Annotated in this window: 63 protein-coding genes and 1 rRNA gene (2 of these 64 only partly in view); 22 read left to right on the forward strand and 42 right to left on the reverse strand. The window is 69.0% G+C overall.

The window, feature by feature from the left end; all coding sequences use genetic code 11:
- Together ACFU7D_RS05045 and ACFU7D_RS05050 are read right to left on the reverse strand one after the other, a co-directional pair.
- A 16S ribosomal RNA gene (locus ACFU7D_RS05045) occupies positions 1 to 187 on the reverse strand; it reaches 1522 nt to the left of the window's first position.
- A gap of 950 nt (positions 188 to 1137) precedes the next feature.
- A complete protein-coding gene (locus ACFU7D_RS05050) occupies positions 1138 to 1506 on the reverse strand; it encodes a VOC family protein (RefSeq protein ID WP_378728037.1) in 369 nt (122 codons plus the stop codon).
- Positions 1507 to 1553: 47 nt separating this feature from the next.
- Here ACFU7D_RS05050 and ACFU7D_RS05055 point away from each other — a divergent pair, with 47 nt between their 5' ends.
- On the forward strand, positions 1554 to 2123 hold the full coding sequence (locus ACFU7D_RS05055) for a TetR-like C-terminal domain-containing protein (RefSeq protein WP_378864135.1): 570 nt from the start codon (positions 1554 to 1556) through the stop codon (positions 2121 to 2123).
- Between the two features lie 13 nt (positions 2124 to 2136).
- On the opposite strand, the gene ACFU7D_RS05060 is transcribed toward ACFU7D_RS05055, so the two are convergent.
- Positions 2137 to 2532: a TIGR03618 family F420-dependent PPOX class oxidoreductase gene (locus tag ACFU7D_RS05060; RefSeq protein ID WP_378728039.1), complete on the reverse strand. Its 396-nt coding sequence runs from the start codon at positions 2530 to 2532 to the stop codon at positions 2137 to 2139.
- Between the two features lie 21 nt (positions 2533 to 2553).
- Positions 2554 to 3144: a dihydrofolate reductase family protein gene (locus tag ACFU7D_RS05065; RefSeq protein WP_378864139.1), complete on the reverse strand. Its 591-nt coding sequence runs from the start codon at positions 3142 to 3144 to the stop codon at positions 2554 to 2556.
- A 91-nt stretch (positions 3145 to 3235) separates the two neighbouring features.
- Here ACFU7D_RS05065 and ACFU7D_RS05070 point away from each other — a divergent pair, with 91 nt between their 5' ends.
- Positions 3236 to 3688 carry a winged helix-turn-helix transcriptional regulator gene (locus ACFU7D_RS05070; RefSeq protein ID WP_378864142.1) on the forward strand — a complete coding sequence of 151 codons (453 nt, stop codon included), beginning with the start codon at positions 3236 to 3238 and terminating at the stop codon, positions 3686 to 3688.
- Position 3689: 1 nt separating this feature from the next.
- On the opposite strand, the gene ACFU7D_RS05075 is transcribed toward ACFU7D_RS05070, so the two are convergent.
- Entirely contained in the window at positions 3690 to 4178 is a 489-nt protein-coding gene (locus ACFU7D_RS05075; RefSeq protein WP_378864145.1) for a GNAT family N-acetyltransferase, read from the reverse strand.
- A 117-nt stretch (positions 4179 to 4295) separates the two neighbouring features.
- Here ACFU7D_RS05075 and ACFU7D_RS05080 point away from each other — a divergent pair, with 117 nt between their 5' ends.
- Together ACFU7D_RS05080 and ACFU7D_RS05085 are read left to right on the forward strand one after the other, a co-directional pair.
- Entirely contained in the window at positions 4296 to 5879 is a 1584-nt protein-coding gene (locus ACFU7D_RS05080; RefSeq protein WP_378864148.1) for a flavin monoamine oxidase family protein, read from the forward strand.
- Positions 5879 to 6535 (forward strand): Rid family hydrolase, encoded by a 657-nt coding sequence (locus ACFU7D_RS05085; RefSeq protein WP_378864151.1) that lies wholly within the window; start codon positions 5879 to 5881, stop codon positions 6533 to 6535. Before ACFU7D_RS05080 ends, ACFU7D_RS05085 begins: the two co-directional genes overlap by 1 nt.
- Before the next feature lie 70 nt (positions 6536 to 6605).
- Here ACFU7D_RS05085 and ACFU7D_RS05090 read toward each other — a convergent pair whose 3' ends face one another.
- Together ACFU7D_RS05090 and ACFU7D_RS05095 are read right to left on the reverse strand one after the other, a co-directional pair.
- Positions 6606 to 6824, reverse strand: a complete 219-nt coding sequence (locus ACFU7D_RS05090) for a hypothetical protein (RefSeq protein ID WP_378728044.1) — start codon at positions 6822 to 6824, stop codon at positions 6606 to 6608.
- Between the two features lie 87 nt (positions 6825 to 6911).
- Positions 6912 to 8324, reverse strand: a complete 1413-nt coding sequence (locus ACFU7D_RS05095) for a flavin-containing monooxygenase (RefSeq protein WP_378864154.1) — start codon at positions 8322 to 8324, stop codon at positions 6912 to 6914.
- Between the two features lie 134 nt (positions 8325 to 8458).
- On the opposite strand from ACFU7D_RS05095, the gene ACFU7D_RS05100 reads away from it, so the two are divergent.
- Positions 8459 to 8662 carry a bacterioferritin-associated ferredoxin gene (locus tag ACFU7D_RS05100; protein ID WP_091044234.1) on the forward strand — a complete coding sequence of 68 codons (204 nt, stop codon included), beginning with the start codon at positions 8459 to 8461 and terminating at the stop codon, positions 8660 to 8662.
- 84 nt (positions 8663 to 8746) lie between these two features.
- The gene (gene bfr / locus ACFU7D_RS05105; protein WP_378728050.1) at positions 8747 to 9235 is read left to right on the forward strand and encodes a bacterioferritin; all 489 of its coding nucleotides are present in this window, start codon (positions 8747 to 8749) and stop codon (positions 9233 to 9235) included.
- Between the two features lie 25 nt (positions 9236 to 9260).
- Here bfr and ACFU7D_RS05110 read toward each other — a convergent pair whose 3' ends face one another.
- The 4 genes from ACFU7D_RS05110 to ACFU7D_RS05125 form a co-directional block, all read right to left on the reverse strand.
- Positions 9261 to 9647 (reverse strand): VOC family protein, encoded by a 387-nt coding sequence (locus ACFU7D_RS05110; protein ID WP_378864159.1) that lies wholly within the window; start codon positions 9645 to 9647, stop codon positions 9261 to 9263.
- 10 nt (positions 9648 to 9657) lie between these two features.
- Positions 9658 to 10248, reverse strand: a complete 591-nt coding sequence (locus ACFU7D_RS05115; RefSeq protein WP_378864162.1) for a hypothetical protein — start codon at positions 10246 to 10248, stop codon at positions 9658 to 9660.
- A gap of 121 nt (positions 10249 to 10369) precedes the next feature.
- Positions 10370 to 11887, reverse strand: a complete 1518-nt coding sequence (gene glpK / locus ACFU7D_RS05120; RefSeq protein WP_378864165.1) for a glycerol kinase GlpK — start codon at positions 11885 to 11887, stop codon at positions 10370 to 10372.
- Between the two features lie 96 nt (positions 11888 to 11983).
- Positions 11984 to 13075: a TDT family transporter gene (locus ACFU7D_RS05125; RefSeq protein ID WP_378864169.1), complete on the reverse strand. Its 1092-nt coding sequence runs from the start codon at positions 13073 to 13075 to the stop codon at positions 11984 to 11986.
- A gap of 76 nt (positions 13076 to 13151) precedes the next feature.
- Between ACFU7D_RS05125 and ACFU7D_RS05130 the strand changes: the two genes are divergently transcribed.
- Positions 13152 to 14039, forward strand: a complete 888-nt coding sequence (locus tag ACFU7D_RS05130) for a LysR substrate-binding domain-containing protein (protein ID WP_378864278.1) — start codon at positions 13152 to 13154, stop codon at positions 14037 to 14039.
- Here the strand turns inward: ACFU7D_RS05130 and ACFU7D_RS05135 are convergent.
- The 5 genes from ACFU7D_RS05135 to ACFU7D_RS05155 are packed head-to-tail and all read right to left on the reverse strand — an operon-like array spanning position 14019 to position 19021.
- Positions 14019 to 14645: an RBBP9/YdeN family alpha/beta hydrolase gene (locus ACFU7D_RS05135; RefSeq protein WP_378864172.1), complete on the reverse strand. Its 627-nt coding sequence runs from the start codon at positions 14643 to 14645 to the stop codon at positions 14019 to 14021. The genes ACFU7D_RS05130 and ACFU7D_RS05135 overlap by 21 nt on opposite strands.
- Before the next feature lie 51 nt (positions 14646 to 14696).
- Positions 14697 to 16010 carry an MFS transporter gene (locus ACFU7D_RS05140; protein ID WP_378864177.1) on the reverse strand — a complete coding sequence of 438 codons (1314 nt, stop codon included), beginning with the start codon at positions 16008 to 16010 and terminating at the stop codon, positions 14697 to 14699.
- Between the two features lie 9 nt (positions 16011 to 16019).
- A complete protein-coding gene (locus ACFU7D_RS05145) occupies positions 16020 to 17072 on the reverse strand; it encodes a 3-keto-5-aminohexanoate cleavage protein (protein ID WP_378864180.1) in 1053 nt (350 codons plus the stop codon).
- 44 nt (positions 17073 to 17116) lie between these two features.
- Complete coding sequence (locus ACFU7D_RS05150; RefSeq protein WP_378864183.1) at positions 17117 to 18019, reverse strand: TauD/TfdA dioxygenase family protein; 903 nt, start codon at positions 18017 to 18019, stop codon at positions 17117 to 17119.
- 27 nt (positions 18020 to 18046) lie between these two features.
- Positions 18047 to 19021, reverse strand: coding sequence for a quinone oxidoreductase family protein (locus ACFU7D_RS05155; protein ID WP_378864186.1), 975 nt, complete (start codon positions 19019 to 19021; stop codon positions 18047 to 18049).
- A 113-nt stretch (positions 19022 to 19134) separates the two neighbouring features.
- Here ACFU7D_RS05155 and ACFU7D_RS05160 point away from each other — a divergent pair, with 113 nt between their 5' ends.
- Entirely contained in the window at positions 19135 to 20133 is a 999-nt protein-coding gene (locus tag ACFU7D_RS05160; RefSeq protein WP_378864189.1) for an AraC family transcriptional regulator, read from the forward strand.
- Between the two features lie 12 nt (positions 20134 to 20145).
- Here ACFU7D_RS05160 and ACFU7D_RS05165 read toward each other — a convergent pair whose 3' ends face one another.
- The 4 genes from ACFU7D_RS05165 to ACFU7D_RS05180 form a co-directional block, all read right to left on the reverse strand.
- Positions 20146 to 20919, reverse strand: coding sequence for a MerR family transcriptional regulator (locus tag ACFU7D_RS05165; protein ID WP_378864192.1), 774 nt, complete (start codon positions 20917 to 20919; stop codon positions 20146 to 20148).
- Between the two features lie 53 nt (positions 20920 to 20972).
- Complete coding sequence (locus tag ACFU7D_RS05170) at positions 20973 to 21737, reverse strand: ABC transporter permease (RefSeq protein WP_378864195.1); 765 nt, start codon at positions 21735 to 21737, stop codon at positions 20973 to 20975.
- Positions 21734 to 22531, reverse strand: coding sequence for an ABC transporter ATP-binding protein (locus tag ACFU7D_RS05175; protein WP_378864198.1), 798 nt, complete (start codon positions 22529 to 22531; stop codon positions 21734 to 21736). Before ACFU7D_RS05175 ends, ACFU7D_RS05170 begins: the two co-directional genes overlap by 4 nt.
- Positions 22532 to 22612: 81 nt before the next feature.
- Positions 22613 to 23071: an Lrp/AsnC family transcriptional regulator gene (locus tag ACFU7D_RS05180; RefSeq protein WP_378864201.1), complete on the reverse strand. Its 459-nt coding sequence runs from the start codon at positions 23069 to 23071 to the stop codon at positions 22613 to 22615.
- A 63-nt stretch (positions 23072 to 23134) separates the two neighbouring features.
- Between ACFU7D_RS05180 and ACFU7D_RS05185 the strand changes: the two genes are divergently transcribed.
- Complete coding sequence (locus ACFU7D_RS05185) at positions 23135 to 23794, forward strand: LysE family translocator (RefSeq protein ID WP_378864204.1); 660 nt, start codon at positions 23135 to 23137, stop codon at positions 23792 to 23794.
- 7 nt (positions 23795 to 23801) lie between these two features.
- Here ACFU7D_RS05185 and ACFU7D_RS05190 read toward each other — a convergent pair whose 3' ends face one another.
- The gene (locus tag ACFU7D_RS05190) at positions 23802 to 24191 is read right to left on the reverse strand and encodes a DUF1801 domain-containing protein (protein WP_378864207.1); all 390 of its coding nucleotides are present in this window, start codon (positions 24189 to 24191) and stop codon (positions 23802 to 23804) included.
- A 102-nt stretch (positions 24192 to 24293) separates the two neighbouring features.
- Here ACFU7D_RS05190 and ACFU7D_RS05195 point away from each other — a divergent pair, with 102 nt between their 5' ends.
- The gene (locus ACFU7D_RS05195) at positions 24294 to 24752 is read left to right on the forward strand and encodes a MerR family transcriptional regulator (protein ID WP_378864209.1); all 459 of its coding nucleotides are present in this window, start codon (positions 24294 to 24296) and stop codon (positions 24750 to 24752) included.
- Positions 24753 to 24799: 47 nt separating this feature from the next.
- Positions 24800 to 25846, forward strand: coding sequence for an NAD(P)-dependent alcohol dehydrogenase (locus ACFU7D_RS05200; protein ID WP_378864211.1), 1047 nt, complete (start codon positions 24800 to 24802; stop codon positions 25844 to 25846).
- A gap of 15 nt (positions 25847 to 25861) precedes the next feature.
- Here the strand turns inward: ACFU7D_RS05200 and ACFU7D_RS05205 are convergent, their stop codons facing one another.
- Together ACFU7D_RS05205 and ACFU7D_RS05210 are read right to left on the reverse strand one after the other, a co-directional pair.
- Positions 25862 to 26638 carry a pentapeptide repeat-containing protein gene (locus ACFU7D_RS05205; protein ID WP_378728064.1) on the reverse strand — a complete coding sequence of 259 codons (777 nt, stop codon included), beginning with the start codon at positions 26636 to 26638 and terminating at the stop codon, positions 25862 to 25864.
- Positions 26639 to 26666: 28 nt separating this feature from the next.
- A complete protein-coding gene (locus tag ACFU7D_RS05210) occupies positions 26667 to 27587 on the reverse strand; it encodes a patatin-like phospholipase family protein (protein ID WP_378864214.1) in 921 nt (306 codons plus the stop codon).
- 58 nt (positions 27588 to 27645) lie between these two features.
- Between ACFU7D_RS05210 and ACFU7D_RS05215 the strand changes: the two genes are divergently transcribed.
- Both ACFU7D_RS05215 and ACFU7D_RS05220 read left to right on the forward strand, forming a co-directional pair.
- Positions 27646 to 28014, forward strand: coding sequence for a pyridoxamine 5'-phosphate oxidase (locus ACFU7D_RS05215; protein WP_378864217.1), 369 nt, complete (start codon positions 27646 to 27648; stop codon positions 28012 to 28014).
- A 63-nt stretch (positions 28015 to 28077) separates the two neighbouring features.
- On the forward strand, positions 28078 to 28986 hold the full coding sequence (locus tag ACFU7D_RS05220) for an NAD(P)H-binding protein (protein ID WP_378864220.1): 909 nt from the start codon (positions 28078 to 28080) through the stop codon (positions 28984 to 28986).
- A 12-nt stretch (positions 28987 to 28998) separates the two neighbouring features.
- Here ACFU7D_RS05220 and ACFU7D_RS05225 read toward each other — a convergent pair whose 3' ends face one another.
- The 10 genes from ACFU7D_RS05225 to ACFU7D_RS05270 all read right to left on the reverse strand — a co-directional run bounded on the left by ACFU7D_RS05225 (position 28999) and on the right by ACFU7D_RS05270 (position 37418).
- Complete coding sequence (locus ACFU7D_RS05225) at positions 28999 to 29709, reverse strand: CPBP family intramembrane glutamic endopeptidase (RefSeq protein WP_378864223.1); 711 nt, start codon at positions 29707 to 29709, stop codon at positions 28999 to 29001.
- 92 nt (positions 29710 to 29801) lie between these two features.
- Complete coding sequence (locus ACFU7D_RS05230; RefSeq protein ID WP_378864226.1) at positions 29802 to 30779, reverse strand: cyclase family protein; 978 nt, start codon at positions 30777 to 30779, stop codon at positions 29802 to 29804.
- The gene (locus ACFU7D_RS05235; protein ID WP_378728070.1) at positions 30776 to 31024 is read right to left on the reverse strand and encodes a hypothetical protein; all 249 of its coding nucleotides are present in this window, start codon (positions 31022 to 31024) and stop codon (positions 30776 to 30778) included. Before ACFU7D_RS05235 ends, ACFU7D_RS05230 begins: the two co-directional genes overlap by 4 nt.
- A 15-nt stretch (positions 31025 to 31039) precedes the next feature.
- Positions 31040 to 32383 (reverse strand): TRAP transporter large permease subunit, encoded by a 1344-nt coding sequence (locus tag ACFU7D_RS05240; RefSeq protein WP_378728071.1) that lies wholly within the window; start codon positions 32381 to 32383, stop codon positions 31040 to 31042.
- Positions 32380 to 33198 (reverse strand): NAD(P)-binding domain-containing protein, encoded by an 819-nt coding sequence (locus ACFU7D_RS05245; RefSeq protein ID WP_378864229.1) that lies wholly within the window; start codon positions 33196 to 33198, stop codon positions 32380 to 32382. The genes ACFU7D_RS05240 and ACFU7D_RS05245 overlap by 4 nt, the downstream gene beginning before the upstream one ends.
- A 33-nt stretch (positions 33199 to 33231) precedes the next feature.
- The gene (locus ACFU7D_RS05250) at positions 33232 to 33633 is read right to left on the reverse strand and encodes a universal stress protein (RefSeq protein ID WP_378864232.1); all 402 of its coding nucleotides are present in this window, start codon (positions 33631 to 33633) and stop codon (positions 33232 to 33234) included.
- Positions 33630 to 34313 (reverse strand): methyltransferase, encoded by a 684-nt coding sequence (locus tag ACFU7D_RS05255; RefSeq protein WP_378864234.1) that lies wholly within the window; start codon positions 34311 to 34313, stop codon positions 33630 to 33632. The genes ACFU7D_RS05250 and ACFU7D_RS05255 overlap by 4 nt, the downstream gene beginning before the upstream one ends.
- Positions 34313 to 35308: a Bug family tripartite tricarboxylate transporter substrate binding protein gene (locus ACFU7D_RS05260; protein ID WP_378728075.1), complete on the reverse strand. Its 996-nt coding sequence runs from the start codon at positions 35306 to 35308 to the stop codon at positions 34313 to 34315. The genes ACFU7D_RS05255 and ACFU7D_RS05260 overlap by 1 nt, the downstream gene beginning before the upstream one ends.
- A 36-nt stretch (positions 35309 to 35344) precedes the next feature.
- Entirely contained in the window at positions 35345 to 36850 is a 1506-nt protein-coding gene (locus ACFU7D_RS05265) for a tripartite tricarboxylate transporter permease (RefSeq protein WP_378728076.1), read from the reverse strand.
- 4 nt (positions 36851 to 36854) lie between these two features.
- On the reverse strand, positions 36855 to 37418 hold the full coding sequence (locus ACFU7D_RS05270) for a tripartite tricarboxylate transporter TctB family protein (RefSeq protein ID WP_378864239.1): 564 nt from the start codon (positions 37416 to 37418) through the stop codon (positions 36855 to 36857).
- Between the two features lie 125 nt (positions 37419 to 37543).
- On the opposite strand from ACFU7D_RS05270, the gene ACFU7D_RS05275 reads away from it, so the two are divergent.
- The 3 genes from ACFU7D_RS05275 to ACFU7D_RS05285 are packed head-to-tail and all read left to right on the forward strand — an operon-like array spanning position 37544 to position 39882.
- A complete protein-coding gene (locus ACFU7D_RS05275; protein WP_378864242.1) occupies positions 37544 to 38302 on the forward strand; it encodes an IclR family transcriptional regulator in 759 nt (252 codons plus the stop codon).
- A 27-nt stretch (positions 38303 to 38329) separates the two neighbouring features.
- Positions 38330 to 38968 (forward strand): class I SAM-dependent methyltransferase, encoded by a 639-nt coding sequence (locus ACFU7D_RS05280; RefSeq protein ID WP_378864245.1) that lies wholly within the window; start codon positions 38330 to 38332, stop codon positions 38966 to 38968.
- A 32-nt stretch (positions 38969 to 39000) separates the two neighbouring features.
- The gene (locus ACFU7D_RS05285; protein ID WP_378864248.1) at positions 39001 to 39882 is read left to right on the forward strand and encodes a RimK family alpha-L-glutamate ligase; all 882 of its coding nucleotides are present in this window, start codon (positions 39001 to 39003) and stop codon (positions 39880 to 39882) included.
- Here the strand turns inward: ACFU7D_RS05285 and ACFU7D_RS05290 are convergent.
- The 4 genes from ACFU7D_RS05290 to ACFU7D_RS05305 are packed head-to-tail and all read right to left on the reverse strand — an operon-like array spanning position 39879 to position 44352.
- Positions 39879 to 41381: a flavin-containing monooxygenase gene (locus ACFU7D_RS05290; protein ID WP_378864251.1), complete on the reverse strand. Its 1503-nt coding sequence runs from the start codon at positions 41379 to 41381 to the stop codon at positions 39879 to 39881. The genes ACFU7D_RS05285 and ACFU7D_RS05290 overlap by 4 nt on opposite strands.
- Positions 41378 to 42187, reverse strand: a complete 810-nt coding sequence (locus ACFU7D_RS05295) for an alpha/beta fold hydrolase (protein ID WP_378864254.1) — start codon at positions 42185 to 42187, stop codon at positions 41378 to 41380. Before ACFU7D_RS05295 ends, ACFU7D_RS05290 begins: the two co-directional genes overlap by 4 nt.
- Before the next feature lies 1 nt (position 42188).
- On the reverse strand, positions 42189 to 43181 hold the full coding sequence (locus ACFU7D_RS05300; protein ID WP_378864257.1) for a diiron oxygenase: 993 nt from the start codon (positions 43179 to 43181) through the stop codon (positions 42189 to 42191).
- Positions 43182 to 43194: 13 nt separating this feature from the next.
- Positions 43195 to 44352, reverse strand: a complete 1158-nt coding sequence (locus ACFU7D_RS05305) for an acyl-CoA dehydrogenase family protein (RefSeq protein ID WP_378728084.1) — start codon at positions 44350 to 44352, stop codon at positions 43195 to 43197.
- 103 nt (positions 44353 to 44455) lie between these two features.
- Here ACFU7D_RS05305 and ACFU7D_RS05310 point away from each other — a divergent pair, with 103 nt between their 5' ends.
- A complete protein-coding gene (locus ACFU7D_RS05310) occupies positions 44456 to 45133 on the forward strand; it encodes a TetR/AcrR family transcriptional regulator (RefSeq protein ID WP_378728085.1) in 678 nt (225 codons plus the stop codon).
- 75 nt (positions 45134 to 45208) lie between these two features.
- A complete protein-coding gene (locus tag ACFU7D_RS05315; protein ID WP_378728086.1) occupies positions 45209 to 45649 on the forward strand; it encodes an iron chaperone in 441 nt (146 codons plus the stop codon).
- On the opposite strand, the gene ACFU7D_RS05320 is transcribed toward ACFU7D_RS05315, so the two are convergent.
- Positions 45646 to 45993 carry a hypothetical protein gene (locus tag ACFU7D_RS05320; RefSeq protein WP_378864260.1) on the reverse strand — a complete coding sequence of 116 codons (348 nt, stop codon included), beginning with the start codon at positions 45991 to 45993 and terminating at the stop codon, positions 45646 to 45648. The two genes, ACFU7D_RS05315 and ACFU7D_RS05320, sit on opposite strands and share 4 nt — an antisense overlap.
- Before the next feature lie 40 nt (positions 45994 to 46033).
- Positions 46034 to 46531, reverse strand: coding sequence for a DUF1992 domain-containing protein (locus ACFU7D_RS05325; protein WP_378864263.1), 498 nt, complete (start codon positions 46529 to 46531; stop codon positions 46034 to 46036).
- 81 nt (positions 46532 to 46612) lie between these two features.
- Between ACFU7D_RS05325 and ACFU7D_RS05330 the strand changes: the two genes are divergently transcribed.
- Together ACFU7D_RS05330 and ACFU7D_RS05335 are read left to right on the forward strand one after the other, a co-directional pair.
- Positions 46613 to 47215 carry a TetR/AcrR family transcriptional regulator gene (locus ACFU7D_RS05330; RefSeq protein WP_378864265.1) on the forward strand — a complete coding sequence of 201 codons (603 nt, stop codon included), beginning with the start codon at positions 46613 to 46615 and terminating at the stop codon, positions 47213 to 47215.
- 55 nt (positions 47216 to 47270) lie between these two features.
- Complete coding sequence (locus ACFU7D_RS05335) at positions 47271 to 47639, forward strand: YciI family protein (protein WP_378728090.1); 369 nt, start codon at positions 47271 to 47273, stop codon at positions 47637 to 47639.
- 72 nt (positions 47640 to 47711) lie between these two features.
- Here the strand turns inward: ACFU7D_RS05335 and dnaB are convergent, their stop codons facing one another.
- A complete protein-coding gene (gene dnaB, locus ACFU7D_RS05340) occupies positions 47712 to 49142 on the reverse strand; it encodes a replicative DNA helicase (protein ID WP_378728091.1) in 1431 nt (476 codons plus the stop codon).
- A 469-nt stretch (positions 49143 to 49611) separates the two neighbouring features.
- Here dnaB and ACFU7D_RS05345 point away from each other — a divergent pair, with 469 nt between their 5' ends.
- The gene (locus ACFU7D_RS05345) at positions 49612 to 50967 is read left to right on the forward strand and encodes an MATE family efflux transporter (protein WP_378864269.1); all 1356 of its coding nucleotides are present in this window, start codon (positions 49612 to 49614) and stop codon (positions 50965 to 50967) included.
- A 28-nt stretch (positions 50968 to 50995) separates the two neighbouring features.
- On the opposite strand, the gene ACFU7D_RS05350 is transcribed toward ACFU7D_RS05345, so the two are convergent.
- Both ACFU7D_RS05350 and ACFU7D_RS05355 read right to left on the reverse strand, forming a co-directional pair.
- Entirely contained in the window at positions 50996 to 51667 is a 672-nt protein-coding gene (locus tag ACFU7D_RS05350; protein WP_378728093.1) for a hypothetical protein, read from the reverse strand.
- A 114-nt stretch (positions 51668 to 51781) separates the two neighbouring features.
- Positions 51782 to 52108 carry a helix-turn-helix domain-containing protein gene (locus ACFU7D_RS05355; RefSeq protein WP_378864272.1) on the reverse strand — a complete coding sequence of 109 codons (327 nt, stop codon included), beginning with the start codon at positions 52106 to 52108 and terminating at the stop codon, positions 51782 to 51784.
- Positions 52109 to 52258: 150 nt separating this feature from the next.
- Between ACFU7D_RS05355 and ACFU7D_RS05360 the strand changes: the two genes are divergently transcribed.
- Positions 52259 to 52743, forward strand: the 5' portion of a protein-coding gene (locus ACFU7D_RS05360; protein ID WP_378864275.1) for a DinB family protein. 91 nt of this gene lie beyond the right edge of the window; the window shows 485 of its 576 coding nt (coding positions 1-485); its start codon is at positions 52259 to 52261; its stop codon lies off the right edge, out of view.

Here is a 52743-nt window from a genome sequence, read left to right on the forward strand (position 1 = left end):
TGCAATCGGTTGTCGTATCCGGTATTAATCACCGTTTCCGGTGGCTATCCCAGAGCCTGGGGCAGATTACTCACGTGTTACTCACCCGTTCGCCGCTTGAGTACCCCGAAGGGCCTTTCCGCTCGACTTGCATGTGTTAAGCACGCCGCCAGCGTTCGTCCTGAGCCAGGATCAAACTCTCCGTTGAAAAACAACACCAAACACCCGAAGATGCCTGGAAAAAGAGATGCCCTGACAGGAGACACTGACATGTTCCCAGTCCCGAAAGACTGGATAATTGCCAGAATCAATTGTCAAAGAAACCATCAACCATCATCCCCTTGGGATATGGTCGACGGGGCATAACAAACTAATTCGTCGACTATGACACACTGTTGAGTTCTCAAGAATCACACGCACACCGGTAGATTTCAGACTCTCATCTTCGCCAGTCCGGTGACTGCTTTATTCGCTTTATGTTCTGCTTTGTTCTTCGTGCTGAACCTTAGCAGGCTTTCTTTCGCTTTCGCAATTCGGCGTTTCCGCTTCCTTGTCCAACTCCAGAACCCTAGTTTCCGGTCCCGCCTCGCAGACTTTATCAGAGCCACTCTCGCTTCTCCAACTCGGCGCTTTCGCGCTTTTCTGCTGGATTAGCAGTTGTATCTCTGCTTCGTCTTACCCGACTTTAGCGGAGTGTTTCTCGCTTTCGCAATTCGGCGCGTTCCGCGCTTTCCCGCTGAAAGTTTGAAGCCTTATCCGCCTCAGTCCTGGAGGACTTTAGTGGCTTTCGCTCTAATCACCAATTCGGGAAACCCGCAGTGTTTATCGCTTTAAACCGGGCCCACTCATGGCCGTGCTGATCTGGTTGAACCAGACCCTGAGGTTCTTTTGTCGATTCGAAGATCAACATCTAGAACACCCTGGCTCGAGCGATGCTCGAAGAGTGGAGGTGGCCGCTCCGGGGCCGGAAGCCCGCCCGAAGACTCGCGCTTGCTTCCCGCCGCACCCTGGCGACTCGGAGAACACTACACACACCCTGACGCCGTTTCAAATCGCCAGGGCAACTTTTTTCGTGCGATGTTCTGGGCTCCACTCTAGACCCCCGGGACAAGGCCCGGGGGCCGTTGAGTCACACGGCCCGACCCTCGTGCACCTTGGTTAGGCAGGCGTGAAGAGCTCGACCGGGTTGCCGGCCGGGTCCTCGATCACGGCCTGGGCGCCGCCTCGGCCATCGATGCGGCTGGTCCGTACCCGCGCACCGGCTTCGCTCAGGCGCCGGAGCTCCTGGTCGACGTCGGGCACCTCGAGCTGGATGCGGCCCCAGCCACCGGGGCTCGGGACCTTGCCGTCGTCGGCAGCCTGCCCGGCACCACCGGCACCCGGGCAGTTCAGCATCAGCCGCAGACCGCGGCCCTCGAGCATCGCGAAACCGCCTGCTCTCGGGCCGACGTCCTCGAACCCGAGCTCGCGGTAGAAGGCGACGGCGGCAGGGATGTCGTCGACGATGTAGCGGAATCCGGGAATCATCTGTCTCTCCTTTCTGCAACAGTACTGTTGCATAGTACGCTCCGTGCATGACTTCTCGTCAAGGGCGGACAGACCCCCGAGTGGTGCGCAGTCGGGAAAGAGTGCTCGAAGCGGCGCTCGCGGAGCTCGCCGAGCGGGGATACGGCGGATTCAGCATCGATGGCGTGGCGACGCGCGCCGGGGTTGCCCGAAGCACCATCTATCGGCTCGGCCACGACCGGCTCAGTCTGGTCGCCGCGGCGATCGAGACGCTCAACGTGCAACCGCGACCGGAGGCCGGCGCACAGGACCCGCGAGCCGATGTGGTCGCGATCGTCACCCACCTCGCCTCCGCCATGCAGTCGTCCCTGATGTCCGACTGTCTTCCGGCCGTGCTCGACGGCGCCGAGCGCGACGCCGGCTTGAGGGACCTGCATCACCGCTACAGCACGGAGCGGCGTACGCGGCTGGTTCATGCCCTCGTCCGGATGCAGGAGTCGGGGCAGGATGTCGGGGATCCGGAGCGCGCGGCGGAAGCCTTGGCGGGTGCGGTGTTCTATCGGCGGCTGATGACACCGGAGCCGCTGCGTACGGACGAGGTCGAGGGGTTGGTGGCGACGGTTCTCGGGGAGCCGTGAGCCTGCGGCCCGATCAGCCGACGCCGAGGTGCTGGTGGTCGAGGTCGATCAGGGCGACGGCGCGGTCGCCGAACGCGTCGACGTCTCGGGGGTAGGGCGCGCCGGTATATCGGGTAGCGATCTCGTCGATGATCTCCCAGCGGCGCTCGTCCTCGATCCAGTCGACGACGCGGCCGCGGAGGATCACCGGCATGAAGTCGTTGTCCTGGGGTGCCAGGGAGAGCGCGATGCGTGGGTCGGTGTGGAGGTTGCGGTACTTACGGCCTCGGTTGCCGGTCAGGAAGACGACATGGTCGCCATGGGTGCCGATCCAGACCGGGGAGGTGCGCGGGGCGCCGTCGGGTCCGATGGTGGCGACGTGAGCCAGGTTGGTGCCATCGAGAAAGACGCGTACGTCGGGGTCGATCATCGTTTTCCTCCTGGTGGGTGGTCAGCGGATGACGCGGTAGTGGAGGTGGGTGACGCCGGGGGCGGGGACGACCTCGACGATCTCGAGCGAGATGTGCTCGGGGAGCTCGTCGAAGAAGCGGCGGCCGGCGCCGAGGAGGATCGGGACCTGGTGGAGGACGATCTCGTCGACGAGTCCGGCCCTCAGCGCTGCGGTCACGACGCCGCCGCCCATAAGGCCGACATCCTTGCCGCCGGCCTGCTCCTTCGCGACGGCGATCGCGTCCTCGACGGTCGGGGCGAAAGTCTGGCGGTCGTGGATCTCCGGGGCGGGGCGATGGGAGAGGACAACCAGCGACGCGGTCGGGTGCGGCGCGCCGCCCGTGCCCCAGCCGGAGTCGTCGTAGGTGTTGCGGCCGGCGAGGCTGACGCCGTCGCGGGCAGCCAGCGCGTCGAAGACACGGGCGCTCTGCTCGGAGAGCTTGAAGCCGTCGAAGACCTGGCTGGGGGTGTCGCCGTCGAAGTACCAATCGAAGAGGATGCCGCCGTCACCCAGACCGCGACCGGGGCCCGGGCCCCTTCCGGTGATGAATCCGTCGACGGAGACCGAGAGTGCTGCGAGGACCTTGCTCATGATCGCTCCCGTGGTCAGAGTTTCCTGAAGAGACTCAATGACCGTAGCACCCTGAGTTCCTTCAGGGAACCCCGACTGGTAGATTCTGGGCATGCAACGTACGAACTTCGGCGACATGGCCTGCTCGATCGCGCGCACGCTCGACGTGATCGGGGAGCCGTGGTCGCCGCTCGTGCTGCGCGACATCTGGGTCGGCATGAACCGGTTCGACCAGATCCAGGCCGATCTCGGGATCTCCCGGAAGGTGCTCACCGAGCGGCTCGCGCATCTGGTCGAGCACGGGGTGCTGGAGAAACAGGCCTACGACAACCGGCCGCGCTATGAGTATGTGCTGACCGAGAAGGGGCGCGAGCTCGTCGACATCCTGATGGTGATGGTCGGCTGGGGTGACAAGTGGCTCGCCGGCGAGGCCGGTCCGCCGGTGCTCTACCGGCACCACGCCTGCGGGGAGATCGGTCACGTCGATCTGCGCTGCTCCCACTGTGGCGAGCCGATGCACGCCGACGACATCGACGTGCTGCCCGGACCCGGGGCGGCGGAGTAGCTCAGCCGCCGGCGCCCAGCGCCTCGAGGGCGGCGCCGTCGATGCGGTGGACCTCCCACTCGTCCTGCGGGACCGAGCCGAGGGAGCGGTAGAAGGCGATCGACGGCTCGTTCCACGTCAGCACCCACCACTCGAGGCGGCGCCAGTCGTTCTCGACGCAGATCTCGGCGAGACGTACGAGAAGGGCCTTGCCTGCGCCGGCGCCACGGTGGGCGGGGTCGACGAAGAGGTCCTCGAGCCAGATGCCGTTACGGCCGGTCCAGGTGGAGAAGGTGACGTACCAGACCGCGATGCCGATGACGGTGCCATCGCTCTCGGCGATCAGGCAGCGCGTGGTCGGGGTGCCGGACTCGGGGAAGAGCGCGGTGGAGAAGTCGGTCTCCGTCGCCTCGACCGCGTCGGGCTCCTTCTCGTAGACGGCCAGAGCGTGGACGAGGCGGAGGATCTCGGGTACGTCGGCGGGAGCTGCATCGCGGATGGTGACGGTCACGGCCCTAAGGCTACTGACGAGTTGGAGAACAAGCGTTCTAGCGAGACGCAAACGCAATCACGCTGCAACAACGGCTTCCTACGTTTCGGGGCGTCCCCAACAGAACGGATCCCCCACATGACTCAGACTCAGTCACGTCGGAACTTCCTGCGCAACGTCGGCCTCGCCGGCGGCGCGGGAGTCATGCTGCACAGCATGGGTGCTCTCGGGCTCACCTCGGCTCACGCCGCGGAGACCCCTGGCTTCACTCCTCCCAAGCCCTCCGATCTCGCCCGGGCCGGCAGCAAGTCGGTCGTGATCCTCGGCGGCGGCATCGCCGGGCTCACCGCTGCGTACGAGCTGCTCAAGGGTGGCTACAAGGTCACCGTGCTCGAGGGACGCGAGCGGCCGGGTGGCCGCAACTTCACCGTGCGCGGCGGGACCCGGGTGACTGATCTGAACGGGGTCACCCAGGTCGCCGGGTTCTCCAAGGGGCAGTACATGAACGCCGGCCCCGGCCGGCTGCCGCAGAGCCACATCACGCTGGACTACTGCAAGGAGCTGGGCGTCCCGATCGAGGCGTTCACCAACCAGAACGCCAACGCGCTGCTCTACTACCCCGGCGACCACGGCATCGGCGCGGTGCAGATGCGTCAGGCGAAGGCGGACACGTACGGCTATGTCTCCGAGCTGCTCGCGAAGGCGACCGACAAGGGTGCCCTCGACGAGGAGCTGACCGCCGAGGACAAGGATGCGCTGATCTCGTTCCTGAGGAGCTTCGGCGACCTCGGCTCCAAGGCGGAGGGGTACGCCTACACCGGCTCCAGCCGCGCGGGCTACGCGGTCGAGCCGGGCGCCGGACAGGAGTCCGGCACCGAGGTGGCACCGAACGCGATGAGCGCGGTCCTCGCCGCCGGCCTGGGCCAGTACTTCTCCTTCGAGTTCGGCTACGACCAGGCGATGATGATGTATCAGCCGGTGGGCGGCATGGACGCGATCCCGTACGCCTTCGCCAAGGCCGTCGGGGCGCGGAACATCCGCTACGGGGCCGAGGTCGTGGAGTGGAAGAACACCTCGACCGGCGTCTCCGTGGCGTACAAGGCACGCGGGAAGACCGAGACCATCAAGGCCGACTTCGCGATCAACTGCATGCCGCCGCACATCGCGGCCAAGGTCCCGCACAACCTCGGCGCCGACGTCACCGCGAGCCTGAAGTCCTTCGGGCCCTCGAACGCAGGCAAGATCGGGATCGAGTACGACCGGCGCTGGTGGGAGGAGGACTTCCGCATCTACGGCGGGATCACCAACACCCGCCTCGACCTGCGCAACATGTGGCACCCGTCGTACGGGTTCAACGGGGACAGGGGCACGATGATCGGCTACTACAACACCGGGAGCGCGGCCGACACCTACGGCGTGCTCACCCCGGCCCAGCGGCTCTCGCGGGCGGTGGACCAGGGCAAGCAGATCTTCGGCGACGTCTACGGCGAGGGCATCACCGCCTCCTACAGCCAGGACTGGAAGACGCAGAAGTTCTCCGAGGGAGCCTGGGCCTACTCGACGACCGCCGACACCGATCCGCTCTACACCCGGCTGCTGGACGCCACCGGCAACACGTACTTCGCGGGCGATCACCTCAGTCACTCCGTGGCCTGGCAGCACGGCGCGATCACGGCTGCCCGGGCGGCCGTCGAGAAGCTGCACGCGCGGGTGACGGCATGATGTCGCCGCGTACGAAGGTGGTGGCCGTGGTCGGGTTGACCGCGGCTCTGGTCGCGCCGACGGCGGCGGTGGCCGGAAGCAAGTGGTCCCCGTTCCCGCCACGTGGTGGGGAGACGATCTCGGTGCTGCCTGCGGGACAGGACAACCCGTCGATCGCCAACGGCGTCGCGATCGGGCCGGAGGCCGCGATCTACAAGTCCAGCGGGCTCGGTCCGTCCCGGCTCAACACCGGGGCGAGCGGGGAGGCGGCCTACATCGACACCGCGGTGTTCCCGGGTGGTGAGCTACCGCCGGGCGTGACCATCACCGAGGCTCAGGGCATCAACGTGCTGCGCCGGATCGGGGAGAACCTCGAGGCGGCCGGGCTCTCCTACGACGACGTGATCACGATGCGGGTCTTCCTGCAGAACCCCGCGGGCGAGGCGAAGATGGACTTCGCGGGCTGGAACCGGGCCTACCGGCAGTTCTTCGCGAACACGTCCGTCTCGACGGGCGAGGCGGTGCCGGTGCCCCTGGGCTCTGCTGCGCCAGCGGCTCCGATGGTCGTCAACCCCGCCCGCCCGTCGCGGTTCGCGCTCGAGATCGAGAACCTGCCCGTGGACGGCTGGCTGGTCGAGGTGGAGGTCGACGCGGCCTATCCGACGAAGAAGAAATAGGTCCGTCGGAACGAGAACGCCTCCCCGAGCAGTGCTCGGGGAGGCGTTCTCCTGTCAGCTCTGAAGATTCTCAGAGCTTGGAAAGCTTGGGGAAGGGGCTGGCGATACGCACCAGCCGGGGACCGAAGTCGACAGTGACTGCGGCCGTTTCTTTGTTGACGACCCGACCCAGGCCGAAGGAGTCGTGGGAAACCATGTCCCCAGACTCGAACTGCTCAATGACCGGCTCGGGATCTGCCTTGAAAGGACTCGCGGCGAAGTGTCGCCGCCGGGGGGTTGAGGTAGTCATCCCTTCGAGTATGTGGCCTACCACACGGATAAGGGAAGGAACAGATCGGGCACAAAGCCCCTTCAGGACCCCATCGAGGGTGAACGCTCAGGCGGACGCGTAGTCGGCTTTCTCGTAGCTGGCGCTGCGTCGATAGCGCGCCGAGATGCTGGGCCAGTTGGTGGTGATCCGGCCGTTCTTCTCCCGATACCAGGAGCTGCACTTGCTCCAGACGCTGTCGGCGAGCTGGTCCTGGATCCGGGCGTCGTAGGCCTCCTCGACATCGGCCCGGATCTCGAGCGGCCCCGCCTCAGCGATGTGATCGGCGTAGCGGCCCAGATAGCGGGCCTGGGTCTCCAGGAAGTAGATGATCGATCCGCCGCCGGTGTTGGTGTTGGGGCCGTACATGATCAGCAGGTTGGGGAAACCGGGGACGGTCATGCCGTGGTAGGCGTGGGCACCATCCTTCCAGTGGGTGTGCAGGTCGCGGCCCTGGGTGCCGGCGATCGTCATCGGGACGAGGAAGTCGGTGGCCTTGAAGCCGGTGCCCCAGATGATGACGTCGACCTCGTGGTGCTGCCCGTCGGCGGTCGTGACGCCGGTCGAGGTGATCTCGGTGATGTCGTCGGTGATCAGGTCCACGTTGGGCTGGGCGAGGGCCGGCAGGTAGTCGTCAGCGAAGAGGACACGCTTGCAGCCGAACGCGTAGTCGGGCCACACCTTCTCGAAGAGCCCGGGCTTCGCCGCGGTCTGAGCCCGCATGTGCCGCTTGGACCAGGTGCGCATCACCGCGGCGAGCGGCTTGATGTGGAAGGTCGTGGTCAGCCACTCGGCCTGGGTCCAGATCTTCGCGCGGTTGAGGAGCTGCGGGATCGGGTGGGCGGGGTCGGTGCGCTCGAAGTCCTTGCGCGGAACGATGTAGGGCGCCGTGCGCTGGAAGAGGAGCACCTTCGCCGCGTCCTTCCGCACCTCGGGCACGAACTGGATCGCGCTCGCCCCGGTGCCGATCACCGCGACCCGCTTGCCGGTGAGGCTGAGGTCGTGGTTCCACTCGGCGGAGTGGAACACCTCGCCCCGGAAGGTGTCGGCGCCGGGGATGTTCGGGATCGATGGCCGGGAGAGCTGGCCGACGGCGGGTACGAACAGGTCGACCGTCTCGGTCTCCCCCGTGCTGAGCTCGAGCTGCCAGGTCTTCGCCTCGTCGTCCCAGCGGGCCGCGGTCACCTCGGTGTGGAACCGGATGTGGCGGCGTACGTCGTACTTGTCGACGACCTGGTGGATGTAGTCGAGGATCGCGGGCTGGCGGGAGAACTTGTGGGGCCAGTGCGGGTTGGGCTCGAAGGAGTAGGAGTAGAGGCTGGACGGTACGTCGCAGGCGGCGCCCGGGTAGGTGTTCTCGCGCCACACACCGCCGACGTCTCCGGCCTTCTCGAACACGACGATGTCGTCGTGGCCGCGCTTCTTGAGCTCGATCGTGGCGGCCAGGCCGCCGAAGCCGGTGCCGATGACTGCGATGCGCAAGGGATCCTCCGAGGGCCGGGAGCAACAGTGTGACCTGGACCATACCGGGAGAATGTGAATCTCCGCGACCGGACCGAAGGTAAGAAGTGGGACGCCCGCTCGTCTTCCTGATTAGGGTCGGCTAACCTAATCCCATGATCGTCTGCCAGTGCCGAGTCGTCACGGACCGTGACGTCGACGTCGCGCTGGCCGACGGCGCCCGCACGGTCAGTGCGATCTGCCGCTCCACGGGCGCCGCCCAGGACTGCGGCTCGTGCATCTTCTCGGTGAAGAAGATCGTCACCCGGCACCTCGAGCACGAGTGCTCGCAGCTGGCTGCCGACGGCGCCGCGAGCTGACGCAACCGGTCACAAACTGAGTCTGTCCTCACTCCCGGGGTGCCGTGCGAGTATCGGGACAGATCCCGTTACCGGAGGTGCGTCATGCAGCCAGTCGATCCACGCGTCGTCGAGCTCCTCAACGAGGCGCTCACGTTCGAGCTCACCGTCACCAACACGTACTTTCTGCATGCTCGAATGCTCGACAACTGGGGCCTGCCCAAGCTCGGCAAGGTCTTCTACGACCTCTCCATCGACGAGATGCGCGACGCCGACGACCTGATCAACCGGATCCTGATGTTCGACGGCCACCCCAACGTCCAGCGGCTCAACGCCATCGAGGTGGGTGAGACCGCCGAGGAGATGCTCTCCCTCGCCCTGGCGAGCGAGCGCGCCGCGGTCACCCAGTTCAACGCCGGCGGCGCGGAGTGCCACCGGCTCGGCGACCACGGCACCGCTGCCGTCTTCGAGGAGATGGTCCGCGACGAGGAGAAGCACGCCGACTGGTTCGAGTCCCAGCTCGACGCGATCGATCGCGTCGGCCTCCAGGCGTACCTGGCTCAGCACGTGGGTGCGGGCGAGGGACCCGGCTGAGCGACCGGGCCCCGTCCGCCCTCTGTCAGGCAGGCGCCATGTCGTCGATGCAGAGGATGTTGTCCTCGCTGTCCTTGAACCAGGCGGCGTGCCCGGCCTCGCCCATCCCGGCGACGTCGCCGTCCCAGGTCATCCCGGGCATGTCGTAGTGCTCGAAGCTGACGCCCTTGGCGCCCAGGGCGTCGACCTCCTTGCGGACGTCGGCCACGTGGAACTGGGCGATCGTGTGGCCGGCCTTGCCCGCCTGGTCGGTCTCGTAGAGGTGGAAGGACGTCCCTCCGGACGTCGTGTAGACCAGCCCGCCGGGGTTCTCGTCGGCCGGCTCGAGGCCGAGCTTGTCGGCGTAGAAACGACGCGCCCTCCCGAGGTCGGCGGCCGGGATGTTGGCCATCACCCTGCTTTCGGTGAGCATCGCAGCCTCCTCAGGCGCTCTCGAACCACGGGTGGTGGAGGTCGTAGAAGGTCGCGCCCTGCATCGCGTAGTCGAGCTCCCGGCGTACGTCGGCCGGGGGCTCGAGCTGCTCGCCCTTGCGCGCCGCGTCCTCGCTGGTGAACGCGACGGTCTCGACGAAGCTGCCGTCCGCCTCGATCGCGAGGGTGCCACCGAGGATCTCCGGGCGCATCTCGTGCAGTTGCGTGGTGTCGGCCATCATCGCCTTGAGCCGGCTCGGGTCGTCGACACGGCCACGGATGATCTGCACGAACCCGGCGTCGTCGGAGCCGCCGTCGAAGAGCAGCGTGACGTCGTCGCAGTCGTGGAACTCCATCGGCCCGTCCATGACCTCGGCCATCTTCGCCGCCCACTCGCCCTGCTCGGGGCGGTCGGAGTTGGCCATCGCCATCTCCCGGGACTCGAAGCGGACCACCCCGATGAGCTGGCCGTCGTCGGTGAATCCGTAGGTGCCGCCGAGCCACCCGGTCGCACTCGGCGCGAGGTCACGGCGCCACTCGTCGAGCAACTGGTGGGCCTCGTCCTGCCGGGTACAGGGCCCCTGGATCATCTGGATGAACATGCTGCCTCCTCGGTCGTCGGTATGCCAACGGGCCGGTCGAGGCAGTCGCCGGGCCCCGGCCGGGCCCTCTTCGCAACGTACGTCCGCAGGGTCGGCGCGCACATACCCCAAAAGGGCGTTTTCAGTCGACGTCGACCCAGTTCAGGGTGCGGTCGACGGCCTTCCGCCAGCCGGCGTATCCGGTCTCGCGCTGCTCCTCGCTCCAGGCCGGCTGCCAGCGCTTGGACTCGTTCCAGTTCTGGCGGAGCTCGTCGGTGTCCTGCCAGAAGCCGACGGCGAGCCCGGCCGCGTAGGCGGCTCCGAGCGCGGTGGTCTCGGCGACGACAGGGCGGCTGACCTCGACACCGAGGACGTCGGCCTGGATCTGCATGCACAGCTCGTTGGCGGTGATGCCGCCGTCGACCTTGAGGACCTCGAGGCGTACGCCGGAGTCCTTCTCCATCGCTTCGGCGACGTCACGGCTCTGGTAGCAGATCGCCTCCAGGGCCGCGCGGGCGATGTGGCCGCTGTTGTTGAACCGGGACAGGCCGACGATCACGCCGCGGGCGTCCGAGCGCCAGTAGGGGGCGAAGAGACCGGAGAAGGCCGGGACGAAGTAGACCCCACCGTTGTCCTCGACCTCCTTGGCGAGGGCCTCGACCTGCGTGGCGTTGCTGATCAACCGCAGCTGGTCACGCAGCCACTGCACCGCAGAGCCGGTGACGGCGATCGAGCCCTCCAGTGCGTACGCCGGTGGCTGGTCGCCGAACTGGTAGCAGACCGTGGTGAGGAGGCCGTTCCGGGAGCGGACGAGCTCCGGGCCGGTGTTGAGCAGCAGGAAGTTGCCGGTGCCGTAGGTGTTCTTGGCCTCGCCCGCGTCCAGGCAGACCTGCCCGACCATGGCGGCCTGCTGGTCGCCGAGGATGCCGGTGATCGGGATCTCGCCGCCGAGCGGGCCGTTCTTCACCGTGGTGCCATAGGCGCTCGGGTCGGAGGAGGGCCGGATCTCGGGGAGCATCTGGCGCGGGATGTCGAAGAAGCCGAGGAGCTCCTCGTCCCAGTCGAGGGTCTCGAGGTTCATCAGCATGGTGCGGCTGGCGTTGGTGACGTCGGTGACGTGTACGCCCCCGGTGGGCCCACCGGTCAGGTTCCAGACGATCCAGCTGTCGGTGGTGCCGAAGATGGCGTCGCCGCTCTCCGCGGCCTCGCGGACACCGTCGACGTTCTCCAGGATCCACTGGATCTTGCCTCCGGCGAAGTAGGTCGCCGGCGGGAGCCCGGCCTTGCGGCGGATGATGTCGCCGCGCTCGTCCTTGTCGAGGCTGGAGGCGATCCGGTCGGTGCGGGTGTCCTGCCAGACGATCGCGTTGTAGTAGGGCCGTCCGGTCCTCTTGTTCCACACCACGGTGGTCTCGCGCTGGTTGGTCACGCCGAGCGCGGCGATGTCCTCGTCCGTCAGGCCCTTGCTGCCGAGCGCGATCTGGATCACCGCCCTGGTGCGCTCCCAGATCTCCACCGGGTTGTGCTCGACCCAGCCGGCCTGCGGCAGGATCTGCTGGTGCTCCAGTTGGTGGCGGGCCACCTCCTTACCGCTGTGGTCGAAGATCATGCAGCGAGTGCTCGTGGTGCCTTGGTCGATGGCAGCGACGTAGTCGGGCATGTCGGTCCTCTCTGGTGTGCGGGCTCCCTTGCCTACCGATCGTTCCTACCTCGTACAGGGCTCGGAAGACCAGCACTGTCGCCGCGCCGCTCGACCTCAGTGCTGCATTTCCATCTGGCTCTGACGACCTTGCGGTAGCGGGACTGCCGTGACTGGCTGATCGGCGAACAGCCGCAGCGTCGCGTACGCAGCAGCGAACCACCCCACCAGCAACCCGAGCGTCGCGAGCCCGGCAGCGATCTCGAAGAGCGCCAGGCCCGTCGCCGCGGCGAGGGCGCTGCTGCCCGTGGCGACGGTCCCGACCGGGAACGTGAACGACCACCAGGTCGGTGCCACCGGCAGCCCGTCGCGGACCTGGCGCACCGTCAGCGCGAGCGCGAGGGCGGTCCACAGGACGGTGAAGCCCCACACCGGCACGCCGTAGCAGACCGCGAGCATGCCGAGCGCGTGGCCGTACTCGGGCACCACGCTCGGCGCGAGCACACCGAGGTGGTGGACCGCCGTGGTCGACTGCCCCAGGAAGCCGAGCACGATCCACACGGTGGGCAGGGTCGCCGGGGCGAGGGCACCGTGGCGGACGAGCCGCTGCCAGAGCTGGTTGAGCACGAGCAGTCCGGCGATGACGGTCAGGCCGAAGAAGGCGTAGCAGACGATCAGGAGGGTCTCGCGGGGCTGCCCGGCCGGGAGGTGCGGAACCAGCGCGGCGCCGGTCGTCGCCGAGACCATCGGGGGTACGACCGGCATCAGCCAGCCACCGGTCGCGCTGTCGTCGGCGACCCCGTGACGCGTGATCGCCCGGTACGGCACCGCGATCGCGGTCCACAGGCCGAGGAGGGTGCCCGCCGCCCACAGCGCTGCGGCCAGCGCGACCGCCGTGTCGGCACCGAGCACGTCCTGGCCGACACCGACCGCGCCGGCACCGACGGTCATGAGCGCCATCGCCGGAGCCCCGTAGAAGTGGGACATCACCGGGTCGTCGTAGTGGCGGCGCAGCAGCGAGCGCTCTTGGCGGATGCCGAGCAGCATCGCCGTGACCGTGGCCGCCAGGAGGGCGGTTGCCGCCACCCAGAACGCCAGCGCGAGCGGCATCGCTCCCGGAACCCGGAAGGGAAGACCGGGCAGGACGACGGCGACGATGCCGGTGCCCATCGTGGCTGCGTACCAGTTCGGACCGTAGGGGAGCCTCATGTCTCCATGCTCGGCGCGGCCGCGGAGCACCGGTAGCACCCAGATGACTGTGGGGTCACAGGGATATCCTGTGACCATGCTGCCCGACATCCCGTCCCTCCGCCTGCTCGCCGACGTCGCCCGGTTCGGCAGCATCGGCGCCGCCGGCCGCGCGGCGGGGATGTCCCAGCAATCCGCCTCGGAGCGGCTGCGCACGATGGAGACCCAGGTCGGACTGGTGCTCGTGCAACGGGCACATCGGGGATCGGCGCTGACCCAGGCGGGGAAGCTGTTGGTCGAGTGGAGCGCTGACCTGCTCGAACGCGCCGACGAGATCGAGAACGCGCTGCAGACGCTGCGCCGCGGGCGCTCCGACGAGCTGCACGTGCACGCGTCGATGACGACCGCGGAGCACCTGCTCCCCCGCTGGCTCGTCCGGCTGCGGCAGCAGCGACGGGTCGCGGTGAGCCTTCGGGCCGCGAACTCCGAGGACGTCGTCACCGCGGTGCGTCAGGGGGAAGCGGACCTGGGCTTCGTCGAGGGCCCGGTCGACACCGCGGGACTCGCCACCGCGAAGGTCGGCGTCGACGACCTCGTCCTGGTCGCGGCGCCCGACGACCGCTGGGCACGTCGCCGCGCGGGGATCAGCCCGCGCGAGCTCGCGACACGTCCGCTGACGTGCCGCGAGCTCGGGTCCGGCACTCGCGCGGTCGTGGAGTCCGCGCTGGCGGCCAGGGGCGAGCGGCTGGCGGACCCCGAGGTGGAGTTCGCGACGAACGCCGCGATCCTCGCCGCCGTACGCGCCGGCGGGTCACCGGCGTTCGTGTCGAGCCGGGCGTCCCAGGCCGACGTCGACCTGGGCACCCTCGTCGCGGTTCCGGTGGCGGAGCTGGACCTGTCCCGAGAGTTCCGAGCCGTGTGGGTGGGCGGTGGGCGCCCGCCCGCGGGCCCGGTGCGTGACCTGCTAGCGATCGCCGGCGCCTGAGCGGCGGGCGGCTCGGTCCACAAGATCGGCCACGAGCTCCTCGACCCGAGGCCACGGGCCGAAGCCGGAGGCCGGGTTGAGATGGCCGACATCGCCGAGGTCGACCAGGCGCGAACCCCAGGTCTCGGCCATCCCGGCGACCCGGCGATAGCCAGCCAGCGGGTCGTTGCGGCTGGCCGCCACCGTGGTGGGGAACGGCAGTCGTCTGCGCGGCAGCGGCGTCCAGCCGTGGGCCCGCAGCTCCCGTCCCGTCGGATAGCCGTCGGGCAGCGGCACCTCGAAGTCGGGCGGTGTCGCCAGCAGGGCGGCCCGCACCCGGGAGGTGCTGGGTGAGCGGTCGGCCCAGTGCACCAGGAGAGGTACGCCGGCGCTGTGGGCGACCAGGACCACCGGTCGACCCTCGGCCCGATCGGCCGCTTGCCCCACCATCTCCTCGAGGGCGGCGACCCGCGCCTCGAGGTCGAGTCTGGCGTGCTTCCCGGGCTCGAGCGGCGGCAGGATGCGAGCGTCGGTGAGCGTGGCGGCGTAGTGCGTCTGCCAGTGCTCGGCGACGTGGTCGCGAAGGCCGGGCACGATCACCACGACGGGTACGTCTCGGTCGGTCACGGCGAGCTCCGTATCTTTCGAAGGGTCTGTCGAATGGGTCTGTCAAGGAAGTCAGCTGTCGGACGACAGCCGGGCGAGCTTGCGCGCACCCGCCGGGTGCAGCCGCCAGCCGAGCACGAGGGCGAGGACCGCGACGATGTACGCCAGCGGCGCGATCTGCAGCGCTGCCAGGAGACCGATCCGGTCGGCGAGGACGCCGACCACGAAGGGCCCCAGCGCCAGCCCGAGCAGGCTGTTGGCAAGGGTCAGCGTGCCCATCGCCGAAGCCCGCACCGAGGTGTGGGTCAGGTTCGCGACCATCGCCGCGATCGGACCCGAGGATCCCGCCGCGAAGAAGGCGCCGATACCGATGAGCGAGGTCGAGAGCGGCCCGGACCCGAGGTGGAAGCCGATCGGCAGGCACACCAGCGAGAGCAGGCAGAAGACGATCGAGGCGACCCACTTCAGACGTACGTCACGCCGACCGACCCGGTCCGTGACCACACCGCACACGACCATGCCGGAGCCGACCAGCAGCACCACGACGGCCGCGAGCGCCGCCGCCCTGTCCGTGGCAAGGCCGTGATAGCGGTTGAAGAAGCTCGGCATCCAGGCGAGCAGCACACCGGCGGTGAACATCTGCAGCCCACCGCCGACGTAGGCGCAGAGCACGGCGGGGTTGGTGTAAAGGCTCGACAACGGTGCCCGGAAGCCCGCGGCCGGGGAGGCGACCGCGGTGTCGTCGGCCGCCACCGCTGCCCCGTGCTCGGCCAGCCGGCGCTCGTTGACGACGGCCCGGAAGGCCACCACCAGCACCAGCCCGAAGACCGCCATCGCCACGAACGACCAGCGCCAGCTCGTGTGCGCGGCGATGTAGCCGCCGAGGACGACACCGACGACCGATCCGAACGACCCACCGGCCATGAACGCGCCGCTGAGGGTGGCATGCAGCCGGCGCGCGAAGATGCTGAGCACCACCGCGATGCCGACGCTGCCGTACGCCGCCTCGCCGACGCCCACCAGGAAGCGGGCGGCGAGCATCTGGTGGTAGTTCATGGCGACCGCGCACAGGCCGGTCGCCACACTCCACAGCACGGCCATCGCGACCAGGCTGCGGACCCGTCCCCACCTGTCGGCGACGATCGAGATGGGGAGGGTCAGCAGCCCGACCATCAGCGCGACGATGCTGCTCAACGACGCCAGATGGGAGTCGGAGAGCGCCCACTCGGACTTGAGCACGGGGAAGACCGCACTGAGGACCTGGCGAGACATGTAGTCCGAGAGCAGCAGCCCGAAGGCGAGGGCGAAGACGAGCCACGGGTAGGCGCTCGACCGGGACCGTTCCGAGACCTGGACCGGGGCGCTCACAGCATTCTGCGTCGTCATCGCAGGTCCCTAGGCGTGCTGGGTGAAGCCGACCTGGCCGGGCCGGCGGTTCGGGGCGTAGCCCAGCTTGGCCAGGGTCTCGTCGGTGTCGGCGTACGTCTCGCCGATCCGGTAGATGTCATGGGCATCCTTGGCGTCGGCCACCTCGCGGCCGAGCTCGCCGGCGATCCGGACCAGCTGCTCGATCTGCTGGACCGAGGTGAACTTCTCGCCCTTGCTGCCCCAGATGGTGTCCTCGTTGCCGCACCGGGTGTGCAGACCCATCGCGATCGCCATCGCGTTGACCGGGAGGACGCTGCGCATCAGGGTCTCCAGGGTCAGGCAGGCGCCGTCGGGGACCCGCTGGATGAAGTTCATGATGTTGTACGGGTTGGGGCCGTCGAAGCCACCGCCGATGCCGACCCAGGTCAGGTTGAGCGGGCCGGTGTAGACGCCGCGGCGGATCAGCCGCTCGACGGTCTCCAGCTGCGGGATGCTGGAGAGCTGGAAGTGCGGCTGGATGCCGCTGGCCTGCAGCCGGCGCAGGTGCTCCTCGACCCAGGCGGGGCCGGCGGGCACGGTCATCTCGCGGTACGCCTCGGCGAGCTCGGGACGCTCCATCGAGGTGCCGGCGATGTCGTCGGCGGTCATCAGCTCCATGATGTTCATCTGGCTGGTGTTGATCGCGATGGTCACCTGGTCGGGCTTCGGGTCGAGCTCGGCGAGCATGTGCCGGGTGTCGTCGGAGAGCCACTTGGCATCCGCGCCCTCGCCCTCGGGGGCGAACGAGATCGAGCCGCCGACCTGCAGGATCATCTCCGGAACCGCTTCACGCAGCCCGGCCAGCAGCTCGTTGAACTTGGAGAGCCGCTTGGAGCCCTTGCCGTCGAGCTCGCGGACGTGGATGTGCAGGACCGTGGCACCGGCGTCGAAGCAGTCCACCGCCTGCTGGATGTGCTCCTCCATGGTCAGCGGCAGGTCCTCGCGGAAGTCGTCCGGCTCCCACTCAGGGCCGTATGGGGCGGCGGTGATGACCAGCTTGTCCTGGAGCTCGGGGAACAGGGCGTCGTCGTGGAAGTGCATGTCGGTCTCTCTTTCCGGGGTTCGGCGTTGGTGGTGGGTGGGGGTCAGAAGGGGCGGTCGCCGACGATCCCGGCGCGCTCCATCTTTCGGACGGCGGGCCAGTAGTCCTGGACGGCGTAGTGCTGGGTCGAGCGGTTGTCCCAGATCGCGAAGCTGTTCCTCGTCCAGCGCCAGCGGACCTGGTGCTCGGGGATGCTCGCCCGGCTCGTCAGATAGCGGAGCAGCTCGCCGGCGCCCGGCGCGTAGTCGATGCCGGTGCGTACGTTCTCGGCGGTGTGGAAGTTGGTCAGGTGCGTGGTGAAGCTGTTGACGAACAGCACCTTCTCGCCGGTCTCCGGATGGGTACGCACCACCGGGTGCTCCGCGTCGGGGAACCGCTCCTTGAGCGCGAGCCGCTCCGTGATCGGCATCCGGGCGCCGAAGGTCGCCTCGATGCTGTGGCGTGCCCTCAGCCCGGCGATCTTGGTCTTGACCTCGTCGGGCAGCTGCTCGTAGGCGAGCGCCATGTTGACCCACATCGTGTCGCCGCCGACCTCGGGTCCCTCGACGCAGCGCAGGACGCTGCCCATCGGCGGGTTCACCCGCCAGGTCGCGTCGCAGTGGTACGCGTTCTCGAACCGCTCGGGCGGGCTGTCGAGGTCCTTGTAGATCCGGACGAGGCCGGGGTGGTCGGGGTCGGAGCCGACGACCGGGTGGTCCTCCAGCTGACCGAACCGCTGGGCCAGGGCCACGTGCTCGGCGCGGGTGATGTCCTGGTCGCGGAAGAAGACGACCTTGTAGCGCAGCAGCAGCGCCTTCAGCTCGGCGAAGAGCGCCTCGTCGCGGGAGACCTCGGCGAGGTCGACCCCGGACAGCTCGGCACCGATGCTGCAGGTCAGCGGCTCGACCTCAAAGCTCTGCCGGGAGGCGGCAGGACGGTCGGGGGCGGCGTACGTCGTGGTGTTCATGGTTGTTCTCCTCTCTGTTCGGACAGGTCAGACCTTGAAGACCGAGGAGCCGACGGTGCGGCCGGCCTCGAGGTCCCGGTGTGCCTGGACGCAGTCGGCCAGGTCGTAGCGCTGGTTGATCTCGATGCGGATGCGGCCGGCGCCGACGTGGTCGAAAAGCTCGCCGGCCAGTGCGGCGCGCTCGGCCGGGTCGGCGATGTAGTCGGCCAGCGCGGGGCGGGTGACGAACACCGAGCCCTTGACGGCCAGGTCCATCGCGTTGATCGGCGGGATCGGGCCCGAGGACGTGCCGAAGCAGACCAGCAGGCCGCGACGGGCCAGGGAGTCCAGGGACGTGTGGAAGGTGGTCGCGCCGATGCTGTCGTAGACCACCGGCACGCCGGCCCCGTCGGTGAGGCGGCGTACCTCGGCGGCGACGTCCTGCTCGCGGTAGAGGATGACCTCGGCGCAGCCGTGTGCCTTGGCCACCTCGGCCTTCTCCGGCGTGGAGACGGTGCCGATCACCCGGACCCCGAGCAGGGCCGCCCACTGGCAGAAGATCAGCCCCACTCCGCCGGCCGCGGCGTGGAGCAGCACGGTGTCACCTGCCTGGAGCGGGTGGATGCGGCGCAGCAGGTAGGCCGTCGTCAGGCCGCGCATGGTCATCGCCGCCGCGGTCTCGAAGTCGATGTTGTCGGGGAGCCTGATCAGGGAGTCGACCGGCATCACGCGCTCGGTGCTGTAGGCGCCGAGGGGGCTGCCGGTGTAGGTCACCCGGTCACCCGGCGCGAAGTCGGTGACGCCGGGACCGACGGCCTCGATCACGCCCGCGCCCTCGACGCCGAGCCCGTTCGGGAGCGGGGCCGGGTAGAGCCCGGTGCGGAAGTAGGTGTCGGCGAAGTTGAGCCCGACCGCGGCGTGGCGGACCCTGACCTCGCCGGGCCCCGGGATGCCGACCTCGACCGGCATCCAGCGCATGACCTCGGGCGCTCCGGTCTCCTCGATGCGTACGGCGTGTGCCACTGGGATCTCCTCGGGCTGACGATGTGACGTACGCAACACTAGGGACGGAGATCGGTCCTCGCTTATCCTCAGGGGACAGGTTGCTTGTCATTCAGGGACACCCGGAGGGACGTGTGAAGCCACTCGCTCGCTACGCGGCGCTCAACGGCTATGCCGATCTGAGCCGGTCGCTCGGGCTCGACCCGAGCAGCCTGATGCGTCGCTGCGGCCTCGACCCGGCAGGTCTGGGGATGCAGGACCGCTGGGTGCCCGCCGCCACCGTCGCGACACTCCTCGAGCGGTCGGCTCAGGAGTCGCACCACGAGGACTTCGGGCTGCGGCTCGCGGAGCGGCGCCGGTTCTCCAACCTCGGCCCGCTGAGCCTGGTGGTCCGGGAGGAGCCGGACGTACGCAGCATGCTGCGCATCCTGAGCCGCTACGAGCACATGTACAACGAGTCGCTGCGCACGCGGCTCACCGAGTCGGGTGGCACGGCGACGATCCGGGTCGAGCTCGACCTCGGGGAACCCGCCGAGTCACGCCAGGCGATCGAGCTCGCCGTCGCCGTCGTGCACCGGCTGCTACGGGGGTTCCTGGGGGCGGAGTGGCGCCCGCTCGCGGTGTGCTTCGCCCACCACCCACCGACCGACGCCGCCACGCATCGACGCGTGTTCGGCACGACGGTGACCTTCGACCACGAGTTCCACGGGCTGGTGTTCTCCGCCGCCGACCTCGCCGCCCCTAACCGGATGGCCGACCCCGGCCTCCACCAGTACGCCTACCACCTGCTGGAGTCGGTCGAGCCGTCACGCGTGGGCACCGTCCCCGATCGCGTACGCGAGCTGATCGAGGTGCTGCTGCCGACCGGGCGCTGCTCGATCGAGCAGGTCGCCCGCAGTCTCGGCGTGGACCGTCGTACGGTGCACCGCCGGCTCGCGGCGTACGACCTGACGTTCTCCTCCGTGCTCGACGAGACCCGGGGCGCGCTGGCGGAGAGGATGCTCGCGGGCGGGCACTACTCGCTGACCGAGATCTCCGAGCTCCTGTCGTTCTCCGCCCCGAGCAACTTCACCCGCTGGTTCCGCGGCCGGTATGGCTGCAGTCCGAGCAGCTGGCGGGCGGAGCGGCTCTAGGTCGTACGTCCTCTACTTCTCGATCCGCTCGAGCTTGGTCCAGCCGGTGTAGCCGCGCTTCTCGACCAGGCGCATGAGGTCACGGGCGACGGGGACCTGCTCGACGAACATCGAGTCGAGCAGGGCGGCGAGCTCGTCGGGCATGGCCTGGTCGCCGTCGACATAGACCGCCCAGTCCTCCTCCGATACCGCGTTCATCTGGGCGACGATCTGGTCGGCAATGGTCTCCAGGCGCGGGTCGCCGGGCTGCCAGTCGAGCATGCCTTCCATCTGCTTGTAGGTCTCCACGACCGAGGGGTCGTCGAGCTGGCCGACCTTGTTGCGGATGAAGGCCTCCATGCTCTGCGGCTGCTGGGCGGCGACGAGGATCCAGGCGTCGCGCTCGCCCTCGATCATCCGCTCCGGGATGCCGAGCTCGCGCATCCGTTCCAGATAGGCGACCGCCTCCGGCGGGAGGGCGAGCCCCTCGCCGTGGACGAGCCGGGCGATCCGCTCGCGGTGGCCCTGGAGCTCACGGATCTCGAGACGGAGGCGCTTGTCGATCTCACCGACCGCCTTCTTGAAATCGTCGTCGCCGGCGTCCAGCAGCTCCTTGACACGGGAGAGCGGGACGCCGGCGTCGGCGAGAATGCGGATCTTGATCAGGTCGACCACAGCAGCGGCGTCGTAGCGTCGGTATCCCGAGTGGTCGCGCTCTGGCTCCACCAACAGCCCTTTGGCGTGGTAGTGGCGCACGGCCCTGACGGTGACACCGGCGTACGACGCCAGCTGGCTGATCGTGAGCATCCCCGAATAGTGGCGGGAACGCCGTACTTTGTCTCGTGGTTTTGCCGCGTGGTTCAGGAGAACTTGCGGCGGTAGGCGGCGGTGGCCAGGACGTACGCGACGACCAGGAGGCCGATGCACCAGGCCAGCGCGATCCACAGGTCGTTGCCCGGGTCCTCCCCGGCGAAGATCGCCCGGATGGTGTCGACGATCGGGGTGACCGGCTGGTGCTCGGCGAAGGCCTGCACCGGACCGGGCATGGTGTCGGTCGGGACGAACGCCGAGCTGAGGAAGGGCAGGAAGATCAGCGGGTAGGAGAAGGCGCTGGCGCCCTCGACCGTGCCGGCCGTCAGGCCGGGGATCACCGCGAGCCAGGTCAGCGCGAGGGTGAACAGAGCCAGGATCCCGATGACCGCGAGCCAGTCGAGCACGCTCGCGCCGGTGCGGAAGCCCATCAGCAGGGCGACGAGCACCACCACGACCAGCGAGACCATGTTCGCCACCACCGAGGTGATCACGTGACCCCACAGCACCGCCGAGCGGGCGATCGGCATCGACTGGAACCGGTCGAACATGCCGCCGTTCTTGTCCTGGAACAGACGGTAGGCGGTGTAGGCGATGCCGGAGGCGATGGTGATCAACAGGATGCCGGGTAGCTGATAGCTGACATAGCTCTGGTGGGAGCCGGTGTCGATCGCGCCGCCGAAGACGTACACGAACATGAGCATCATGGCGACCGGGGTGATCGCGGTGGTGACGATGGTGTCGGGGCTGCGGCCGATGTGTCGCAGGGAACGGCCGGTCAGGACGGCGGTGTCGCCGAAGAATCGGGTGGTCATCGTGACTCCTTCACGTTGTTCGTGCTGGCGGACTCGCCGTTGGACTTGCTGGTGATGGCGAGGAAGATCTCCTCGAGGGACGGCTGCTTCTCGACGTACTCCTGCTTGGCCGGCGGGAACATCGCCTTGAGCTCGGCGAGGGTTCCGTTGGCGATGATGCGGCCCTCGTGGAGGATCGCGATCCGGTCGGCGAGCTGCTCGGCCTCCTCGAGGTACTGGGTGGTGAGCAGGACGGTCGTGCCGCGGTCGGCGAGCTCCTTGACGGTCTGCCAGACCTCGATCCGGGCCTCCGGGTCGAGACCGGTGGTCGGCTCGTCGAGGAAGATCACCGGCGGGTTGCCGATCAGGCTCATCGCGATGTCGATCCGGCGGCGCATACCACCGGAGTACGTCGCGACCTTGCGGCCGCCGGCCTCGGTGAGCGAGAACCGGGCGAGGAGCTCATCGGCGACCCCGCCGGGGTTCTTCTGGCGGAGCAGCTTGGCGATCAGGATGAGGTTCTCGCGGCCGGTCAGGATCTCGTCGACGGCGGCGAACTGGCCGGTGAGGCTGATGGACGTGCGTACGTCCTGGGCCTGCGTCGCGACGTCGAAGCCGTTGACCGTCGCCTGGCCGCCGTCCGCCTTGAGGAGCGTCGTCAGGATCTTCACGGTCGTGGTCTTGCCGGCGCCGTTGGAGCCGAGGAGGGCGAAGATGCTCCCCTTCTCGACGCTCATGTCGACGCCCTGGAGGACGTGCACGTCGCCGTAGGACTTGGTCAGTCCGGCGATCTCGATTGCTGGTGTCGGGTTCATGTCGAATAGCGTCGAGGGTTGACCTTGGGTCAAGGTCAAGCGATAGTTCCGACCTTTTTTCGACGACCCCGATCGGGCGGGTCAGTCGTTGCTCTTGACGGCCTTCATCGTGGGGTGGGAGACCATCCGGTGGACGCCCGGGAGCGGGTACATCTTCTCGGTCTGGAAGCGTTCGAAGGCGTTGCTGTCGGCGACGTCGACACGGATCACGTAGTCGATCTCGCCATAGACCCGCCGCATCTCGGTGACCTCGTCGTAGGAGGCGACCATCTCCTCGAACTGGTCGACGACCTCCTTGCTGGTCATCGTGATCTGGACCAGCAGATAGACACAGAAGTCCCGACCCGAGGCGACCGGGTCCAGCCGGGCGCGGTAGCCGGCGATCACCCCGGACTCCTCCAGGCGCCTGACCCGGCGCAGGCACGGCGCGGGTGTCAGGCCCACCCGGGAGGCGAGCTCGACGTTGCTCAACCGGCCGTCGATGGTCAACTCTCGGAGAATTGCTCGATCAATGGCGTCAATGCTCGTCATATTGCTCATCTTCCACCATAAGGGACATTATCGGCAATCAAAGTGCGTCAAACGAGCGATAGAATGGCGTCCATGCTGGAACAACTGGTCGCCTTCGCCGCGACGTCGCTCGTCGTCATCGTCGTCCCCGGCCCGGACATGATGCTGACGCTGCGCAACGCCGCCCGCAGCGGGCGCGCCGGGGCCCTCTGGACCGCGGCGGGCATCATGACCGGCCTCGCCGTCCTCGGCACCGCGGCGGCTCTCGGCATCACCGCGCTGCTGACCGCCTCCCCCACGCTGTTCCAGATCGTCCGGGTCGCCGGCGGCATCTATCTCGTCTACCTCGGCGTCCAGGCGCTGCGCGCCTATGTCCGTGCTCGCAGGGAGCACCGGACGCCGGGGGTCTCAGTGGCAGCCGCCGCCGTCCTCCGCCCCGGAACCGGCGGCATCGCGCGCTCGACATGCTTCCGCCAGGGACTGCTGAGCAACCTCCTCAACCCGAAGGTCGCCGCCTTCTACCTCTCGCTGTTCCCGCAGTTCGACCTCTCGCCGCTGGCGCCCTTCGCCCAGCACATCGCGCTCGCCGCGACGTTCTGGGTGCTCTGCCTGGTCTGGTACGCCGGACTGATCACCGTCATCACCCGGCTCGCGCCCCGCCTGCAGTCACCGGCGTTCGCGCGGCGTACCGAAGGACTGGCGGGCACCGCGATGATGGGTCTCGGCGCCCTCGTGCTCACCGGGTCGGCCTGAGCCGAGCTCAGCCCTTCTGCAGACGGCGCCAGCCGCCGGCGCGGTTGTTGGCCACGATGGCGCGAAGCAGCTCGGTCAGCGCCGGGCGGTCGATCGGGTCGTCGGGGTAGATCTGGATGGCTCGCCCGGTGGCGTTGCCGTGCCCCTGGTTGATGATCCCCGCGGGATCGGGGACGGTCGGGTCGTAGAGGAACAGGTTGACGTGGTCCTTGGTGGCGAGCAGAGCGCACACGTTGCCCTGCAGCACGAAGTAGGGCTGGACCGTCCGCTTGATCGTCTCCTCGATCTCCGGGTCGGCGCCGTGGATGATCTCGCGCAGCTCTCGGCAGATGTCGCGCTGCCACTCGGGCAGACCGTCGAGGTAGGCGTCGACTCCGGCATGGGTGCGGATGGTCATGATCGCAATGTAAACCCGGCCTCCGGGCACCCGGCAAGCGATAAACAAATCGACAAATCATCTCTTTGACTTCAAGTACTTGAAGTTCTTAGCGTCTTTGGTGTGACTGCATCAACGACTCGGACGTACACGATCCGAGAGGTGGCGACGCTGACCGGGCTACCGGCCAGCACCCTGCGCTACTACGAGACGATCGGGCTGACCTCGCCGGTCAGCCGCGGCGCGAGCAGCGGACACCGGGTCTACGACGAGACCGACCTGGACCAGCTGACCGGCGTCGCCTGCCTCGCCGCGATCGGCCTCTCGATCGACGACATGAGGACGTACGTCGCCAACAGCCGCCTCGGCCGCGACGGCGCCGAGGAGCAGATCGACCTGCTCATCGGCCATGCCGAGCACCTCGCCCGGGAGGCCGAGCACCTCGAGCTCCGACGGGCGTATGTCGGTCTCAAGACCGACTACTGGCGAGCCGTCTCCGCGGGCGAAGGGGCCCGCGCCGAGGAGATCGGCGATCGGGCACACGCGATCGCCGACCAGATCCGCAGTCGCGAGAACCACTGATCCACCACCCCCCATCTCAGACACAGCAGACCCCAGGAGAACCATCCATGCGCGTCAACGCGTACGCAGCACCTTCCGCCGGCGAGCCGCTGGCCCCGATCACCATCGAGCGCCGCGAGGTCGGCGCGAACGACGTCCTCATCGCGATCGAGTACGCCGGCATCTGCCACTCCGACATCCACACCGTCAACGGTGACTGGGGCCCGCAGCCGTTCCCGGTCGTCCCGGGCCACGAGATCGTCGGCCGGGTCACCGAGGTCGGCTCGTCCGTCACCAAGCACAAGGTCGGCGACCGCGTCGGCGTCGGCTGCTTCGTGAACTCGTGTCGCGAGTGCGACCACTGCCTCAACGGCGACGAGCAGCACTGCTCGACCCCCGGCGGTGGCGTCGGGACGTACGCCGCGAAGGACCGCGACGGCTCGTTCACCCAGGGCGGCTACTCGACCCACGTCGTCGTCGACGCCCACTTCGCGCTCGAGGTGCCCGAGGGCATGGACCCGGCGGCTGCGACGCCGCTGCTGTGCGCCGGCATCACCACGTACGCGCCCCTGAAGAAGTGGGGCGCCGGTCCCGGCAAGAGGGTCGCGATCGTCGGCCTCGGCGGCCTCGGCCACATGGGCGTCAAGCTCGCTCACGCGATGGGCGCCGAGGTGACCGTGCTGTCGCAGTCGCTGAAGAAGCAGGAGGACGGTCTGCGTCTCGGCGCCGACCACTACTACGCCACCTCCGACCCGGCGACGTTCGAGACGCTGAAGAACAGCTTCGACCTGATCGTGAACACGGTCAGCGCCGAGATCCCCGTCGACGACTACCTCGGTCTGCTCGACGTGGACGGCACCCTGGTCAACGTCGGCGCCCCGCCCGAGCCGCTGAGCGTCAACGTGTTCTCGCTGCTCACCAACCGGCGCAACTTCGCCGGCTCGATGATCGGCGGCATCGCGCTGACCCAGGAGATGCTCGACTTCTGCGCCGAGCACGGCATCGGCTCCGAGGTCGAGGTGATCGCGGCGGACCAGATCAACGAGGCGTACGCCCGGGTTCTGGCCTCCGACGTGCGCTACCGCTTCGTGATCGACACCTCCACGCTGGCCTGAGTCCTCTGCGGGGCTCTAGCCCCAGTGGGCGGGCCGGTCGCGCCCTGCGGGCAGGCGGGTGGTCCCGTCTCCTCGCAGGGCGTTGACCTGCGCCTGGCTGAGGAAGAGGACCCGGGAGAGGTCGGCGCCCGCGACGGCCGCGTCCCGCAGATCCGCACCGAGCAGGTCGGCATCGGCGAGGTCGACGCCCCGCAGGTCGGCGGCCACGAGGAGCGCGCTTCTGAGATCGGCACGACGCAGGTCTCGCCGGCGCAGGTCGCGACCGACCAGGTCGGCGCCGGCCAGCGCCTGACCCGCGGGGTGGCGGATCTCTGCACTCACGCGACGGAGCGCGCTCCCGGCGGCCGCGCGGAGTGCGCCCACGTCGGTCGCGAGCACCTGGTCGGCAGAGCCGGCCGCCGCGGCGGAGACCTGCACGGTCAGCTCGGCGAGGTCGGGCGACGGGCGTCGCTCGGCGGCCTCCTCGAGCAGCGCCAGCATCTCGTGCAGGTTCCGCATCACGGCGAAGACGTCGAACATCTCCTGCCGCAACGCCGGCTCCGTGCGCCAGTCGGCACCACCGAAGGTCACCTGGGTGACCTGCTGACCTGCGCCGAAGCACTCGAACACCGTGCAGCCCGCATACCCGCGGTCCCGCAGCCGGTCGTGGATCCCGCAGCCGAAGTCGGGCCCGAGGTGGCGGCAGGGATCGCCGCCCGCCTTGTCCTCGGGGAAGTCCGCCGAGCGAGTGAAGGGCAGCGCCACGCAACACAGGCCCGCGCAGCGGGAGCAGTCGGACCGGTAGGTGCTCATCGGAGGCAGGGTACGCCGCTGGGCTGCGTCAGCATCCGGCGTCGTCGAGCGCCTTGGCCGTCAACCGCCGGCCGAGCTCGATCATCTCGGTGGCGCGATGGAAGTCGAGCGTGCGGGCGGCGTCGACCGGCACGGTGATCAGGACGTCGGGCGGCAGCCCCGCCAGCCGGTAGCGCGCGATCATCTCCTGCATCGCATCCCACGACAGCGTCATGATGTCGGCGACGCGCAGATCGGGCTGAGCGCGGTTCGACTCTGCCTTCGGGGCCGTGGTCATCTCGCCGCCGATGCCCAGCTTGTCGCGGAGCCGCCGGAAGACCGTCGTACCTTCCTCGTCAGCGGTGACGTCGGCGGAGTTCTCGACCACCGGCGACTGCGTCCCGCGCTGGGTGCGCGGGCCCTGCAGCGAGACCGCAATGGTCAGGTCGGCCGGGGTAGCGGCGGTCGGGGCCATCGGCAGCGGGTTGAGCAGGCCGCCGTCGACGAGCACCCGGCCGTTCCACATCACCGGCAGGAAAACGCCGGGGATGCCGATCGAGGCCCGGATCGCCTTGACCAGCGGGCCGCGCTGGAACCACACCTCACGGTGCGACTCCAGGTCGGTCGCGATCGCGGTGAACGGGATCGGCAGATCCTCGATGAGCTGCTCGCCCAGCAGATTCTCGAGCTCTGCGACGACGCCGTCGGCGTTGAACGCACCGCCTGCCCGCCACTTCGGGTCGAGCAGCCGCAGCACGTCGATCTGACGCAGCCCCGTCGCCCAGCCGGCGAAATCCTCGTCCTTGCCGGCCGCGACCAGGCCGCCGACCAGCGCCCCCATCGAGGTGCCCGCGACCGCCACGATCTCGTGTCCCCGCGCCCGCAGCTCCTGGACGACGCCCAGGTGGGCGTAGCCCCGTGCGCCGCCTGCCCCCAGGGCGAGCGCGACCCGCTTGCCATTCGTCGCCATGCCTCCATGATCCCCGATACCCCGCGGGAGCTCTGCACGTTGGACTAGCGTGCCGGATATGAGCATCCCGGTCGCGCTGTCCGATCTCGCTGCCACGCTCGAACGCTTCGGCAGCGGTTTCCTGCTGACCACCGCGGGCGAGCGGATCAAGGTGGTGGTCGTGGACCCGGTCGTCGAGGGCTCGACGCTGCGGATCTCGAATCCGGGCGGTGGCACCCGTGCGAACCTCGCCGCGAACCCTGTGCTCACCTTGACGTACGCCCCGCTCACGCCGCGCGAGCATGCGCTGATCGTCGACGGCACCGGCCGGGTCGAGGGATCCGATGTCCTCGTGACGCCGACCGGCGCCGTGCTGCACCGGCCGGCATCGCACGCGTCCGGGCCGATCTCCGAGGACGGCTGCGGGCAGGACTGCCGTCCGGTCTGACGTCGGCGAGGAGCCGTCCGCGCGTCGCGTCGCCGGGCATGACGGCGTCCGTAGGCTCGACCCATGGAGTCCTCCACCACCGTGCTCGTCACCGGCGCGACCGGGTTCATCGGTCGGCGGCTGGTCGCCGAGCTGACCGAACGCGACCTCACGGTGCGCGCCATGACCCGGCGGCCGGACGACTACGACGGCCCCGGCGAACCGGTAGGTGCCGACGTCGACGACCCGACCACCCTGTCGGCAGCGCTCGACGGGGTCGATGTGGCGGTCTATCTGGTGCACTCGCTCGACCACGACGACTTCGAGGAGCGCGACGCCCGGGCCGCCCGGTCCTTCGGCGCCGCGGCCGCCCGGGCCGGGGTGCGCCAGATCGTCTATCTCGGCGGGCTCGGGGACGACGGGGATCTCTCACCCCACCTACGCTCTCGCCGCGAGGTCGAGACCCTGCTCGGCGAGGCCGGTGTCCCGGTCACGGTGCTGCGGGCCGCGATCGTGGTCGGCCGGGGTGGCGTCTCCTGGGAGCTGACCCGGCAGCTGGTCAAGAACCTCCCCGCCATGGTGGTGCCGAGGTGGACCGCCACCCGGACGCAGCCCGTCGCCGTCGACGACGTGATCCGCTATCTCGCCGGTGTCATCGACAACGAGGACGCGATCGGCGAGGTCTTCGAGATCGGCGGCCCCGAGCCGATGACGTACGTCGACATGCTGACAGTCGCCTCCGAGGTGGCCAACGGCCGATCGATCCCGGTCGTCGCCGTGCCGGTGCTGACGCCTCGACTGTCGTCGTACTGGCTGGCACTGGTGACCGACATCGACGTGACCACCGGGCGCAATCTGATCGACTCCATGACCACCGAGGTGGTCGTACGGGACCGTCGCATCCTCGATGTCGTGCCCGGCGAACCGCTGCCCTATCGGGAAGCCGTACGTCGCGCCCTGGCCGAGCGGCTGGCCGACGAGAACGCCCTCTGAGCCGGCGGTGTCTCAGCCGAAGAGCAGCGGCAGCGCGAGCAGCATCGACAGCGACCACGAGCAGTGGGTGAGGATCGGCGCGAGCACGCCGCCGGACGCACGCCGCTCGAGCCCGACCACTACCCCGAGCAGGATCGCCGCGAAGGCCAGCATCACGTTGCCGGTCGCGAGCGTCGCGATCACGTAGGCCACCGACGTCCAGGCAACCGGATGGCGAGGAAGGGCGGCGTAGACCGCACCACGGAAGAACAGCTCCTCCGCCACCCCGTTGACCGCCGTCACCACGACCAGGATCGGCAGCGAGCCCTGGTCGGCGAAGTCGAGCACCGAGCGAACCTGTCGGTCCAGCCACGGGATCTCGCGCACGACGAGACCGCCGATCACGAAGATCCCGGCCAGACCGAGGCCGAGCAGGATCGGCGCCAGCACCGGACGTACGAACCGCTGCCGACCCTGCCCGTCCTGCCGGCGCCAGGCGCCGATCCGTCCTAGGTGCAGCGGCCCGGACGCGAAGGCGCCGATGGTCCAGACTCCGGCCAGGGCGAAGGCCGCCGGATAGAACCAGACGCTGCCCGGCTCGATCCGGAGCGATACGCCGAGCACCAACGCACCGAGTACGACGAACCCGACCGTGACCGCCTGGCGGCGCCGCAGGCCGGCGTCGCTGTCGCGGTGATCGCGCGGCACGACGTCCCACAAGGACCTGCGCACCCAGCTGCGCACGGCACTCCCCTCGCTCCGGTGACGGCTGCGTCCAACGTACGTGGCCGGCATGACCAGGCACACGGATCAGGGCTGCCTCGATCGACGTGTCGTCACATGATCGCGACGGCGTTCGCCGGTGAGCCGGTCGCGCCGGTGACGTTGAGCGGCTTGACGCTGAGGAAGGCCTCCCACCGCTGCAGGTCGTCCATGCGGCGAGCCAACGGCCCGAGCCTCCACAGCTCGCCCAGCGGCATGCCGAGCTTGGCCAGGAACTCCTGGTGCATCATGCCGCGGTCGTTCGGCGCCGACCGGACGAAGGGCGAGTGGGGGACGGGCGGCAGGCACTCGACCGCGAAGGTGTCCGCCGCGAGCAGGGCGAGGCCGGTGTCCCAGGCCCAGTCGAGGACCTCCTCGCTCTGTTCGATGCCCGTGGCGCGGCCGACGGCCTGCTGAGCCAGCTTCTGCTCGGCGGTGAGCCCGAGGAACCACTCGCACCACCCGGTGTGGAGCATGACGATGTCACCGGCACGCAGCTCGACCGCCTGCGCGGTGAGAGCCTGATCGATGTAGTCGTACGGGATCGGCTGGCCCGCCTCGTGGTCGAGAGTCTCCTCGCGCCGGGCGAGGAGGCCGGCGATGTCCACCAGAACTCCCCGGCTGACGATGGGCCGGTCGGCCCAGACCTGGATGCCGATCTCCTCGGTGCCGGGGACGATCAGCTCGTCGGCGGTCTCGCCGTAGAACCCGACGTCGTCGGCACGCCGATGCCGCAGCCCGTCGACCTGGGTCGAGGACTGGAGGTAGTAGCCGTCGAGGTAGTCGTCGCGGTGAGCCGGGTGGTTGCCGTAGATGACGTGCTCGGCCGGCTTCCTCGCCCTGGACATCCCCGGCATGAACGCGTTGATCGGGTAGTCCAGCCCGAAGGTCTCGCCCAGCTGGACGAGTCCGGCCGCGGCCACCACGCTCTCCTCGCCCGCGAACGACGGCGTGCCGCGCCACGGGTCCTCGAAGAGCTCCCACGACGTGCCCCGCAGCCGGCCGGGCCGGTCATGGAGCTCGGCCCGGCTCGGGCGGTCGTGCGTGGTCATCTGGTCGCTTCCGCGTCGTCACGCACCGTTGCCTCGGAGCCGACGTGGGTGAGGAGGTAGGCCGTCACGGCCGAGGTCGAGGCGGCGACGCACAGAATCGTCTTGAACAGGCCGTTGGGGCCTACGACGACTGCCTGGCTGCCGACGACCAGGCCCACGGTCTGCAGGCCGATGAGCGCGAGACCGCCGAGCAGCGCGACGATCAGCGACGCGATGAAGACGGTGCGGAGGATCGATCGAGTCATGGTTCCGTCCCTTTCTCAGACAGGCAGGACGCCGGAGGCGACGAGCACCCCGATGCCGAGCAGCGGAAGTGCGTAGTAGGCGAGCATCCTGCGGAAGGTGTGCAGCGGGTCGACGCCGGCGATGCCGCAGGCGACATACAGCGGCGCTCCGCCCGGCGGCACGGCGGCCTCGCAGGAGGAGAAGATCAGGACCGCGACCGCGGCAGTCGTGGCGGGTACGCCCGCGGCCGCGAGCGCGGCCACGCCGACCACGCCGACCGCTGCCATCGTCGCGGTGCTCGAGAGCGGTGCCGCGACGGCGACGACGATGATCCCGATGACGAGCGCGAGCAACCACACGGGCAGGTCGAGGTCACCGAGCAGCCCGGCGAGCTGATCGGGGAGACCGGTCGTCGCCAGCGCGTTCGCACCCGCGAACGCGAACAGGACGGTCAGCCCCACCACCCCGAACCGCGGTGCCGAGCCGCCGATCAGCTCGACCCAGCCGCGGCCGCTGCGCGGCAGCCGATCACGCCCGAGGAACAGCCCGATCAGGATGAGGATGACGGGCATCCAGAAGATCGGGCTCAACGCCTCCGTGACATCGGAGTCGATCCGCTCGGTGAGCGCCGTCGCCACGGCGCCGGTGGTGAGCACGATGGGGATCGCGATCCCCGCGAACAGCAGCAGCGTCGGCCAGCCGTTGGAGAACGCAGCCCGTACGTCCCGGCCGCTGCGCGACACGGTCGGACCGCTGCCGGCGGTGGAGCGGCGTACGAGCAGGTAGGTGACGATCAGGCGGTGCAGCACGCACCACAGCCCACCGATGAGCAGCGGCACGATCAGCGAGTCGATGTCGACGAGGGCACCGCCGACCGAGGAGCCGACCAGGACGAACATCGAGGCGCTGAACGGGAAGGTGATGCCCATGCCCGCGTTGCCGGCCACGATCGTGGCGGCCGTGGTGCGGTCGACGCGGGTGCGCTCCATCCACGGGATCGTCACCGACCCGACGGTGGCGGCGATCGCCGCCTGGTTGTGGACGATGCTCCCGAGCCCCGCGGAGGCGACCGTCGACACGTACGCCGGGCCGCCACGGCGGTGACCGATGAGAGCGTCGAGCAGGTCGATCATCCGGTGGGTGACGCCTGCCTTCTCCAGGACGTAGCCCATGAAGACGAAGATGACGGTGGCGTAGACGATCTCGTCGACGATCGCGGCATAGAGGGCGTCCCAGCCCGCGCTGAGGAACTGGCTGCCGTTGAACACCGCGGCGACGACGAACCCCACCACCATCGCCTCACCGACATTACGGCGCAGAACGGTCGTCCAGGCCAGGATCACCGCCAGGTAGACGCCAAGCGCCCAGACGCCGATCACGACCCGCTCCCGTCAGCGGCCATCCGCTCCATCGCTGTCATCGAGGCACCCGTCATCTCGGCAGGAACCCCCAGATCTGCGAGGTAGGCGCCGGTCGAGCGCATCTCCGCCGCCCGCCGGGCGGCATGCTTCGACGTACCGGTGAGGAAACGGTCGATGACCGCCTGTCCGTCACCGGCGAGAACGCCTGCGATCTGACCACGGACCCACTCTTCCATCCCGGCGCCACGCCCGGCACCGACCGCCTCGACGACGACCGAGGCGAGCCCCTTCATGAAGACGCTGCGCAGCAGCTTGTGCGCCATGGCGTCGCCGAGGTCGCCACCCACCACCTCGACCGGCGTGCCCAGCGGACGCATCAGCGCCGCGACCGCGTCGCCCGCCGGCCCGGCGGCCATCAGCGGCGTGGCGGTGCCCAGCTGGATGACCGGTCCGAGGATGGCGACATCGACCAGGCGTACGTCCTCGCGCCCCTCGAACACCGTGGCCAGCGCCCGCTTCTCCAGCGGCCCCGAGGAGGTGAAGTCCGCATAGACGGCACCCGGGGCGAGTGTGGCGGCGGCCGTCTCCGCGACCGATCGGCTCGCCGAGGCCGCGGTCAGGACGATCACGACCTGGGCGCCCTCGACCGCTCCCTCCAGCGTGTCCGCGACCTCGACACTTCCCGGCGCCTCGCTGAGGTAGGGATCGAAGCCGGTCACCCGGTGGCCGGCCTGGGCGAGAGCGGTGCCGTAGATGCGGCCGACCTCGCCGAGGCCGAGGATCGCCACGCTGGCGCCCTGGAGCGGACTGTCGGAGCTTGTGCTGTGTGACATCGTCGAACTTTCGGTGCTGGGGAGGATCAAGGGTCAGTCGTCCGCGAGAATCCGGATGGCCAGGACGTCGCAGGGGGCGCGCAGCAGCACGGTCTGAGCCGTGCTGCCGAGGAGGAACTTCCCGGTGCGCGAGCGGCGGCGGAGACCGACGACAACGAGGTCGGCGCTCACCCTCTCCGCCTCGTCGACGAGGGTCTCGGCGACGGCGACGGCCTCGGCGTACTGGCGTACCTCGACCTCGAGGCCCTGGTCTGCCAGCCGCTGCCGCACGGCCTCGAGCTCCGCGGCCGGGACGAGGCCGCGGTCGGCATAGGCGCCGCCCGTCGAGGAGTTCACGACCACGAGGGGGCCGCCACGTGTCTGGGCCTCCCGGACGGCGCCGGCGAGGACACGCTCGCCGGCGTCGCCGGGCATGTAGCCCACGAGGATCGTCATGGCTGCTGTCCCTCGGGCCCGGCGAGACCGAGGGAGGCCTCGATCACCCGGCGGGTCGCCTCTTCGGCGGCGTACTTGGCCTCGGCACGGTCCGCGATCACGGCCGCGGACTCGAGGGGAACCACGACAACACCGTCCGCGTCGCCGACGATGATGTCGCCGGGGCGTACGACCACTCCGGCGACAGCGACATCGACCGAGAGGGCGTACGGGCCATCCTTGTAGGGGCCGGCCGGCGTGCGCGAGCGGGCGAAGACGGGCATGTCGTACTCGGCCAGGCCCTCGGCGTCGCGGACCGCGCCGTCGAGGAGGAACCCGGCGACACCGCGGGCCTTGGCCTTGCCGCCGATGAGCTCGCCGATGAGGGCGCGCGACTCGTCGGCGCCGCCGCTCACGACGATCACCTCACCCGGTTCGACCTGCGTGAGCGCCTCGTGGATGCCGAGGTTGTCGCCGGGGCGGGTCCAGACGGTGAACGCGGTGCCGACCATGCCGGCACCGGGCCAGGCGGGCGTGATGACGGAGTCGACCGAGCCCAGCCGATCCATCGCGTCGCCGATGTTGGCAGTGGGGAGACGGCGGAACCGGTCGAGAAGCGCGTCGTCGGGACGCTGCGGCCGAGCCGTGGCGACGCGGCCGCCGGGGTTGAACTGCTGGTCGGCGAGGATGCTGTCGGTCATCAGTCGTCCGCCTTCACCAGCGGGAACAGGTCGCCGAAGGTCTTCTCGGTCTCGTCCCAGTAGGTGGCGTACTCGTCGGCGTCCAGGTAGGACGGGGCGAGGCCGGCGTCGGTCATCTTCTTCTGGAACGCCGGGTCCTCCATCACCTCACCGATGGCGGTGGACATCTCGTCGACGACCTCGTCGGGCGTGCCCGCCGGGAAGGAGTAGCCGCGCGAGGAGGAGATCTCCACGTCGTAGCCGGACTCCTCGAACGTCGGTACGTCGGGCAGCGACTCGGCGCGCTCGGCGTCCATGACGCCGACGATGCGGACCTTGCCGGAGTCGGCCAGGGGCCGCAGGTCGCTCACGTTGGCGAGCAGGACCTCGGTGTTGCCGCCCAGGAACGCGGTGGTGGCGGCGGTGCCGCCGTCGGCGAAGTGCACCGGGGCGAGATCGGCTCCGGTCACCTCCTTCAGGCTGGCGAGGGCGAAGTGCTCGTTGCTCGCGACGCCGGTCGTGGTCGCGCGCAGCTTGCCGGGTTCCGCCTTGGCGGCCTCGACCAGGTCCTTCGGGGTCTTGATGTCGCTGTCGGGGGCGACCGCGACCGCGGTGGGGTCGACGACCTGGAGGGCCACGGGGGCGAAGCTGTCGCGCTCGTAGGAGGCGCCCCGGCTCTCGTCGAGCACGGTCATGATCGCCGACGGGAACGTCGTGGCGGCCATGGTGTAGCCGTCCGGCTCGGCCTGCGTCAGCGCGGTGTAGGCGACCTGGGAGTTGGCCGCGGGCTTGTTGACCACCGTGATGGTGGCGTCGAGCTTGTCCTCGAGCTCCGTGGCGAGCATGCGAGCACCGATGTCGGTCGGGCCGCCCGCGTCGTACCCGACGACGAGCTCGATGGGCTTGGCCGGGTAGTCGCCGGTCGCTGCGTTGGTTCCGGACTGGGCACAGGCAGCGAGCGAGAGGCACGCCAGGCCGATGCCGGTGAGGGTGAGTGCGCGGGGTGCGCGGTTCATGGGGATGACCTTTCGTCGGTTTCGGGGGTGGCTGGATCAGACTTCGGCGTCGGTGGGCAGTCCCGCCTTTCTCTTCAGTCCGGCGCTGAACACAGAGGCGAGGAGGATCGCGAGGGCGACCAGCAGGAACACCAGCGAGAGCGGGCGGTCGACGAAGATCCCGAAGTCGCCCTGGGAGATCTGCAGGGACTCCCGCAGCGCGCTCTCGATGAACGGGCCGAGGATGAGCGTGAGGACCAGCGGCGCGAGCGGCAGGTGGACCTGCCGGAAGACGAAGCCGACGACGCCGAAGAACACCATCACGTAGATGTCGATGACGCTGTTGTTGACGGCGTACGAACCGATCACGATGAAGGCGAAGATCACCGCGCGCAGGACCGAGTAGGGGATCGCCAGGATCCGGGTCCACAGCCCGACCATCGGGACGTTCAGCACCAGCAGGAGCAGGTTGCCGACGAACAGGCTCGCGATCACCGTCCAGACCAGGTCCGGCGCCTCGGTGAAGAGCTGCGGTCCCGGGGTGAGCCCGTTCTGGAGGAAGGCGCCCATGAGCACCGCGATCGCCGGCGAGGCCGGGATCCCGAGCGTGAAGAGCGGGATGAAGGCGGCGTTGCTGTGCGAGTTGTTGGCGGTCTCGGGAGCGGCTACGCCCTCGATCGCGCCGGTCCCGAGCTCCTTGCGGTGCCGGGAGACCTTCTTCTCGGTGCTGTAGGCCAGCAGTGAGGAGATCGCCGAGCTCACGCCTGGGATGAGGCCGACGACGGTGCCGATCGAGGCACCTCGCCCGATCGCCGGTGCGGCGCGGCGCAGGTCGGTTCTCGTCGGGAGCAGCTGCCGGAGCGTCGGGGCGGTGGGCTTGGGAGCCGCGCCGCCGCTGGTGGCGAGCAGCTCACCGAGCCCGAAGATGCCGACCAGGACGGGTACGTAGCTGATGCCGTCGAAGAAGTGCGGCTGGTCGAAGGTGAACCTCGGCATGCCCATGACCGGGTCGATGCCGACCATCGCGATCAACAGGCCGAGGCAGGCCGAGATGAGCCCCTTGAGGACCGACCGCCCCACCAGGCCGACCAGCAGCGCCAGGCCGATGAGCACCAGGGAGAAGAACTCCGGGGGCCCGATACGCAGGCCGAGCTCCGAGAGCGGCTTCGCCGCCACGACGAGCGCGAGCGTGGCGATCGTGCCGCCGATGAACGAGCCGATCCCGGCCGTGGCCAGTGCTGCTCCGGCCCGACCACGCAACGTCATCTGATAGCCGTCGATGCAGGTGATCGCCGACTCGCCCTCGCCCGGGATGTTCAGCAGGACGCTCGTGATCGTCCCGCCGTACGCACCTCCGTAGAAGATCGCGGCCAGCATGATGATGGCGCTGGCCGGATCCATCGTCAGGGTGAGCGGGATCAGGATCGCCATGCCGGCGGTCGACCCGATCCCGGGCAGGATGCCGAGGATCGTGCCCAGCAGGCACCCGATCAGGGCGAAGAGCAGGTTCTGCGGGGTCAGCGCCGAAGCGAAGCCGTCGAGGAGCGCGGTGAAGGAATCCATGACCTCACAGCCCCAGGTCGCGCAGGAACGGGATGCTGGAGACCGGTAGCGGCACCGTCAGCAGCCGGGTGAAGGCGTAGAAGACGCCGAAGCTTCCGATCACGGCGATGACCAGCGACTGCAGCGGTCCCCGGCGCCCGACCACCAGCAGGTGGAAGAGCAGGAAGACCAGCATGCTGACCTGGTAGCCGACGGGCTCGAGGCAGGCGGCGAGCACGCACAGGCTCACCAGGATGGCCAGCACGGTCGGGAGGGAGTACTCGGGCGTCTCCTCCTCGTCCGGGGCCGGCTTGCCCGCGGTCTCGGGGCGGAGTCGTGCCCGCAGCTCCTGGCCGAACCAGATGAGCCCCAGCACGACCAGGAGCACCCCCAGCCAGAGCGGGAAGAACCCGGGCCCAGGCCCGAGGTCGTCCCAGTAGCCGAGCGAGCGCGAGCCGATGAACGCGGCTGCTCCGATCGCGACGACGAGCGCTGCGACGAGCAACGGCAGGACGGACCGGCGGCGCTCGTCAGCGGTCGCCGGACCGGCTACCGCCGTAGTGGCGGGGATGTTGGTGTAGTCGCCCATGTTTCTCATTCTGTGATAAGGTGTATCACGGCATGAGGAACTATCCGTGACGGCCGTCACCCTGTCAAGCCCTCGTGCTCAGGGGTGCGAGGATTCGATGCGTCGCGACGAAACGGAGGAGGCCCGTGAGCGAGGAGAAACCGGCAAGCACGATGCGCTCTTTGGAGAGAGCCATCGACGTCCTCGAGGTGCTCGAGGCGACGCGTACGCCGCTGCGGCTGAGCGAGGTCGCGCGCCGAGCGGGTCTGCACGTCGCCACGACCCAGCGCATCCTCAACGCGCTCGAGTCGCGCGGACGGGTCGAACAGGACGGCACCGGCTATCGCACCGGCGTCGCGATGCTGTTCGGGGCACACGCCTACCTGGCCACCAACCGGCTGGCCTCGACCGCGCCGATGATCCTGCAGCAGCTCGCCGCTGCCACCGGGCTCACCGCCTCCGTGTTCGTTCGCGCCGGGTCCTCCCGTGCCGTGATCGCCCGGGTCGAGGGCAACGACCCGCTGCGCTATGTCCTCCCGATCGGCGAGCGGCTCCCGCTCCACCTCGGCGCGGGCAAGGTCATCGCTGCGTACATGGATCCCGCGGAGCTCGAGGCAGCCCTCGACGGCATCGGCGAGTTCACCCGGGCAGACGGGACCCAGATCTCCCCCGAGGACTTCCGGAACGAGCTCGAGGAGATCCGTCAGCGCGGCTGGGTGGCCTCCCACGACGAGCGCGTGGTCGGCGCGTCATCCGTGGCCGCTCCGCTGATCAGCGCCGACGGTGAATGCCTCGCGGCGATCCAGGTCTCCGGTCAGACCAGCAACCCCGCCTTCACCGACCCCACGCCCCTCGGACACGAGGTCGGTCAGGCCGCAAGTGCGCTCGCTGCGCGCCTCGGCTGACTCCAACGTGCCCTAGGGTCGTTCGACGTGCCCGACAACTGGCTGAACGAGACCCGCGACTCCTACGACACCGATGCCGCCGGCTACGCCGAGCAGGTACGCGGCCTGCTGGACGATCGCCCCTACCTGCGTGCCGGCCTGGCCGTGTTCGCCGAGACGGTGCGCCAGAGCGGCGGGCCGGTGGCCGATGTCGGCTGCGGGCCCGGGTACGTCACGCGGCACCTCCGCGACCTGGGCGTGGACGCGTTCGGGATCGACCTCTCCCCGGAGATGGTCGCCATCGCCCGGCGCGACCATCCGGATCTCGGGTTCGAGGTCGGGTCGATGACCGATCTGCCGCTGGCGGACGGGTCCGTGGGCGGCGTACTCGCCTTCTGGTCCGTGATCCACATCCCCGACGCGGCGGTGCCGGGAGTGTTCGAGGAGTTCCGCCGGGTGCTTCGGCCCGGCGGTCAGGTGCTCGTCGGTTTCCACGTCGGCGACGAGACACGGCATTCGTCCACGGGCTACACGGGGCAGCCGATCAACGTCGACAGTCACCGGCGCCGGCCCGGGCAGATCTCCGAGTGGCTGCGGGAGGCCGGGTTCACGATCGAGGCCGAGCTCCTCATGCGGCCCGACGACGAGGTTCCGGGCGCGATCGCCTTCGCACAAGCGCCGGTTTGATCGCTCACGGTCGAGCGTTCATAGTGCGCAGCATGGTGAACGAGATCGACCGGTTGGCATGGGTGACGGCGGGCGAGGCGCGCGGTCGTGACGAGGACGAGCCGGTCGCTCTGGCCGCTCTGGCCCGCACCGGGGTCACCGTCGACGTGGTCGACTGGGACGACCGGAGCGTCGAGTGGGCGGCGTACGACCGCGTCGTGCTCAGGTCGGCCTGGGACTACCCGCAGCGGCTGGCCGAGTTCCTGACCTGGCTCGACGAGGTCACCCAGGTCACCGAGCTGGTCAATCGGCCCGCCCTCGTGCGGTGGAGCCTCGACAAGCGGTATCTCGCCGAGCTCGCGGCCGCCGGGGTACCGATCACGCCCACCGTCTTCGTCGAGCCCGGCTCGACGGCAGAGTTCCCCGACGGCGACTTCGTCGTCAAACCCGCGGTCGGCGCCGGCAGCCGGGACGCCGCCTCGTACGGCCCCGAGGACCATGCGGCCGCGTCGGCTCACGTCGCCCGCCTCCACGTCGGCGGACAGGTCGTGCTGGTCCAGCCGTTCCTGAAGTCGGTGCCCATCGACGGCGAGTGGCCGCTGGTCTTCTTCGACGGCCGATTCAGCCACGCCGCCAGCAAGCGGGTCGACCTGCCGCGGGCCGGCGCCGTCGACGACCTCTTCGCGGTGGAGAACAACGCCGCCCACACCGCGGACCCCGACCAGATCGAGGTCGCGCAGGCCGCCGTGGACCTGGTCACCGGCCGGTTCGGGACACCGACGTACGCCCGGGTCGACCTGGTCCGCGACAACGACGGCCGCTACTGCGTGCTCGAGGTCGAGCTCGTCGAGCCCTCGCTCTTCCTGCCCCAGGCCGACCCGGCCGCGGCCGACAGGCTGGCCGCGGCCCTCACGTCCCCGACGGGCGAGCGCTAGGCGGGCACCGGTTCGGCGACGCGCGCGGGCACGGTCCGCGCCGTGAACCGCAGGCTCGGGTCGTCGACGGGACGCAGCCGCAGCTCGCGGGTGTCGTACAGGTAGTCCTGCCGGATCTGCCACGGCGCCCGCTTGCCCTGGCGGGGCATCACGGCGTCGCCGCGCTGGATGTAGCCCGACCGCATCGAGGCACCCATCACGGAGACCTCGTCGCGATCCTCGTCGGCCGCCTCCGCCACCACCTGGCCGTAGCCGTTGCGCGCCATGTGCTTGAGCAGCCGGCACAGGTACGCAGCGGCGAGGTCGGCCTTCAGGGTCCAGGACGCGTTCGTGTAGCCCATCACGATCATCGCGTTGGGCATGCCCTCGACCAGGGTGCCCTTGTAGAGCAGCCGGTCGCGGGTGTCGACCGGCTCACCGTCGACCTCGATCCGCATGCCGCCGAGCAGCTGGATCCTGAGTCCGGTGGCCGTGATGACGATGTCGGCGGGGATCTCCTCCCCCGACGCCAGCCGGATGCCGGTCTCGGTGAAGGTGTCGATCGTGTCGGTGACGATGGAGGCCTCGCCCCGCCGCAGGACGGAGAACAGGTCGCCGTTCGGCACCACGCACAGCCGCTCGTCCCAGGGGTTGTAGCTCGGCTCGAAGTGCTTCATGTCCACCTCGCTCCCGACCTGGGCGCGGATCGCGGCCAGGATCGCCTTCCGGGCGGCCCGGGGCGCGGTGCGGCAGAAGCGGTACATGCCCTGCTGCAGCAGGATGTTGCGTACGCGTCCGGCGCCGTAGACCGCCCGGGTCGGCACCTTGAGCAGGTTGAAGGCGGCGGAGACCGGGTCGTCGGCCGGAACCGGAACGACGTACGTCGGGGAGCGCTGCAGCATCGTGACGTGCTCGGCCTTCTCGGCCAGGTTGGGGACCAGGGTGATCGCGGTGGCTCCGCTGCCGATGACGACCACGCGCTTGCCGGTGTGGTCGAGGTCCTCGGGCCAGTGCTGCGGGTGGATCAAATCGCCCTGGAATCGGTCTTCACCAGGGAAAACAGGTCGGTGGCCCTGGTCGTAGTCGTAGTAGCCGGTCGCGCCGACGAGGAAGTGGCTCGTCCACTCCTCCGTCTCGCCGGTGGTCTCGTCGAGGGCCGTGGTGGTCCACAGGCCTCGCTCGCTGGACCAGGACGCGGCGACGACCTTGCGGCCGAAGTGGGTGTGCCGGGTGACGCCGTACTCGTCCGCGGTCTCCTCGATGTAGCGCTTGATGCTCGGGCCGTCGGCCAGCACCTTGGTCCCGTTCCACGGCCGGAACCCGTAGCCGAAGGTGAACATGTCCGAGTCCGAGCGGATCCCGGGGTAGCGGAACAGGTCCCAGGTGCCGCCCATCGCGGTGCGGCGCTCGAGGATGGCGTACGTCCGCCCGGTCCGCTCGCGGGTCAGCTGGCTCGCCACGCCCACGCCGGACAGGCCGGCTCCGACGATGAGCACGTCGACATGGCGTTGGGTGGTCATGCGGTCCTCCGAAGGTCCGTGGTCGTCTTGTCCTGGGTCGTCGCCAGGATGGTGTCGGCGATCAGGTCGGGGTCGTCCGCCATCGGCACGTGCCCGCAGCCGGGGAGCTCGACGTGGCGCGCTCCGGGCAGGCGCAGCCGCGCCTCGCCGGCCTGGTAGGGACGCAGGACCCGGTCCTTGCTGCCCCACGCGATCGTGATCGGCACATCGGCCGGCACGGCACCGTCGAAGAGGTAGCCGCCGCGGATGATGTCGCGGAGCGCCTGCTTGGAGTCGAGCATGTTGCACAGGTCCTCGTACGCCACCTCCGCCGGGATCGCCGCCGGCCGGGCGGTCAGCCAGCTGAGCCCCAGCGTCCGACCCCACGGGTGACGAAGAAGCCACGGCGCGACCGGCCGCAGCACCCCCGAGGTCGCGATCACCGAGGCGAACAGTGCGCGCACGTAGGCGAACTCGACGTCGTTGCGCCAGAAGCCGGCCGGGGAGATCGCGGTGACGCTGCGGGCGAGCCCGTGCTTGCTCAGCTCCAGGGCGACCACGCCACCGAGACTGTTGCCCACGACGTGCGGACGCTCCAGGCCGGCCTCGGCCAGGAACTCCTCGAGCGGGTCGATCAGCGCCTGCCGGGGCGAGCGGCCGTCGGCCACATGGGCCGGGGACTCGCCGTGACCGGGCAGGTCCACGAGGAACACCTCGTGGTGCTCGGCGAGCCGGTCGACGACCGGGTGCCAGGCCTGACGGCGATGACCGATGCCATGGATCATCAGCAGCGGCTCGCCCGAGCCGGTGCTCTCGTACGCCAGCACCTCAGACCGCCGCACTCGACGGCTGCGCGCGGTAGCGCGCGGCCCGCCCGTCGATACCGAGGGCGCGCCAGACCAGCTTGGCCGGTCCCTTGCGGATGCCCAGGTTGTCGGCCAGGAGGCGTACGTCCGAGAAGAGGTCGCGCAGGAGCTTCTCGGAGTCCTGGGAGTCCCACCAGATCTCCTTGGCGACGTCCTTCGGGATGCCCATGTCCTCGCGCGCCTGCTTGCTCGGCACCATGATCACGTCGCACAGGAGCCGCATGACGACCGGGAACAGGTAGGTCAGCGCGCGCCGCTTGACGGGGTTCATCTGCGCCCAGTGGTGCTCGAGATACTGGTGCGCGAAGCCGATGTGGCGCGCCTCCTCGGCGATGTGGATCTGCATGACGCGGTCGATCAGCGGGTGGCTGCCACCGGCACGCATGATGCTCTTCTGCAGATGGTCGATCGGCTCCTCGCCGCCGAGGATGCCGACGAAGAAGATCTCCGGGAACCAGGTCCCGGCCGACGTCACCAGCGGAGCCAGCCAGGCGAACCATCCCGGTGCCCCGGCGACGCCGTCGACCCCCGAGTTCTCCACGAAGCGGTTGACCGACTCCTGGAACATCTGGATGTGGTGGGTCTCCTCGGTGACCTCGTGCATCGCGTAGCGGAACTCGGGGTTGCCGTCCTTCGCCAGGATCAGGTGGTGCATCACGCCCGCGATGAGCACCTGCTCGAACTGGCGCCCGACCTTCGCGATCTGCGCGTAGCGGTAGACCCCGACCTGGATCTGCCGCTCCTTCGAGAGCGACTTGTACCACTCGTGGCGGCCGATCTCGTCGGCGTCGGTGAGGACGAAGCGCTCGTCGTTCGGGTCGAGGTGGAACTCGGGATCGTCCCACTTGATGTCCTTGAACGCCTGGAAGTGCTGGTCCACCGAAGCCTCGGAGAGCGTCCGCAGCGTGTCGTAGTAGGACTGCTTTCCCTCGGCGGTCCTCGTCGTCGAACTCATCTCGATCTCCTTCTCATCGGGTGGGGACCGGAAGGGATCGGCTGATGATCTCCTTCATGATCTCGCTGGTGCCGGCGTAGATGCGCTGGACGCGGAGGTCCGTGAAGGCCCGGGCGATCGGGTACTCCTCCATGAAGCCGTAGCCGCCGAAGAGCTGGACGCACTTGTCGACGACGATGCCGGCGCGCTCGGAGCTCCAGTACTTGGCCATCGCGGCGGTCGGGATGTCGAGCTCGCCCTTGACGTGCAGCTCGACGCACTCGTCGATGAAGGAGCGCGCCACCCGGGCCTCGGTCGCGATCTCGGCCATCTCGAACTTGGTGTTCTGGAAGCCGAAGACCGGCCTGCCGAAGGCGGTGCGCTCGTTGACGTACAGGAGCGTCTCGTCGAAGCAGAACTCCATCGCTGCCACGCTGCCGACGGCCACGATCAGCCGCTCCTGGGGCAGCTGCATCATCAGCTGGACGAACCCGTCGCCCTCCTTGTCGCCGAGCAGGTTCGAGGCCGGGATACGTACGTCGTCGAAGAAGAGCTCACAGGTGTCCTGCCCCTTCATCCCGATCTTGTCGAGCACCCGGCCGCGACGGAAGCCTTCGGTGTCGGTCGGGACGATGACCAGGGAGATCCCGGCGGCGGCCTCTTCCGGGTTGGTCTTGACCGCGACCAGCACCATGTCGGCCAGGAGCCCGTTGGTGATGAACGTCTTGGCGCCGTTGACGACGTAGTCGTCGCCGTCCTTGACCGCCTTGGTGCGGATGCCCTGCAGGTCGGAGCCGGTGCCGGGCTCGGTCATCGCGATCGCGGAGACCACCTCGCCGGAGGCCAGCTTCGGCAGCCACTCGTTCTTCTGCGCCTCCGTGCCGTACGCCAGCAGGTAGTGGGCCACGATCCCGCTGTGCAGCGAGGCACCGAAGGCGGTGTCGCCGACCCGGGCCTGCTCCTCGATCAGCACGGCCTCATGGGCGAACGTGCCGCCACCGCCGCCGTACGCCTCGGGGATGGAAAGGCACAGCAGGCCCAGCTCGCCGGCCTTCCGCCACAGGTCACGGTCGACGTGCTTGTCGGCGATGTAGGTGTCGATGTTGGGCTTGACCTCCTTCTCGAAGAAGGTCCGGGCAAGGTCGCGAAGGTCGTCGAGGTCCTGGTCCATCCAGGGCGAGCGGCGGGACATGCGTGGCCTTTCGGGTTGGGTACAGGGTGTTTCCAGAGACATGGTGTCCCACTTATCTCCTGGATACAAGGTGTAGCCGGTCCCGTCTCGCTAGGGTGACGATGTGGTTGACGTGGTCAAGTGGGTGGATTCCACCGTCCGGCGCCGCTCCGCGAAGGAGGCGCTCGACAACGACGCCCGGCGAGCCCAGGTGGTCGAGGCCGCCGTGGAGGCGATCGAGGAGCGCGGGCCGGGCATCGGCATGGCGCAGGTCGCCGAGCGCGCGGGCCTCCCGCGCCCGAACGTCTACCGGCACTTCGCCAGCAAGGAGCAGCTCGACGCCGAGGTCGTCCGGTTCGCCTCGACCGAGCTGATCCGACGCGTACGCCCTCATCTCGCCCGCGCCGGCACCCCGCGTGAGGTGATCGGCGGGGTCATCGAGCCCTGCGTCGTCTGGGCCGACGAGCACCCCAACCTCTACCGGTTCGTCGCCGCGCAGCAGCAGACCAGGGCCCTGCACCGGGCCCGGATGGGCCGCAATCGCTTCCTGGACGAGCTCATCGACGCCATGGGCTCCTACCTCCGCGCCTCCGAGGTGAGCGGCACACCGTCCGACGGCATCCTCGCCGGCCTCATGGGCATGGTCGACGCGAGCATCATCTGGTGGCTCGACCACCACGACGAGACCCGGGACCAGCTCGTCGACCGGCTCACCCGGCAGGTCGTCGTGGTGCTCATCGACATGCTCGACGACCTCGGGCTCGAGGTCCTTGACGACATGGTCTTCAGACCACTGGACTGATCAGGAACGAAGAAGCGCACGGAGCCCCCACCTCCTTAGGCTCGTATCAACAGACCGACCGAGGAAGGAAAGACCATGGCGAAGAGCAGCACGTTCACCGAGGAAGAGAAGGCGGCCATGAAGGAGGCCGCCGCCGAGCGCAGGACGGCCGCCAAGCGTGGCACCGGCAGCAAGAAGGCCGAGGCCGACCTCGCCGACTGCCTCGAGAAGATCGAGGCGATGGACGACAACGACCGCGCGATCGGCGAGACGCTCCACCGGATCGTCACCACGCACGCGGCCGATCTCGCCCCGAAGACCTGGTACGGCATGCCCGCCTACGCCAACTCCGACGGCAAGGTCGTGGTGTTCTACAAGTGCGCCGGGAAGTTCAAGATGCGCTACGCCGAGGTCGGCTTCCAGGAGTGGGCGAACCTCGACGACGGCGACATCTGGCCGACCGTCTTCGCCGTCACCTCGATGACCTCGGCCGTCGAGGAGAAGCTCACCGAGCTGGTGAAGCGGGCCGCCAGCTAGCCGGCGTGATGCTCGCGGTAGGGCTGGTAGAGCCGCTCCAGGAACCCTTCGAGCTCGGCGGCCATCTCCTCGTCCAACGTCGGAAAGGAGAAGGTCGCCTTGCCCGTACGGCGCTTGCGGAACGCCTCCGATGAGCCCTCGAGCGCTTCCGGCCAGGTGTCGACGGCGATCGCGTAGAGGCTCACCTTCTGCGCGCTTCGCTTGACCGCGGCGAAGTAGTCATGGGCGCCGGAACCCGGCCAGCGCAACGACGGCATCCCGTAGATCGTCGCGTCCTCGAGCTCGTTGCGGTAAGGCTCGAGAAGCGCCCAGATCCGGGCTTCGACAGTATCGAGGTCGGCCATTGACGGAGCGTACCGAACGCGTGGCGCTGATCCGAGACGCTCAGCGGCGACGGAAGAGCCGGAACCGACGGCTTCGCCGAGCATCGTTGCCTGCCGCTTCGCGCGGCTTCCTGCCGCGCGCCGCCCGGCGGGCGGCCCGACGGGCGGCCCATTCGGCCACCGTGGCGTCGGGGTCGCGAGGCATCGTGATCAGCGGCGGCCCTGCCGGCGGCTCGTAGCGGGCGCGAATCACGAGCGCGTTGAAGTCGTCGATCTCGCGACGTACGGCCTTCTCATCCGCCAGCTGATCCAGGCGCGCGTCCAGCGCGGCATCGTCCTTGCGGAGCTGGATGGACGGCGGGAGCAGCGCGATGTGCTCACGCTCGATGAGGCTCCTGACCCACCACTCCGGGTCGTGGTGGTCCGGTAGATAGATCGGCTCACCTGCGCCCGGCAGGTCGTCGAAGTCGCCACGGGCGATCGCCTTACGGACCTGGAAGTCGGCGAGCAACGCGACAGCGACCGCATCGTCGATCGCGAAGGCGTACGGGTCGTGCACGCTTTCACCATCCCTCCGTTGGCAGCGGATATAAGTCATCTGTATTATGTCACGCGTATTGAAAACCGAAAGGGGCCGGCGATGCCGAAGCGGGTGGACCACCGTGAGCGACGAGAAGCGATCGCGCACGCCCTCTGGCGGGTGGTCGAGCAACAGGGCTGGCCGCGAGCGACCATGCGCGAGGTCGCCCGCGAAGCGGATGTCTCGCTCGGGCAGCTCCAGCACTACTTCTCGTCCCGCACCGCGATGCTGACCTTCGCGATGGAGTTCGCCGCCGAACAGACCTCGGCCCGCGTCGCGCGCGGCCTGACCGGGCTCGACCAGCCTCCGCACCCCCGGGACGTACTGCGGGTGGTTCTCACCGAGATGCTCCCCCTGCACCCCGATGCTCGCGCCACCAGCCGCATGAACGCCGCGTACGTCCTCGAGGCGCTGCACGACCCCGAGCTGCGCGAGGTGGCCGGTGTCGGCCTGCGCGAGGGTCGCGAGATGGTCGAGCGGCTCATCCGAGAGGCGATCGCCGACGGGCAGATCCCTGTGGACCGCGACCCCGCGATCGAGACCGACCTCATCCTCTCGCTGACCGGTTTCACGCCTCTTCTGGAGCTCGGCGTGATCCAACCCCGGGCCGCACTCGCTGCGATCGACCAGCAGCTGGACCGGCTCTTCTCACCCTCATCATGACGCCCGCCCAGGGCTTCGGCCCACCGGAATCCGCACCACTCACAGGAGAGTCACCATGACGCAGTACTTCCTCAGCCTCCCCCACGACTCCAGCGAGGAGCCGACCATGGAGAACATCGACCCCGCCGAGCTGGAGAAGCTCATCGCCGAGGTCGACGCCTTCAACACCGCGCTGCAGGACACCGGAGCCTTCCTCTTCGCAGGCGGCCTCCAGCCGCCCTCGAGCGCGACCACCGTCGATGCCACCTCCGACAGCCCCACGTTCACCCCCGGCCCGTTCGTCAAGGCCGACGAGTACCTCGGTGGGTTCTGGATCATCGAGGCCGACAACGACGACGACGCGATCGAGTGGACCAAGCGAGCCTCGCGCGCACTGGGCAGCCGTGTCGAGGTCCGCGCCCTCCAGGATGCGCCGGCGGGCTGATCCTGCGTGACGTACGCTGCGCGGCCGGCCCCGGTGGGTGCCGGCCGCGTGCCTTGCGAATCCTCGCCGGAGTCAGTGAGCCATGTCGACGAAGCGGCTGTAGTGGCCCTGGAAGGCGACGACGAGGTCGCGGGTGGGGCCGTTACGGTGCTTGGCGATGATCACGTCGGCCTCGCCGGGGCGGGTCGACTCCTTCTCGTAGACGTCGTCGCGGTGGAGGAGGACAACCATGTCGGCGTCCTGCTCCAGCGAGCCTGACTCACGGAGGTCGGAGACCGCCGGGCGCTTGTCGGCGCGCTGCTCGGAACCACGGTTGAGCTGGGACAACGCGATGATCGGGACCTCGAGCTCCTTGGCCAGCAGCTTGATCTGGCGGGAGAACTCGGAGACCTCGAGCTGACGGGACTCGACCTTCTTGCCGGAGCTCATCAGCTGGAGGTAGTCGATGACGATGAGCCTGAGATCGTGGCGCTGCTTGAGCCTTCTGGCCTTGCTGCGGATCTCCATCATCGTCATGTTGGGGCTGTCGTCGATGAACATCGGCGCGCTGGAGACCTCGCCCATCTTGCGGGCCAGCTTGTTCCAGTCGTCGTCGGACATGTTGCCGTTGCGGATGTGATTGAGCGGCACCTTCGCCTCCGCCGAGAGCAGACGCATGGTGATCTCGGAACGGCTCATCTCCAGGCTGAAGAAGACGCTGGTCAGGTTGTTGTGGATCGAGGCGGCGCGGCAGAAGTCGAGCGCGAGCGTCGACTTACCCATCGCGGGTCGTGCGGCGACGATGATCATCTGGCCGGAGTGGAAGCCGTTGGTGAGCTCGTCGAAGTCGGCGAAGCCGGTGGGGACGCCGTAGAGGCCGGCCTCGCGGTTGGAGATCGCCTCGATCTCGTCGAGGACGCCGTCCATGATGTCGGCGAGCGGGGAGTAGTCCTCGCCCGAGCGCTTGTCGGTGAGCTTGAAGACCTCGGCCTGGGCCTCGTCGACGATGTTGTCGACCTCGCCCTCCCCGGCGTAGCCGATCTGCACGATCTTGGTGCCGGCCTCGACCAGGCGGCGCAGGACCGACTTGTCGCGGACGATCTCGCCGTAGTAACCCGCATTGGCGGCGATCGGGACGTTGGAGGCGAGCGTGTGCAGGTAGGGGGCGCCGCCGATGCGCTCCAGCTCGCCCTTGCGGCGAAGATCGTCGGCGACAGTGACCATGTCGGCGGGCTCGCCACGGCTGTAGAGATCGAGGATCGAGTCGTAGATCGACTCGTGGGTCGGGCGGTAGAAGTCCGTGCCGCGCAGCGTCTCGGAGACGTCGGCGATGGCGTCCTTCGAGATCAGCATCGAGCCGAGGACCGCCTGCTCGGCGGCCATGTCCTGCGGTGGCGTGCGGTCGTTGACCGCGCGCGGGGCGTTGCCCGGTTCGTACGCCGCGGGCCCGTCGCCCCACTCTTCGAACGGCGGCTCCGGGAAGTCGCCCCGACCGTCCATCGAGCCGGTCTCAGTGACGCTCATTCCCTTGCCCCTCCGTGGTCTGCGGATCGTCGCGGCGTGATCTCGGTCGATTCGGTCCCACGCTACGGGTCGGCACCGACAGTCCTGCTCCCACAGTCCTGGCCGACCCTCGACGACACCTCAAGTCTCCGCGACCCTACGTCGCAGACCATATCGGCGACAGCAGGTTATCCACAGGCCCTGGGGATAACCGGGGGATAGCGGTGGACGACACCCTGGTCAATGTGAACAGCCTGGGGAACTGCCTGTGCATAACTAGGGTCATCCGATTGGTAAAGCCACTCTGACCTGCCATTTTGTTGTCCATAGGTTGTGGACGAAAGAAAGTTGGCAGGCTACCGGGGTTCGTCGCCGAGATCGTCGTACCCCCTTGGGCGTTTTGTCGACATAGCGCTGCAACGACGTTTTCCACAGGTTTTCCACCTGCCCTGGAAAACGCCCCGCGCCGACGGTGTTTAACCTTGAGACCGTGACGAGCCGGGCGGATGCGAAGAACTACTCGAAGACCGACCGCCGAGGCCTCGACAAGGAGATCTGGCGGCTCGCGATCCCCGCCTTCCTGGCCCTCGTCGCCGAGCCGCTCTTCCTGCTGGCGGACTCCGCGATCGTCGGCCACCTCGGTACTCGCGAGCTCGCCGGCCTCGGCGTCGCGGGTGTCGTGCTCCAGACGATCGTCGGCCTCTGCGTCTTCCTCGCGTACGGCACCACAGCATCGGTCGCGCGCCGCATCGGCGCCGGCGACACCGCCGGCGCGCTCCGGCAGGGCATCGACGGGATCTGGCTCGCGGTCATCATCGGGGTCGTCGTCACGGTGCCGGTGATGGTCCTGGCCGAGCCGCTCAGCCGGGCGGTCGGCGCGGGCGACGAGGTCGTCGGCCCCGCGACGACCTACCTCCGGATCGCCGTCCTCGGGGTGACACCGCTGCTGATGATGCTGGCGGCCACCGGTGTGCTCCGTGGGCTGCAGGACACCAAGACCCCGCTGGTCGCGGCGGTCGTCGCGAACGTACTCAACATCGTGCTCAACCTCGCCCTCGTCTACGGCGCCGGGCTCGGCATCGCCGGTTCGGCGATCGGGTCGGTGATCGCGCAGGTGCTGGCGGCCGGGATGCTGACGTACGTCGTGGTGCGGGCCGCCCGCCGCCAGGGCGTGCCGCTGCGCGCGGATGCGCCCGGGATCCGTGCCTCCGCGCGGGCCGGCGTGGCCCTCGTGGTCCGCACGCTGACGCTGCGCATGGCGCTGCTGGTCACGACGTACGCCGTCACCCATCTCGCCGTCGGCGATCAGGCCGTGGCGCTGGCGACCCATCAGATCGCCTTCACGCTGTGGACGTTCCTGGCGTTCGTGCTCGATGCGATCGCGATCGCCGCGCAGGCGCTGACCGGGCGGTCGCTGGGGGCCGGCGACACCCGGGAGACCCGAGCCATCACGGCCCGGATGGTGTGGTGGGGCGTCGTCATCGGGGTCGTGGCCGGCGTACTCCTGGCTGCTCTCGCACCGTTCCTCGGCGCCCTCTTCACCGAGGACGAGGCGGTGCGGGAACTGTTGGTGCCGGTGGTGCTCGTGGCGGCGATCGCGCAGCCGATCGCAGGCGTCGTCTTCGTGCTCGACGGGGTGCTCATCGGCGCCGGCGACGGGCGCTATCTCGCCTGGGGCGGGGTCTGGACCCTCGTCGCGTACGTCCCGCTCGTCGCCCTGGCGGTCGCCCTCGGCGGTGGGCTGGTGTGGGTGTGGATCACCTTCGCGGTCGGCTTCATGGGTGCCCGCTTCGTGGTGCTGACGCTCCGTGCGCGGAGCGACCGCTGGCTGGTCACCGGCGCCTGAGCCCGCCGGTGACCAGCCGGTCCGGACATCAGGGGTTGCTGGTGACCTGGATCGGGTTGTTGGCGGCGTCGGTCGCGCTCACCGCGTAGGTCGCCGCGAAGGAGACCTGGTCGCCGTTCGAGATCCCGGCGACACCGCACAGGAAGCCGGAAACGTTGGACAGCGTCAGGGTGGGCTCGCTACCGCTGAGGGTGAGCGTGCCGGACGAGTCGCCGTTGGCGTAGGCACCGGCCACCGAGCCGGCCGCGTCGAAGGAGCAACCGGATCCGCTGACCCTGGCCGAGATCCCGCTGATGGTGCCGGCGGTGGAGCCGTTCGCGTCGGTGTCACCGGTGGCGTCGAGCGACCACGTGCCGGATCCGGTGACGGTGAACTCGATCCCCACCGGGCCGGTGCAGTCGGAGAAGGAGACGCTGGAGCCGTCGAGGGCAGCGATCCCGGTGCCGCTGATCGCGGCGCCCGGGGTCGCGGTGCCGGAGACCGAGCTGCCGCTGCAGGTGACCGAGGCCCCCGCGGTGACGTCGGTGAACGTGATGCCGCTCCCCTGTGCTCCGAAGGCGACGCTCGATCCGGCGGCCGCGGACCCGGCGCTGAGGTTGTAGCTCGAGGCGGCGAAGGCTGCCGGTGAGGCGAGGCCGATCGCGGCGACGGCCGCGACCGGGACAACGGTGAATCTGGCCAGCTTGGACATGTTCGACATGACACGCTCCTCTGGTGGTGGGGTCGGCCGGGGGTCTCGGCCGACGATCACGCTAGGAGCGGCTCGGCGGGGGCGGGCTGGTCTGGACCAGGCACCCGCACTATTTCGTTCATATCAACAACATGTGTCCGGCTTGCGCTGCGCCCGGCGCCGCTTCGCGTACGCCGCCTCTGCCCGCCACCGCGGCAACGCTGATCGCAGCGCCCGCATCATCGCCAGTCTCAGGGCCGGATCGTGCAGGTCTGGTCCGAGGAGCTCTCGGAGCAGACGGACCCGGTAGGCCGCCGTCGACGGCGGCACCTGCATCCGCGCCGCCACGTCGGCCGGGCGATCGACGCCGTTGTGCAACATGACCTCGAGGGTCTCGCCGAGAATCCACCTGGAGTGCGGCTTGACCTCCTCGAGCTTCCCCAGCACGGCTCCGCTGTCATGGGTCAACATGTGGGGGACCTCCCGAGTGGCCGCCAGCGGATCCCCGGTGATCCGCAAGAGAACAGGTTATAGATCGGCCTCTGGTCTCGATGAGGTTTCAGGACAACCGGTCCCAGTTACTCGGTTGCGCCGAACCCGACTTGGGGCCAAGGTCGGAGCATGCCCGCGGACCCGAAGAGCACCCTGAAGACCTACATCGATGCGCGTCGCGAAGCGCTGATCTCCAAGGTCGAGGACCTGCCGGAGCGTGAGGCCCGGCTGCCGCGTACGCCGACCGGCACCAACCTCCTCGGCATCATCAAGCACGTCACCGGCGTCGAGGCCGTCTATCTCGGCGCCACGTTCGGCCGTCCGTTCCCGCATCCCGAGGAGCTGGTCTCGGACGAGGTCTTCGAGGTCGATCCGCAGGCGGACTGGTACGCCACCGAGGACGAGTCGATCGAAGGGATCATCGATCTCTACCGTCGGGTCATCGCCCACGGCAACGAGACGATCGAGGCGCTGGCGTTGGATGCCATCGGCCACGTACCCCACTGGGGCGGCGAGGAGGTCACCCTCCACCAGATGTTGGTGCACCTCTTCGCCGACCTCGCCGGTCACGGCGGACAGGCCGACATCCTCCGCGAAGAGGCGGACGGCGCCGT

It is taken from the genome of Nocardioides sp. NPDC057577, from assembly GCF_042801335.1.
Taxonomy (GTDB): Bacteria; Actinomycetota; Actinomycetes; order Propionibacteriales; family Nocardioidaceae; genus Nocardioides.

Excerpts from the sequence above, each read along its gene's own strand:
- ACFU7D_RS05050 (WP_378728037.1), bottom strand. The coding sequence starts at position 1,506 with ATGATTCCCGGATTCCGCTACATCGTCGACGACATCCCTGCCGCCGTC.
- ACFU7D_RS05055 (WP_378864135.1), top strand. The coding sequence starts at position 1,554 with ATGACTTCTCGTCAAGGGCGGACAGACCCCCGAGTGGTGCGCAGTCGG.
- ACFU7D_RS05060 (WP_378728039.1), bottom strand. The coding sequence starts at position 2,532 with ATGATCGACCCCGACGTACGCGTCTTTCTCGATGGCACCAACCTGGCT.
- ACFU7D_RS05065 (WP_378864139.1), bottom strand. The coding sequence starts at position 3,144 with ATGAGCAAGGTCCTCGCAGCACTCTCGGTCTCCGTCGACGGATTCATC.
- ACFU7D_RS05070 (WP_378864142.1), top strand. The coding sequence starts at position 3,236 with ATGCAACGTACGAACTTCGGCGACATGGCCTGCTCGATCGCGCGCACG.
- ACFU7D_RS05080 (WP_378864148.1), top strand. The coding sequence starts at position 4,296 with ATGACTCAGACTCAGTCACGTCGGAACTTCCTGCGCAACGTCGGCCTC.
- ACFU7D_RS05085 (WP_378864151.1), top strand. The coding sequence starts at position 5,879 with ATGTCGCCGCGTACGAAGGTGGTGGCCGTGGTCGGGTTGACCGCGGCT.
- ACFU7D_RS05090 (WP_378728044.1), bottom strand. The coding sequence starts at position 6,824 with ATGACTACCTCAACCCCCCGGCGGCGACACTTCGCCGCGAGTCCTTTC.
- ACFU7D_RS05100 (WP_091044234.1), top strand. The coding sequence starts at position 8,459 with ATGATCGTCTGCCAGTGCCGAGTCGTCACGGACCGTGACGTCGACGTC.
- bfr (WP_378728050.1), top strand. The coding sequence starts at position 8,747 with ATGCAGCCAGTCGATCCACGCGTCGTCGAGCTCCTCAACGAGGCGCTC.
- ACFU7D_RS05110 (WP_378864159.1), bottom strand. The coding sequence starts at position 9,647 with ATGCTCACCGAAAGCAGGGTGATGGCCAACATCCCGGCCGCCGACCTC.
- ACFU7D_RS05115 (WP_378864162.1), bottom strand. The coding sequence starts at position 10,248 with ATGTTCATCCAGATGATCCAGGGGCCCTGTACCCGGCAGGACGAGGCC.
- glpK (WP_378864165.1), bottom strand. The coding sequence starts at position 11,887 with ATGCCCGACTACGTCGCTGCCATCGACCAAGGCACCACGAGCACTCGC.
- ACFU7D_RS05125 (WP_378864169.1), bottom strand. The coding sequence starts at position 13,075 with ATGAGGCTCCCCTACGGTCCGAACTGGTACGCAGCCACGATGGGCACC.
- ACFU7D_RS05130 (WP_378864278.1), top strand. The coding sequence starts at position 13,152 with ATGCTGCCCGACATCCCGTCCCTCCGCCTGCTCGCCGACGTCGCCCGG.
- ACFU7D_RS05140 (WP_378864177.1), bottom strand. The coding sequence starts at position 16,010 with ATGACGACGCAGAATGCTGTGAGCGCCCCGGTCCAGGTCTCGGAACGG.
- ACFU7D_RS05145 (WP_378864180.1), bottom strand. The coding sequence starts at position 17,072 with ATGCACTTCCACGACGACGCCCTGTTCCCCGAGCTCCAGGACAAGCTG.
- ACFU7D_RS05150 (WP_378864183.1), bottom strand. The coding sequence starts at position 18,019 with ATGAACACCACGACGTACGCCGCCCCCGACCGTCCTGCCGCCTCCCGG.
- ACFU7D_RS05165 (WP_378864192.1), bottom strand. The coding sequence starts at position 20,919 with ATGCTCACGATCAGCCAGCTGGCGTCGTACGCCGGTGTCACCGTCAGG.
- ACFU7D_RS05170 (WP_378864195.1), bottom strand. The coding sequence starts at position 21,737 with ATGACCACCCGATTCTTCGGCGACACCGCCGTCCTGACCGGCCGTTCC.
- ACFU7D_RS05175 (WP_378864198.1), bottom strand. The coding sequence starts at position 22,531 with ATGAACCCGACACCAGCAATCGAGATCGCCGGACTGACCAAGTCCTAC.
- ACFU7D_RS05180 (WP_378864201.1), bottom strand. The coding sequence starts at position 23,071 with ATGAGCAATATGACGAGCATTGACGCCATTGATCGAGCAATTCTCCGA.
- ACFU7D_RS05185 (WP_378864204.1), top strand. The coding sequence starts at position 23,135 with ATGCTGGAACAACTGGTCGCCTTCGCCGCGACGTCGCTCGTCGTCATC.
- ACFU7D_RS05190 (WP_378864207.1), bottom strand. The coding sequence starts at position 24,191 with ATGACCATCCGCACCCATGCCGGAGTCGACGCCTACCTCGACGGTCTG.
- ACFU7D_RS05200 (WP_378864211.1), top strand. The coding sequence starts at position 24,800 with ATGCGCGTCAACGCGTACGCAGCACCTTCCGCCGGCGAGCCGCTGGCC.
- ACFU7D_RS05205 (WP_378728064.1), bottom strand. The coding sequence starts at position 26,638 with ATGAGCACCTACCGGTCCGACTGCTCCCGCTGCGCGGGCCTGTGTTGC.
- ACFU7D_RS05210 (WP_378864214.1), bottom strand. The coding sequence starts at position 27,587 with ATGGCGACGAATGGCAAGCGGGTCGCGCTCGCCCTGGGGGCAGGCGGC.
- ACFU7D_RS05215 (WP_378864217.1), top strand. The coding sequence starts at position 27,646 with ATGAGCATCCCGGTCGCGCTGTCCGATCTCGCTGCCACGCTCGAACGC.
- ACFU7D_RS05220 (WP_378864220.1), top strand. The coding sequence starts at position 28,078 with ATGGAGTCCTCCACCACCGTGCTCGTCACCGGCGCGACCGGGTTCATC.
- ACFU7D_RS05230 (WP_378864226.1), bottom strand. The coding sequence starts at position 30,779 with ATGACCACGCACGACCGCCCGAGCCGGGCCGAGCTCCATGACCGGCCC.
- ACFU7D_RS05235 (WP_378728070.1), bottom strand. The coding sequence starts at position 31,024 with ATGACTCGATCGATCCTCCGCACCGTCTTCATCGCGTCGCTGATCGTC.
- ACFU7D_RS05245 (WP_378864229.1), bottom strand. The coding sequence starts at position 33,198 with ATGTCACACAGCACAAGCTCCGACAGTCCGCTCCAGGGCGCCAGCGTG.
- ACFU7D_RS05250 (WP_378864232.1), bottom strand. The coding sequence starts at position 33,633 with ATGACGATCCTCGTGGGCTACATGCCCGGCGACGCCGGCGAGCGTGTC.
- ACFU7D_RS05255 (WP_378864234.1), bottom strand. The coding sequence starts at position 34,313 with ATGACCGACAGCATCCTCGCCGACCAGCAGTTCAACCCCGGCGGCCGC.
- ACFU7D_RS05260 (WP_378728075.1), bottom strand. The coding sequence starts at position 35,308 with ATGAACCGCGCACCCCGCGCACTCACCCTCACCGGCATCGGCCTGGCG.
- ACFU7D_RS05265 (WP_378728076.1), bottom strand. The coding sequence starts at position 36,850 with ATGGATTCCTTCACCGCGCTCCTCGACGGCTTCGCTTCGGCGCTGACC.
- ACFU7D_RS05270 (WP_378864239.1), bottom strand. The coding sequence starts at position 37,418 with ATGGGCGACTACACCAACATCCCCGCCACTACGGCGGTAGCCGGTCCG.
- ACFU7D_RS05285 (WP_378864248.1), top strand. The coding sequence starts at position 39,001 with ATGGTGAACGAGATCGACCGGTTGGCATGGGTGACGGCGGGCGAGGCG.
- ACFU7D_RS05290 (WP_378864251.1), bottom strand. The coding sequence starts at position 41,381 with ATGACCACCCAACGCCATGTCGACGTGCTCATCGTCGGAGCCGGCCTG.
- ACFU7D_RS05300 (WP_378864257.1), bottom strand. The coding sequence starts at position 43,181 with ATGAGTTCGACGACGAGGACCGCCGAGGGAAAGCAGTCCTACTACGAC.
- ACFU7D_RS05305 (WP_378728084.1), bottom strand. The coding sequence starts at position 44,352 with ATGTCCCGCCGCTCGCCCTGGATGGACCAGGACCTCGACGACCTTCGC.
- ACFU7D_RS05315 (WP_378728086.1), top strand. The coding sequence starts at position 45,209 with ATGGCGAAGAGCAGCACGTTCACCGAGGAAGAGAAGGCGGCCATGAAG.
- ACFU7D_RS05320 (WP_378864260.1), bottom strand. The coding sequence starts at position 45,993 with ATGGCCGACCTCGATACTGTCGAAGCCCGGATCTGGGCGCTTCTCGAG.
- ACFU7D_RS05330 (WP_378864265.1), top strand. The coding sequence starts at position 46,613 with ATGCCGAAGCGGGTGGACCACCGTGAGCGACGAGAAGCGATCGCGCAC.
- ACFU7D_RS05335 (WP_378728090.1), top strand. The coding sequence starts at position 47,271 with ATGACGCAGTACTTCCTCAGCCTCCCCCACGACTCCAGCGAGGAGCCG.
- dnaB (WP_378728091.1), bottom strand. The coding sequence starts at position 49,142 with ATGAGCGTCACTGAGACCGGCTCGATGGACGGTCGGGGCGACTTCCCG.
- ACFU7D_RS05350 (WP_378728093.1), bottom strand. The coding sequence starts at position 51,667 with ATGTCGAACATGTCCAAGCTGGCCAGATTCACCGTTGTCCCGGTCGCG.
- ACFU7D_RS05355 (WP_378864272.1), bottom strand. The coding sequence starts at position 52,108 with ATGTTGACCCATGACAGCGGAGCCGTGCTGGGGAAGCTCGAGGAGGTC.